Genomic DNA, 57,671 nt, shown 5'->3' with positions numbered 1-57,671 from the left:
ATGGATTTATTAGCACGGGCGATGGAAAAGACGGCAACTACAAATTTAGGACAGCCTTTAATTATTCTTAATAAACCTGGCGGTGGGGGAACTATCGGGTGGAATGAATTGGCTGGCGTTGCTCCTGATGGGTATACTATTGGAATTAGCGGAGTGGATCTCATATTACAATCGCTGTATGGATCGACTAAATATAATTACCCAACAGCCTTAGAGCCAATTGTACAAATTACCTCTTCACCATATGTGATGGTAATTCAAGCTGATCAGCCATGGAAAAACGTCGATGATTTGATTGGGTATGCGCGACAACATCCAGGAGAAATAAAGATTGGTAACAGTGGTGTAGGTTCGGTTGCTCATGTACTCGGTGAAATGCTAGCTCATACTGCAGGTGTTACACTTGAATCGGTTCCTTTCCGTGGTGGATCAGAGGCATTGACGGCATTGCTTGGTGGACATATCCAGGCTACTTTCACTAGTCCGGCAACGATTAAAGATCATATAAAAAATGGCACACTAAGAGTGATTGCAGTACCAAGTGAACAACGGTTGACTGAACCCATATTTGCAAATATGCCAACATTTAAAGAGCAAGGATTAGATATTGTATTTAGTAATTGGATGGGAGTGGCAGTTCCCAAGGAAATGCCTATTGAGGTGAAGAATAAGCTCGCGGATGGATTAAAAGCCATTATTCTTGATCCTGAGTTTAAAAATAAGCTAGAGAATATTGGACTACAAGTCGACTATTTACCTCCCAAAGAGGCTCAACAGAAATGGGTGGAGGATAGTCAGAAGTTATCTAAAATAGTGCAGGAAACTGGTATTTTAGATAAATTTAAAGAGCAACGAAATAAATCAAATTAAAAGGAAATGCACCGTCTTACCATTTATAAGTAGGGCGGTGCTGCTTTTGGAAGTATTTATAACTTGCTTGTACCAATTAGCATCTTGAAAGGTGTGTTATTGGCATATACCTGTAAGATCATGAGAAAATCATATTTTTAAATTAAGTAAGGATGATTCTATTATTTTAAATTACTAATTAGTCATAATGCTGTCATATTTCTATACTATAATTAAAATAACAAATCAAGGAGTGATATTTATGAAAAGCATAGTTAAAAAAATAGTTGTTTTCTCAATGGTAGGTATGATGCAAATAGGTTTAGGTGCTTCAATCATAGAAGCTTCACCGTTATATAACGAACCAGTCCCTATGCAACAACAAAATAATTGGAAAGTTGGTAATGGAGAACGCTTTGAACATGAGAGACAAGAACGTGAACGAGCGGAGAACCAACGTCATGAACGAGAAATGAAACGACGTCCTCACGAAACCAAAAAACAGTGGCATGAGCGACAAAAGCGTGAAAATGAACGTCATGAAAGAGAATTACGTGAAATACGAAGCCATAGATAAGAAATAATTACTACTAAGAGCCATTTGCCTTTAATTAGGCTGATGGTCTTTTAAATTGAGCTTCTGAAATCATGTGTGCAAGTTAGTTCTGTCATTAGTAGTTAATTGCCTTTAAAACTTCTATTTTATAAATACAATATTTGATTTTTTCAAGATATCGTTAAATTCAGGTAGGCTTTTTAGTTTTTTAGCATCATCAATGGAGATAACTGGATTAGCTTTAAAGTCTCTGACCTCAATTGCCTTTATCAAAATGTAGTTCTCTCCGACTCGACTTTTACCATCTGACACTTCTTTAATAGAATCATAATAATCAACTACACCATTTTTACTAATCCAACTTAAATCATCGGGAATTATATTATTTACTACTTGTCCATTTTTATCATAAATTGTAGGACTCATCCCGGTTTCTAAGCCCATTCCGTGTGCATCAATAACAATACCTGTAATTCGTTTCCCCTGTTCTGATGTAACTGTAGGCTCCGCAAAGCTAACACCAACTATACTTAGTACGAATAGAAATGTAATCACAATGGTCTTTTTCATAAAAGAAGTCCTCCTATTATTTTATAGTATACTGATATATCGTGATTCTTTATTAGATTTCTCTTTTAAATTAACTGCTTTTACAAAAAAATAATCAACAAGATTATAAGCCTAAATTACCTATACACTGGGTAGAATGAGGCTAATATATACATAGTAAAAATAAGTGTAATAGAAAATTATATAGGATATATCTCTTCACGTATCTTTCTATAATGCTATATAATAGGAAGGTATTATTTTTTGGAGGTCCCAAATGCGTCAAACTAGTGCTACAGAACTCGCCAAGATGGGGAAATGCGAACGTCAAGTCTATCTTGACCACCATCATGGCGAAGATACATCACTTACAGCAACATTCATCAAACGAGGCAACCATGAGCATGAACAATTCAATCGTCAGCTTTCTGGCAAAGATAAGCGCTGCTTTATCGCAACAGCAATCTTTGGTATCGATGCCATAGAAACGAATATCCTGCGTGAATTTAGAGATGTGCATCTAATACCTTATAGTCCTGGGCGAATGATTACTTCATTATATTACAGTATATCGCCATATATAGTTAACGTAATTGAAAGGTACCCTGTATTAAAGATTCCAATCCGTGCAGCATTACGCTGGTTTATAAGATCCTGGAGGTAGACATGTCATTCCTTATAGTAGTTGTTATTCTTTATTGGTGGCTGCGCTCAAGACGAAAACCTAAGTTATCACCATATATGTTAGAGCAATTCTTGAAAATAACTGATCCAATACCTTTGTGCGGTAAGCCGGATGTAGTATGGAAAACTCGCGACGGTACTTTGATAGTTGGAGATTACAAAAGTCGTGAGAATCAGCAAGTATATGAATCGGAAGTCATTCAACTGTCTGTATATAAGCTATTGGTTGAAAGAACACAAAATAAACCTGTTGCTGACTATGGTTTTATTCATTTCAAAAATCGAAATATGAAAAAGGTATATTTAATGAAGGAAAAAGAAATTATTGCTTTGTATCATCGGTATTGGAATGTGATAGGAGGTGAGGTAGTCGCATTTGCTGCTGATAATAAAAACTATTGTAGATATTGTTCTCATAAGCACAAATGTAGTTAAATAAAACCCCTGATAAGTTTGGACTTACCAAGGGATTTGCTTTATAATAACCTTAATCTAAAATTTTGCAATACAATAAAGCCCTTTTTTTAAGTGATTGGTTAGGTTCTTTATCCTTCCAATTAAATATAGTACGTTGATGCACTCCAAGTTCCGCAGCCATTTCAGCCTTAGTATGCCCATGATAACAACGAGCCTTTTCAACCTTCTCAAAAAAGGTTTCTTCTGGCATATTTTCAAAGCGACCTAAAAACCATATTGGTTGCTCAAGCTCAGTGGCTAACTTGCATAGAGTTTTCATCGCTGCTGTGCCGGTAGTACTTCTTTCTAGCTGGCTTAGATGAACTGCATCAATCCCAACCTTCGCAGCAAGAGTTTTGATTAGCCAACCTTTTTGCATTCGAGCCCATCTAACACGTTCACCTGAGGTGTTAAAAGCCAGTGCTTCAGTAGTATGATTAACTGACCATTCGAATGTTGTTCTATCAAGGTTGTTATTCGCACGCTTGTCCGTGCAGCTCATAAAGTAGCTCAAGATAGCTTTGCAAGAATAATTATTTCAGATTAATCAATTTTGTTGGGTGTACCTTATAAACAATTATTATTTCTTCATTGGCTTATTAAAATTATTTAACAAGGATTTAACGAATTTTGCGAGAATATATACCTATATTCATTTTGCATGTCCATTGGAGGTTTCAAAATATTGAATGTAGAGCAAATGACAGTAGTCGAAATTGCTAAACTCTTGGAAGAAAATAATCTTCTGTCAATAGCTATAATAAATAGTTTAAAACAAGATTCGCGAGTTTCAGTATCTCGATTATTTACTAAATGGAAAAAAAGGCAGGAGCAAAACTTACTAGAGAAGCAGCGTGTTCAAGGTCTTTATAAGCAAGAACGAATGCTTGCAGCTAAGGGATATAATTTAATTGCAGGTGTTGATGAAGCAGGTCGTGGTTCTTTAGCAGGACCATTAATAGTTGGTGCGGTTATCTTGCCTATAGGCTGTCACCTACCATCTATTAATGACTCAAAAAAGCTATCAGTTAAGCAACGGGAGTATTTGTATCATGCGATAAAAGAAGTTGCTATTAGTGTGCAGCATATCGTCATAGATATTGATGTAATTGATCATCTGAATATTTATAATGCAACTATATCTGGTATGTATGATGCAATTAATAAACTTCATCAAAGACCTCATGCTGTACTGATTGATGCTGTTCCCTTGCCTGATTTAGAAATGCACTCTCTGTCATTAATTGGTGGAGATGCTGTTAGTGCTTCTATTGGCGCAGCTTCTATTATTGCAAAAGTAGAACGGGATAATTTAATGCAGGAATATGATAAACAGTTTCCACAATATGGATTTGCTAAACATAAAGGCTATGGTACGGTGGAACATCTAAAAGCATTGCAGCAATTTGGTCCATGTCGTATACATAGAAGAAGTTTTGAACCTATTAAGTCATGGGGAAGAATAGAAAGATGAATAAAGATAAATCAGACAAACCGCAGCAAGCGATTGCATTAAGCTATCAGTCCAACACAAATGCGCCACGAGTTGTAGCCAAAGGTACTGGCTACATGGCTGATAAAATACTTTCTACAGCGAGCCAACATTCAGTTCCCGTATATCAAAATAAGACATTAGCTAGTATGTTAATGGCAGTTGAGTTAGATCGAGAAATTCCTCCTGAATTATATCAGGCTGTAGCTGAGGTATTGGCATACATTTACCATATTGATAAAAAAATGCATAAATTTTAGATAAGAATAGATAAATTTATCTAATTTACTGTAAAACAACATCCAGAAAGCAGGATGTTGTTTTTTTTCGGGGAATATTGTAGCGAGGTGTATTAATGTGAATACGAGTAAAGTGGGGGATATTGGAGAACAAGCTGCAGCAAATTACTTGTATGATGCGGGATATGAGATAGTAGAACGAAAATATCGTAGTAAAATTGGGGAAATTGATATTATTGCAAGGATAAAGAATGTTTTAGTTTTCATTGAAGTAAAAACTCGAAGGAATACTACTTATGGTTTTCCAGCAGAAGCTGTAACCTATCGGAAACAGCAAAAAATAATCAATACTGCATCTTGTTATCTTCAATATATACATAATACAAATATACATTGTCGCTTTGATGTAATTGAGGTATATTTAACTGGAAATAATAAAATAACGTGTAACCATATTGCAAATGCATTTATGAGATGATTAAGTTTTTTATTAAATGGAAGTAGGTGAAAGTTTTTATGCGAATTATTGTTGGCATTACTGGCGCTAGTGGTGCCATTTATGGATTTCGATTGATTGAAGTGCTAAAAGAAGCTGGGTGTGAAATTCATGCTGTAGTATCAGAGCATGGTTGGCAAGTTCTAGATTATGAGTGTGGAATCAGCCCACAAGAAATAAAGGAAAGAGTAGATTTCTTATATGACATAAAGAATATTGGAGCATCCATTGCTAGTGGATCATTTAAAACAGATGCGATGGTGGTAGTTCCTTGTTCAATGAGAACCTTAAGTAGCATTTCTAATGGAATTGCTGATAATTTACTCAGCCGCGCAGCTGACGTTATGTTAAAAGAAGGGCGGAAATTGATTATTGTTCCTAGGGAAACACCTCTTAATGCGATACATTTGGCAAATATGCTAAAACTATCTCAGTTAGGAGTTAGAATTCTTCCTGCTAGCCCTGGATTTTATCATCGTCCTACTACATTAAACCAAATGATTGATATGATGGTTGGTAAAATATCTGATTCCATTGGGATTGATCATGAGCTATTTCCCAGATGGCAAGGTGAATAATCTTCGGAGGTAACGTTGTGTTCTCACAAACATTTGGATCGACTACAATCGGGTTAAATGGTATTGTAATAACCGTAGAAGTAGATATATCTAACGGTCTGCCAGCATTAGATATTGTAGGGTTACCTGATACTGCCGTAAGAGAATCGAAAGAACGAGTACGGGCAGCCATAAAAAATTCTGGATTTGAGTTTCCATCGCGGCGTATCACGATTAATCTTGCACCTGCCGATCTCAAAAAAGATAGCTCTGGATTAGATTTGCCTATTGCAATTGCAATCTTGGCGGCTAGTGGACAAATTACCTTACATCATTATGAACAGTATGTATTTGTCAGTGAATTATCTTTAGAAGGAAAGTTGCGTGGTATTTCAGGAGTATTGCCGATGGCAATTCATTGCCTTGAGCAAAGAATTGACAAAATGATTGTTGCTCCCGATAATACACAAGAAGCTTTACTGGTAAAAGGGTTAACAGTATATGCACCAACAACTTTGGAACAATTGGTATCACATCTCAATAAGGTTACTCAGCTGCTTCCTGTAGCGAAAGAACCTTTTTCTCCTCCAGTGAGTAATGATAGTGAGGATTTTGCTGATGTCCAAGGACAATTTGCTGCGAAGCGGGCTTTGGAAGTAGCTGCATCGGGAGGTCACAATCTGCTCATGACTGGTCCACCAGGATCAGGCAAGACGATGTTAGCCAGGCGAATTACATCCATTTTGCCAGTCATGTCACCTTGTGAAGCATTAGAAGTTACGAAAATATATAGTATTGCAGAACTATTACCTACTCATACGGGATTAATAAGTACAAGACCTTTTAGAAGCCCGCATCATACCATTTCTGCTGCAAGTATGGTAGGAGGTGGGCGAATCCCTAAGCCAGGTGAAGTAACATTAAGTCATAATGGTGTATTGTTTTTGGATGAGTTGGCAGAATTCCCTAGAACCGTATTAGAGGTGTTACGACAACCTTTAGAAGATGGACAAGTAACAATTTCTAGAGTGAACGCTTCTTTTTCCTATCCGGCAAGATTTATGCTATTATGTGCTAAAAATCCTTGTCCGTGCGGATTTTTAGGAGATAAAAATAAAGATTGTACTTGTAGTACAAGCGATATTAAACGCTACCGTAAGAAAATATCTGGACCTTTATTAGATCGAATGGATATACATGTGCACGTGCCACGTTTAGAATATAGTGAAATGACTACTAGCATACCAACAGAATCTTCTGCTGACATCCGTAAGCGAGTGACTGCTGCAAGAGCTATACAATATTCTCGCTTACAGAAATACAATATATTTTGTAATGCCCAAATGGGGCATAGACATGTAAAAACAACTTGTCATATGACTCAAAGTGCACAAGTAATATTAAAACAAGCGTTTGAAACAATGAACCTTAGTGCTCGAGGCTATGATCGTATATTAAAAGTAGCACGCACCATTGCTGATTTGGCTAACTCAGAGCAAATTAATGACATGCATGTCGCTGAAGCGATTCATTTTAGAAATAATATTCAAGAATCTTTGTAGTTATTTAATATAGAGAATGTTCATTTAAATCTGGAGGTAAAAATTTTTGTATAACCTTTTATGTCCTCGTATGATATTGAATTCTTTACATGATCTTGAGTGTCATAAACTAAAAGAACTAGGAATTGAGGGAATTATCTTTGATTTAGATAATACGATTATTCCTTGGGATCAACAACAGATGTCACCTGAGATCATTGAAAGGGTAAATACTTTACTAAAGGAAGGGTTTAAAATTTGTTTGTTATCCAACAATATGGAGAAGAGAGTAAAAGAGATAGCAGATATTTTTAACATTCCTTTTGTCTCTAGGGCTTATAAACCAGCAAAAACAGGATTTCGACATGCAATAGCAGCTATGGAATTATCTGAGGAGAAGGTAGCGGTAATTGGTGACCAATTATTTACGGACATACTTGGTGGTAATCGTATTGGTTTAGTCACGATTTGGGTTCGTCCATTAAGTTCGCAAGAATTTATTGGTACTAAAATTACCCGGCGCTTGGAACGGCTAGCTGTCCGAGTTTTAGAGTCTAAAGGACTTATAAATAAAAGTGCGATTATCAAAAATGATAATTATTGAAATGGAGTTAGTGCAATGATTACGAGTAAAACTAAAAAAATAGGTATATTAGGTTGGCCCTTAGGACATTCCTTATCGCCCATAATGCATAATGCAGCTTTTGAAGCCCTACATCTTGATTTTGTATATGTTCCATTGCCTGTTCATCCGGAGAATTTAGCTCAGGCTGTTGCAGGTTTAAAAGTAATGGATTTTGCGGGTGTAAATGTGACTATACCTCATAAGGTGAAGATAATGTCCTATCTTGATGAAATTGACTTTAGTGCCCAATTAGTTGGGGCTGTAAATACAGTTGTAATAAAAGATGGTAAATCGATTGGTTATAACACCGATGCTCAAGGGTTTGTCCGGTCAGTACTTTCAAATAGTGTTAAAATTACTGAACAAACAGCGGTTATGTTAGGAGCTGGTGGGGCTGCAAGGGCTGTTGCGTGTGGTCTTTTTCAACATGGGATAAAAAAGGTTATAATTGGTGCTAGAAATCTTGAAAAAGCGCAGCAATTTGTAAGAAATTTTTCAACAAATGTAGACATACAAGCTTATGATTGGGAGGATTACGATTTTCAAAATTTATTGCAAGAATGTGATATTTTGATAAATAGCACTCCAATTGGTATGTCAGTTCATGATACAGAAGTTCTGCCTATACCTTGGGAGAGTTTAAATCCAGATGCTGTCATTTGCGATTTAATTTATAATCCCTCCAAGACTCAACTATTACTTTCAGCTAAAAAACACGGTCATATAGCTTTAAATGGTTTAGGAATGCTAATTGAGCAGGGGGCCTTGGCTTTTGAACTTTGGACAGGTGAGCAAGCTCCTCGACAAATTATGACTGACGCATTAAAAGAATATCTGTAAGTATTGCATGTTAGTAACATAAACTTACAAAACAACAATCTTCCCAATTAGTAAAAATACACTTAATGAGGACATTGAGGCTTAGGTCCTGGGATCTGAGCCTCTTATTGTGCTATATATTAGACATGTCAATACTCTCAAGATATTATTGCATTACTTTATAATCAATAGATTAGGAGTGAGCAGATTTTGGAAAAATTAACGCAATTTAAAAAAAATGCAGCAAATCATCGATTAAAGGTGATATTTGTAATAGGGGTGACATCCATAATTACAATAATTTTATTTAGGCCTTCAAATATTCAGGTTTCTCCTATTGTTGTTGAGAATAACATTACACCTAATGTTAGAAATACAGATAAAGTAGTTATGCCGGTTGGAAATCAAAATAATGAACAGTTGAAGCGTGATCCTTTTATGCCTCCTGCTATTAGAAAGGATAATTTTGAAGCGCAGAAAGAAAACAGCGTTACTACAATATTTAACCAGGAAACTGTAACAGACGCAAATCAAGCTCTTTTCCTTAAAGTAAAAGAGAGGATAAAGCTTACTGGAATTATCAATACTGATAATTGCCATATTGCAGTTATACAATCTGATAGAAAGAGCAAAGCTTATAAATTAAATGAATTTATTGGTATCTATCAACTTATCGCGATACAAGATGATTGTATTATTCTGAAAAATAGAAATAGTCAATTATCTATTTCGTTAGAGCCTGCGAGAGAGAAAGGAGGTACTAAATAATGAAATATAATAACTGTATTGTCGCAATGATATTGATTCTGTCAATACCGATTTGTAGGATTGCTATGGCAGATCCACAAAATATTGATCTTAATTTCATAGATGAAGATATACGAATAATATTACATACACTTGCTACCATTGATAATGTAGATATCATTATTGACGATTCGATAAAAGGTACTATTACTATGAGACTTAAGAATACAAATTTTGAAAGTGCTTTAAATTTAATTACGTCTGCTAAGGGATTATCCTATCGGAAAATAGGTGATTCATTTATTATAGAACCTGCAGATATGAAAGTAACAGAAATATATAAGTTGCGTTATATTCGTGCTATTGATATCAAGAAAACATTGGAACCCATTATGAGCAGTCTAAAATTAAAAGCAGAAAGTGATGAAATATCAAATAGCATAATAGTTAGTGGTTCCGTTTCAGATTGCGCTCGCATTAAAACATTATTAACCGATATTGATATTCCAAAGCAGCAAGTGACTATTGAGGCTAAAGTAGTGGCAATTAATAAAGAGAAAACAAAAGAGTTAGGGATAGATTGGTCATGGGATGTTACACCTCAATATGCAGGATATAGTCCAGAGCAAGTCAAGATTGCAAATGGTGTAACGACTATTGAACCAGGTAAAGTTACGCGTGATACAGGAAAAGGAATTATTCAATTTGGTCGTAATCCTGAGGGATATCCTTACGAATTTTACTATCAAGCAAAAATTAATGCCCTCATTAGTAATGGCAATGCTAAAATATTAGCTAGCCCTAAAGTGACTACCATTAATGGAAATGAAGCTCGGATTTTAATTGGCGATCATATTCCAGTCCTTACTGAGAGAATGGAAGATGGGAAAACGACTACTACAGTAGAATATATAGATACCGGCATAAAACTTACCTATACTCCTACGATTACTGCTGATGGAACTATTACTGCAAAAGTACAGACAGAGGTTAGTACTCCTAGCTTAGTAACGGATATTAAGAACTATCGCATTACTACCCGTGAGGTAGAAAGCACGGTCTGCATGAAGGATGGTGAGACGATGGTGATTGGTGGTCTCCTTGGCAGTGAAGAATCTAAAATAAATAATAAGATACCCTTCTTAAGCGAACTACCATTAATTGGTATGATGTTTAAAAGTGTACATAATTCAAAAATAGAAACGGAAGTAATCATTTTTTTGACAGCAAAACTAGTCCAATGATTAGAAAAACAGAAAAAAGATTGCAATTTGATGTTCTATAATATATTTAGCAGGAATTTATTGTAAAATGTAGAAGGATAAGCAATAAAATAGATGTGAAAATATTCGCAATGATATTGCGAAAGTAGTGTAATCGGTTGGCAAGGTGTATTACAAATTTTAATAAATATATTTGAAGTTTGGTTGCTTTCTTTATAAGAGGCGGTGTAAAAGTATGGAACATCAAGTCTTAAGAACTAAATTGGGTATACCTCAGATTGATTTGTCAAGTATCTGTGTTACACCAGAGCTAGCAGCACTGATTCCAGCGACATTAGCAGAGCGGCATCAAGTGATCCCGATAAAAGTTGCTGATAATAAGATTATTATAGCAATGACTGATCCAACAAATTTTTATGCGATTGATGATATTCGAATGGCTTCAGGTTTTGATGTAGAGCCTGTTATTGCTGCAGAAAAAGATATATTACGAGCTATCAGAGAATGCTACGGTATACAAGGCTTAGTTGAAAAGGCTATTAATAAAATGCGCCCAGAAGATGTAAGGTTAACAGCAAAGCTTCAGACAGCAGATGATGCTCCAATCATTGAATTAGTTAATTCTCTTATGGATCAAGCAATTAAAAATATGGCTAGTGATATACACATTGAACCTCAAGATACGGCATTACGTGTCCGCTTTCGTATTGATGGTATGCTACGAGAAATCAGCAGTTTTCCCCGCGAGATTCACCCCGCAATTGTTGCTCGGATTAAGATTATTAGTGATATGGATATTGCAGAGAAACGCATACCGCAAGATGGGCGAATTAGAATTAAAGGAACAGAGGGTAATATTGATATTCGAGTGTCTACTTTGCCTACAATTATGGGTGAAAAAGTGGTAATGCGTTTGTTGGATCAACAGAGAGTTATTTTGGATATTAATAAACTTGGTTTTTCTACTGAAAATAGTAAAATCTATCGCAAGATATATTCTCAATCCTATGGAATGGTACTAGTCACTGGTCCTACTGGCTCCGGTAAAACAACTACTTTATACTCTACCTTGAATCAAGTGAATTCGCCAAATCAGAATATTATAACTTTAGAAGATCCTGTAGAGTATCGTCTAGGAGGAGTCAATCAAGTACAAGTTCATCCAAAAGCAGGCTTGACTTTTGCCAGTGCACTTCGGTCTGCATTGCGACAAGACCCGAATATCTTATTAGTCGGCGAGATACGCGATAGTGAAACTGCTGATATCGCTATTAGGGCGGCATTAACTGGCCATCTTGTTTTTAGCACTCTGCACACCAATGATGCAGCAGGAACAATTACTCGTTTACTCGATATGTATGTTGCTCCTTTTTTAGTGGCATCATCAGTTTTAGGGGTGGTTGCACAACGACTCGTCAGAACACTTTGTCCTAAATGTCGAGAAAGTTACATACCTTCTGCTGGAGCCTTAGAACGTTTATTTTTAGGTGTTGAAGCTAACGTACCTATTAGGTTACATCAAGGAGCTGGGTGTGGTCATTGTAATCATACAGGTTATCAAGGTCGTATGGCAATTCATGAAGTCATGCCCATAACTTCTCAAATTAGAGAGGCTATTAACCGTAGAGCCTCTAGTGAAGAAATTTGCAATATTGCTATCGCACAAGGTATGATAACCATGCGTCAGGATGGTATTGAAAAAGCACGTACTGGTTTGACAGATGTAAGAGAGATTATGCGCGTAGCATGTAGCTAGCGGAGGATAATTGTGATGAATCAGTTATTGGATCAAGCTGTATATAGCCGAGCATCTGATTTGCACATTACTGCAGGAGTACCACCCATATTCAGAATTGATGGTCAACTTGTACCTACTAACCATATGATACTAAACGTAAATGATACAGAAAGATTGTTTAAAGAAATTTCAACTCCAGAGCAACAGCAAAAATTTTATGAGCATGGCGAAATTGACTTTGCCTATTCAGTTCCTGGTCTTAGTCGTTTTCGAGTCAATGCTTTTCACCAACGTGGTTCAGTGGCTATTGCAATTCGGGTTATAAATGAAAAAATACCTACATTAGAAGAACTGAGGCATCCACGTGTTGTAAGAGCTCTTGCCTGTCAGGCTAGAGGAGGATTAGTTCTGGTTACTGGTCCCGCAGGAAGCGGTAAATCAACAACTTTAGCGGCAATGATTAATCTAATTAACCAGGAACGATTTTGTCATATTCTTACACTAGAAGATCCTATTGAATTTTTACATAAGCATAACAAGTCAATTGTTAATCAACGGGAAATCAATACTGATACCAAATCGTTTGCGAATGCTCTTAGAGCTGCTTTAAGAGAAGATCCAGATGTTATTTTGGTAGGAGAAATGCGTGATTCAGAAACTATTGCTACGGTCATTACGGCAGCAGAAACAGGGCACTTAGTCTTTGCCACTTTGCACACTGGCAGTGCTGTTCAAACCATAAATCGTATTATTGATGCTTTTCCTTCATATCAGCAGCAACAAATCCGTATACAGCTATCGCTTATATTGCAGGGAATTATTGCTCAGCAGTTGTTGCCTCGAATTGATCAGATTGGACGAGTAGCTGCTTTAGAAATTTTGATTGCTACTCCTGCAGTGCGTAATGTGATTCGTGAAGGCAAGATTCATCAATTAACGTCCATCATTCAGACTGGTGCAAAAGTTGGAATGCTAACGATGGACAGTGCTTTACAAAATTTATATCGTCGTGGAATCATCTCATATGATGAAGCAATCATTCGCGCCATAGATGAAGAGAACTTTGCTAGTTTCGCTAATAAATAAATGGAAAGTAGGAGAGCATAAATGGCGAAAATTTTTGGATATAGAGCTAAAAATCGTAATGGAAAAATACTGACTGGCAGTATCTTTGCTGAAAGCAAATCGGCAGTTGCAGCTCATATCCGAGAAAAAGGATATTTTATTACTCAGATTAAGGAAGAAGGTGGTGAAAATTTATATAATAACTTCATAGACCACTTAAGAAGGAGTAGTTTAAAAGAGATATCTGTTCTTTGTCGTTTGTTTGCCACTATGATTGATGCAGGTTTACCGTTAATAGTTTCTCTCGATATTCTCATTGTACAAACCAATAATCTACGCATAAAAAAAGCATTACAAAACGTCAGTAAAAAAGTTAAAGAAGGAGAACCATTATCTCGTTGTTTAGGTGATTATCCTACCATATTTCCTAGTCTTATGGTTAATATGGTAGAAGTTGGAGAGGTGGGCGGGTTACTAGATAATGTATTCAATCGTTTAGCGAATCACTTTGAGAAAGAACATAGATTGAATGAGAAGATTAAATCAGCTCTGATCTATCCGGCAGTAGTCAGTGTTATGGCAAGTGTATCTGTTAGTTTTATTTTAACATTTGTTTTACCGACTTTTGTACAAATGTTTGATAACTTTAAAATGGAGCTACCATTACTTACTCGTATATTACTGGTGACTAGCAATATTCTGCATAATTATGCCTTATTTTTATTCGCTTTCATTATAGTAGGAACATTTGAGTTAAAGGTTGCATATCAACGAGAACCAGCTAGAAAAATAATTGATAAATTGATACTAAAAATTCCTGTAGTTGGTATGTTATCCCGCAAAATTGGTATTGCTCGATTCAGCCGCACCTTAAGCACTCTGCTTCATGGTGGTGTGCCGATAATAATTGCTTTAGATGTTGTAAAAAAGACTACCGGTAATTTTAGCATGATAGAAGCATTAGAAGAAGCACAAGCTGCTATCAAGGAAGGGATGGCGCTAGCATCTACTTTAGCAAAAAGCAAAGTATTTACTCCTATGGTCATCCAGATGCTTTCCATCGGTGAGGAAAGTGGTACATTGGATAAGATGCTTGAAAAGATCGCCGATTTCTATGAAAGTGATGTAGATGATGTAGTTGGCCGTTTTAGCAGTATTATTGAACCTGTTATTATTGGGACTTTGGGAATAGTCATTGGTTTAATCGTGATATCCATTATGATGCCGATATTTGATCTTATAGCGAATTCTGGGAACATCTATAACTGATTATTGATGGACTTTCGTAGAATATAATCATAAAAGAGGTAATTATATGTCTATCAAATTAAAGAAGAAAATAAGAGATCAACAGGGATTTACATTAATCGAATTAATGATCGTAATTGCTATAATTGGAGTTTTGGCAGCTATTGCGATGCCGAAATTTACTGCTTCAACTGCGGCGGCAAGAGATGGAAGGCTTAAAGCTGATTTTCGCACGGTTGATAGTGCTCTTATATTGTATCGTGCAAATAATAATATGTATCCAGCTACTAAAGCTGATCTAGCAGCTTACATTAATGTATGGCCTAAAGATGCACAAGCTAACTCTGCTGATTTGATTTATACGAAAGGGAGTGGTGATGACTATAAATTGATTGGCGTATCCTCAAATGGCATGACAAGAAAATCTCCTGGCAGTTCAGATTATACTTCTACTGATATATGGTAACTAATCATAAATAACCATTATGTGTTACCAGTCTTGTTTTTTTGGATTCAAATGTAAGGGAGAAAAATAGTGTTAATAATAGTAATCCTCTTAGGCTTTTTGATCGGTAGCTTCCTAAATGTCTGTATTTGTCGTTTGCCATATAATCAATCCATTATCATTCCGTCATCCCACTGTAGCATTTGTGGTGCACATCTTAAACTATGGGATTTAATCCCAGTGATTAGTTATCTGTTATTACGAGGTAGTTGCCGATATTGCAAAGCTACGTTTTCCTCACGTTATCTTTTAGTAGAGATAATAACGGCTATTTTGTTTAGTGTATGTTTTCAAACATATGGATTAACATGTTTGTTTATGAAAGCCATTGTTCTTACAGCTTTTTTACTTATTATTACCTTCATTGACTATGATCATCAACTGATATTAGATAAGGTTCTCCTATGGTTTTCTGGAGCTGGTATTGTTATAAATTTTTTGACGAATAATTTGGACTTTGAGGATATGCTGCTGTCTAGTCTACTTGGGGGTGGATTGCTGTTTATAATTGCACTTGTCAGTCGTGGTGGAATGGGAGATGGTGATATAAAGTTTGCTGCAACTCTTGGTATATGGCTAACCTGGAAATGTTTATTACTTGTGTTATTATTATCCTTTGTATGTGGTGGAATAGGTGGTTTGTTGTTAGTGCTTTTCAATTTTAAAAGTCATAAAGATTTCATTCCTTTTGGCCCTTGTATGGCTCTTAGTGCCTTTGTTACTATGTTATATGGCAGTGAAATAATTATTTGGTATTTAGAAATGCTATATTGAGGTGGACATATGCAGCGAGGTTTTACCTTAATTGAAATTCTAGTATGTATTGCTATCCTTAATATTTTTGCGATTGTGACAATACCAACCCTCGGGCAATCATTAGAGAAACAAGAATTAGAGAATACATCTAGTCAATTGGCAGCTGATATTCGTTGGTTGCAACAAATTTCAATCAACGCTGGGGTAGATACAACGGCGTACGCAATGTTCTTTTATAATACTACACCTTATGGTTATTATGTTACTGCAAATACTACCAGAGTAAAGAATGTTATATTTCCAGAATCAGTGACTCTTTCTGGTAATCATTCTTATATTTCATTTGGACAGAGTGGAGCGCCAAAAACTGGTGCACAAACTATTTCTATAAGGAGTAAAAAATTAAAACAATGGAAATATGTTATTCTTGCACCCATTACTGGGCGTGTTCGTATAAGCGATTTCATAAATACACATCCTGATGAATAGAAGGTAATATATGATGTCTAGGCGGAAGGGAAATCGAGGTTTCATTTTAGCTGATGTAGCGCTGGGACTTTTTATTATTTGTACCTCGTTACTTTGTATTTCTATATTGTTTACCCAAGCTTTACAGTTAGAAAAAATTGCAGGAGATTATACAGTAGCCACGAATCTAGCACAGAAACAATTAGAGCTATTAAAAAATAGGTCTCCAGTATATTGGGCAGAATTGCAGTTGCCTTGCGCCATACCGTGGGAAGATGAGAGATTTCTTCCTCCTGCAGGGTACAAGTTGACAACTTATGCAGTGGCATCCGCATGTGGTAGTCAACTTGTGCAAGTAACCGTAAATATTACTTGGCAGGAACTACAAAAAGATTATAGTATCCATCTTGTTACATTTTATTCAAAAATAAATTAAAATAGTTCTTATATTGAAGGTGAATCAGTGAAGAGAAAATACTTTTTAGCTCAACATGGATTGACTTTAATTGAACTGGTAATTGGTATAACTCTAATTTTATGTTTGCTTTCTAGTACCGTAAATTTATTTTCCGGTTCTTTAAAAGTTTGGACATTTGGTAAGCAGCAAAGCCAACTTAATCAAACAGCGCGCATTGCGATGGATTCTATTGTAAAGGATATACGATATGCTCAGCAAATTACCTTAAAAAATACTTCATCTTTAGTAGTAACAAAGGTAAACGGAGAAATCAGAACATTTCAATTAGGCGAAGGCCTTCATTCTAAAACATTATATGTTCTTATAGATAAGACAAAGGCAATTCCTCCTGGTGGTATTTCTAGCAGCCCAATAACAGAAAATCTTGTGACAGACCTGCAGTTTGTTCAGCGTGAAAATAGCAAGGCTGTACTGGTAACTTTAGAAGTCACTAATACGAGTACTGGGGAAAGAACATTGCTTTGGACAGCTTGTTACCCTTTTAATTTACAGTGATCCAGTAAGAAAAAGGGGATGTTACCTTGGTATATATCGTGAGAAGTGAGCGTGGTCTGGCAGCTATACTAGCGCTAATTGCTATGATGTTATTAGGGATAATGGGGATTGGTCTTATTGTATTAAGCAAGATAGACATAGAAATATCAGCAAATCATCGTGATGGTGTCGCTGCTCAGTATATAGCCGAAGGCGGAATACAATGGGCAATTGTTCAACTTAAGACAGATCCAAATTTTGTTATTGAAACTAAAACTAAAAAAAATGTAACAACATATGTTATTGATGAAAATAGATCTACTGTTGCCAGTTGTACTGTTACAACTACACTCAAACCAGCAATAACTGATGAGAATCTGAGAGTGGTCACATCCATCGGTAGTGTTAACAAGGCAAAGCGCCAAATTAGCGCGCAAATACGATTACCAGTGGGCAAAGGAGATCCATTTGAGGTTATTTGGGAATATTAAGGAGAGGGATTATTATGGAAATTAAAAACTATATGGAAAAATTAGTAATGGAAAAATTGGATATCGTTATAAAGGCCAATCGCACAACGTGTAATTGTGAGCGCTGTCGATATGATATCGCTGCATTGGCTCTAAATTCTCTTCCTACACGTTATGTTGTAACTTCTTCAGGTGCAACCTATTCGAAAATTGACTCATTGGATCAACAGTTCCATGTTGATATCGTTTCTGCTATTACTCAAGCAATTAATATTGTAAAGAAGACTCCTCATCACTAAGAAAATAGGTGATTTTCATGTGGAAAAGAATCCAAAAGTTATTTTTAGAAGGGAAGCAGGATGTAGTTGGAATTGATTTTGGAACAGGTGCTATTAAAATTGTAGAAATATCTTGGAGCAAGGGACGACCTGTACTTAAAAGTTTTGGTCTCGAAATGTTGCCACCTGAAATTATTGAAAATGGACAAATTTCTAATAGCAAAAGATTAACTAATATTCTCATTCAATTGCTTGCAAAGACTCGTATATCAAGTAAATATGCAGTCACAGCTGTTGGTGGTCGTGAAATACTTGCTCGTGAATTGATCCTTCCAGTAATGACAAAAGAAGAGCTAAAGGAAGCGATTAAATGGGAACAAGAAAAATATATTTCTTATCCACCCGATAGTTTTTATTTTGATTATTCAATAATGGGTAGAGGTGATATTGAATCAGAAATAAGAGTATTATTAATAGCATCACCTCATAAAACCATTAATACAATTACCAGTATTCTCAAAAATGCAGGACTTATACCAGTGGCTATCGAAGTGGAACCCTTAGCTCTATATCGTACTTTTACTGACGCAGAAAATGTTATGATTATTGACATTGGTGAACTCTTGTCTCAAATTACTGTATTTCAAAACGGTTTTCCCGTTATCATTCGCAATATTCCTTTAGGCGGTCAACGCATGACTGAAGTTATAATGCAAGCAAAGAGCATTTCGTTTTATGAAGCAGAACAATTAAAGAAAAGGCATATCGATTTATTTAGTTTGGATGATTCCAAAGAGCGTAATGGAGAAAGGCAGCATTTAGAATTATTTTTTGCGGAATTTCTTAGGGATGTACAACGAACTGCTGAATATTATCAATTGCAAAATAAAATGGTGTCTATTGATAATGTCTATCTCACTGGCGGAGGATCTCAAATAAAGAATTTGGTCTTCTATTTGAGTAAACAACTAGATTTACCTGTTGTTATGCATGACCCATTATTTAAGTTAGAAATCCCAGAGTCCTTTGATAGATCCTATCTGCAAAATATAGCTCCTCAATTAGGTGCCGCAATTGGTTTGTCCTTACGTGGAGGTAGAAGATGAATTCGATTAATCTCTTACCGCTTTCAGAACGTCAATCAAAATGGCATATTAATAAGTTGATTTTCATCTTAAGTATTTTACTGGTATTAATCTATAGCAGTATATATATGCATAATGCGTTTAAGATATTGAAAATAGAGAAAGAACTGCTAGCAACTCGCAACCAATATGAATTATTACAACCAACATTAAAGATTATAAAAAAGAGCAATGATAAGTTGCAATTAATTGACACAAAAAAAAGAATTGTTGCACTTTTGACGAATGAACGTCAGCCCTTCTATACTGTGATTCAACGCATCATAGCGATGATGCCGCAACAATTGTGGCTTACTAATCTGAATAAAACTGATAAAGGTTTATTGCAACTGAAAGGAGTAGCAACGACCTATTCTGTTGTTGCTGAATTTATAGAAAAGATGGAAAAGGATTCTTTCTTTCTTGAACCAACTTTGGTAAAAGTTGAGAGTGATACAGTAGCGTCGCTTCTTTTATTTGAAATAACAGTAAAATCTAAGGAGATGCGACAATGATTTCTTTATCATGGAGCAAGATGGTGATAAAGTATAAATTATCATTAGTGATTATGGGGATGATAGCAGCAACTTGGTTAGTTTATTCGTCCTTATTGCTGCCACAACGGGATAGTATTGATCAATTAACAATGCAATTATATACAGAACGTCAGCAAGTGAAATTTATTGAAGAATTCTTACTTATTCATCCTAATCCAGAACAATATATGCTTGAATTAGATAAGAATTTAATGCAGATTAATAGAATTCTTCCTGATGACCCTGAGAGTAGTTCTTTTGTAATGCAAGTCGAAGAACTTTCAAAAGAATGCAGTATGGAACTTAATTATCTGAAACCAACTAAAATTATGAATAAAGACGGTTATCGAGAATATGAGGTAGAGATATCACTAATTGGTGGTTTTATAGAATCTATGCAATTTATAAAAAAAATAGAAAATAACTCTCGTTTTACAAATGTGATTATGGTTACTATGTTACCTAGCAAAAATAGATTAGAAACTAAGTTATTAGTAAAAATTTATAGCTATGGTCTACCTTATTTAGCTAACAAAAATAGTGGAATTACTGATTAAATAAAAAAAATACAATTAACTTTAGATATTTACAATTATATAGTAATATATTATATAATAAGCTTTGAAAAGTAGTACATGCAGTGCTGTTATTAATAGCGAATGGAAGAAAGCGCAACATTAATAACCGTACTGCATGTTTATTTTTAGAATTTTGATGAGGTGAGTCCAGATGGCTGACATGATACCCATAATAACACCTTCGAAAGGTAATTACACTGATTTATATGCTAAGGTCGATACATATTGCCAAAGAGTTTTTCGGTAATACCCATGAAAAATATTGTGTTGATAGGCTTTATGGGAACAGGAAAAACAACCGTTGGCAGACTCTTAGCCAATCGTTTGGGGCGACCATTTTTTGATAGCGACAAAAAAATGGAATATGAAAATAATCTCAGTATTCGTGAAATCTTTGAAGTATATGGTGAATTCTATTTCCGACAACAAGAAAAAATGGTTATTGCCAAATTGTCTCATTATAAGAATGCTGTAATTGCAACAGGTGGTGGTGTAGTATTATCCCTTGAAAATATGAATAATTTAAAACGGAACGGTGTTATCATTACTCTCGCTGCCTCTGTTGAGGCTATCTTAGAGAGAACAGGTCGACGCAATACGCGTCCATTATTAGATGATTTTGCTCAACGTGAGAGAATTATAAAAAAATTACTTAAAGAAAGAGCCGAGCTATACTATAATGCAGATTATAGTATCAATACCAGTAGTAAGTCACTACAACAGGTTATTAATGAAATTCTATTTTTTTTACGACAAGGAGGTTACTTGCGTGGTAAACGTTAAAGTTAAATTAGAAAAAAGAAGTTACAATATTCATATTGACGTCTCTGCTAGCAATTTAATTGGTAATTTTATGCAGACTATGAAGGTAAATAAAAAAATACTAGTGATCTCTGATACTACCGTTGGGAATTTATATGGCAGACAGATGGTAGAATTACTGGTGAAGGATGGATATGCAGCGGAATTATGTTGTGTGTCAACTGGAGAACATTCTAAAAGCGTAGATATGGCAATGGAATTATATACAAAAGCAATTACCTTAAAGCTTGACCGTAATTGTGCCATTATTGCATTAGGGGGGGGAGTAATTGGTGATCTTTCGGGTTTTGTAGCAGCTACCTATCTCAGGGGTGTACCTTTTATACAAATACCAACTTCATTACTAGCGCAAGTAGATTCTAGTGTGGGGGGGAAGGTTGCTGTTAATCATCCTATGGGGAAAAATTTAATTGGTGCCTTTTATCAGCCTCGCATGGTACTGATCGACATTAATTTTCTAAGTACATTGCCAAATCGTGAGCTATACACTGGTTTAGCAGAGGTTATAAAATACGGTATGATTGCTGACAAGGAGTTTTTTACCTATCTTTGTGATCATTATCAGCAGATTTTAGACAAAAGGCCTGAAGTATTAACTGAGATTGTGCGTAGATCATGTGAGATTAAAGCGTGGGTAGTAGAGCAAGATGAATGCGAGAGTTCGATACGAGCTATTTTAAATTTTGGACATACCATTGGTCATGCAATTGAGGCTGATACTAATTTTAGTAGATATAATCATGGTGAAGCAGTTGCTATTGGTATGTATGGAGCGGCGCTCATTAGTAAGCACCTTAATATGTGTAGTCAAGCAACGGTTGACATTCTGAAGCATATTTTACTGCAATTTAATTTACCAGTATCTGCACCTGAATGTGGGATTGACGACTTATTTAAATTGTTGTATAGAGATAAAAAAGTGTTAGATAATAAAATTACGTGGGTTTTACTCAATGAAATTGGCGAGGTAAAATTATGTAATCAAGTACCAGAGAATATTGTAAAACTGGCATTAGCAGAAATTACTCAGTCAAATACTCCATTCTAGAAAATACATATATTCTTAATAGATCAAATGAAGCAAAGGAAATGTACAAATTTTATGGAGGATTAGAAGTAGTGAATGTAAAAAAGAAAAGAAGTATTATTATGGTAGGTTTTGTTGCACTCGCGCTATTTGGTGTGATTTTCTTTCGTATTTATGCTAACATTTCAGCTAATAAGGAGCGTGCCGCAAAAGTATCTCAGGGACGTGGCATAGCAGTAGAAATTGATGTTGCTAACAGACGCGATATTATTCCGATGATAACAGTTTCTGCTAATCTTGAACCATTATGGAATGCCGATATTTCTCCAAAAGTCGATGGTCGACTTGATAAATTATATGTTGACGAAGGAGATTCGGTAACTGCTGGTATGGTTATTGGCACTCTAGATATCAATGAATTAGAGGCTCAAGTCATGCAAGCAAAAGGTAATTTGTTATCTAGCCAAGCAAGTCTAGAACAAGCTGAGTTAGATTTATCCCGTGCTCAAGAACTTGCTAAGCAGGGGGCATTAGCAGCGCAAGCATTAGATAGTGCACGGACGAAAAGAGATTTAACATTAGGACAAGTTCGCTCTGCTCAAGGAAATTTAGTATTGCTTCAAGCTAGATTGGATAATGCAAACATTATTGCACCACGCAGTGGTATTATTATTAAAAGATACTTACAGGCTGGTTCCTATGTGAAAACTGGATCGCAAGTCGTGAGCATCGCTGATGTTTCATCCTTGTTAGGAAAAGCCACAATTGGTGAATCGCAGATTAATGAGATTTCTTTGGGTTTACCAGTAAAAATCAAAGTCAACGCTTTACAAGATCAAGAATTTTCTGGTGTCATTACACGTATTTCTCCTGCCGCCACATTGCCAGCACGGACATTTACGGCTGAAATCACTATTCTAAATAATGGGATATTAAAACCAGGCATGTTTAGTAAAATCATAATTCCAGGGTCGATACATAAAAATGCTTTGGTAGTGCCTGAGCGTGCATTAGTAATGCGTGAAGACCAAAAGACGATTTATGTCGTTACTACAGATAATAAAGTACAGCAGCGCATGTTAAAATTAGGGTATGTTGGTGAAGGCTGGGCTGAGGTTTTGGATGGTTTGGTCGATGGTGAGCGTATAGTTATTGAAGGACAAAATAAATTGAAAGATGGTTCTGCTGTGAATGCTTCTAGTGGTAAAGAAGGTGAAAAGTAAATGATTGATACTTTTATTAAAAGACCTGTATTTACTACTATGATTGTTATGTTGCTTGTAGTGTTTGGGTTAGGTGCTTATCCATATTTAGGTATTGATTTAAATCCTGATGTTGAATATCCTATTGTTAATATCACCGTTACTTATACTGGTGCGTCACCGGAAGAAATAGAAAGCCTAATCACTAAACCGATTGAAGATGCTGTTAGTTCTGTTTCAGGAATCAAGTCTTTATCTTCTGTATCTCGGGAGGGTGCTTCTCAAATTACATTGGAATTTGAATTTGGTACGAATCCCAAACTAGCTGCCAATGAGGTTAGAGAAAAGGTAGCAGGGGTGCGTAAAAGACTCCCTGATGAGATTGATGAGCCAGTGGTACAACGTTTTGATATTACAGCACAATCAATTGTATATTTTAGTTTAGCATCTGATACACGCAACCGTGGAGAAATTCGCAAACTTGCTATTGATGTTGTTAAAGATGAATTACAACGAATGGATGGAGTTGCTCAGGTTGATGTTTTTGGAGCAACAGATCGTGAGATTCATATTTATATTGACCCTAAAAAAATAGAATCCTATAACATATCATTTCAGCAAATACGTGATTCAATTAATGATCAAAACATTAATACACCTGGTGGCAAGGTAAATGAGAAGGGGACTGAACTAACAGTACGCACCATAGGGAAATATAAAAATATTGATGACATCAAAAATATTATTGTAGCTAATCAACAAGGACGTCCGATTCTCTTAAATGATGTTGTTACTATTGAAGATGGTTGGGCAGAAGAACGAGTATATGCACGTACAAATGGTACGCCAAGTGTAATCATTGCTGTTCAGAAGCAATCAGGTACTAATACTGTCGATGTCGCAGAGCGAGTAATAAAAAGCATGGAACATATAAAGGCTAATTTACTGCCGTCTGATATAAAAGTTTCAATCGTTCGTGATAGCTCGAAGTATATTCGAAGTAGTGTTGAAGATGTTATGGTATCCCTAATTTTTGGCGGATTTTTAGCAATTGTAATCACATTTTTGTTTTTACAAAATACTCGTGCGACATTAATAGGCGCCATTGCAATCCCTACATCAATTATTGCTACTTTCTTTGCGCTTAAGGTGATGGGGTTTACACTAAATAATATGTCTCTCATGGGGCTTAGTCTTGCAGTGGGTATTCTAATTGATGATGCCATTGTAGTTATTGAAAATATCTTCCGACATATGGAGGAAGGTCTCTCACCTATGGAGGCGGCTAGACTTGGTACCACTGAGATTTCTTTGGCTGTTGTAGCTACTACTTTATCCATCTTGGCTGTTTTTGTTCCTGTCGGTAATATGGGGGAAATTATTGGTCAATTTTTTAAGCAATTTGGTATTACCGTGGCTTTTGCCGTAGCTTTCTCATTATTTGTGGCATTTACCTTAACTCCAACACTAGCAGCTTATTGGCTGAAAAACAATGGAGAGAGCCAAAAACTACAAGGAAATTGGTCTTGGTTGCAAAAGATTCTTGATAAATGGGAAGAGGGATTCCTAACCTTACGCGATAATTATAGATTCATTCTCCAATGGTCATTAAAACGTCCGAAAAAATTAGTTGCATTTGCGATATTATCCTTATTTCTTAATGGTCTATTATTACCTTTTCTTGGTGTGGAGTTTCAGCCTACGTATGATTCAGGTGAATTTAATGTAATTCTTACCGCTACTTCAGGTACATCGATGGATAAGATGAAAGAATTAGTAGAACCAATAGAAAAGCAAGTATTAGCCATTCCTGAGCTTGAATCTTCCTTTGTTTTAATCGGTGCGAATAGACAACTAAATAAAGTAAGTATTGGTGTGCGATTAATTGATGGCGATAAGCGCTCGCGGTCTATGTCTCAAATTATGGATGAACTTAGAGTTAAATTTCGCAATGTAAAAAACTTGAAAGTTGCAGTACAATCTAATCAAGGTTTAGGTAGAGGTGATTCTCGGCCTGTGCAGGTTGGTCTGAGAGGACCAGAGTTGGAAGTGCTTAACCGTAGTGCTTATGACCTGGCAGAAGCAATTAAGCAAATTCCAGGTACAACGGATGTAGATATTTCCAGCGACCAATCAGAACCGGAGGTTCAAATAAAATTAGATGCTATAAAAGCTGCTGATACTGGAATTGACAGTACTATTGCAGGAGATGTAATTCAAATTGCATTTTTAGGAAAGACGACTAAAAATCAATATAATGTTGCAGATAGTGATTATGATATTCGTGTGCAATTACAGCCTGCAAATCGTTTAAGTATACAAGATGTTGCCAATTTAAGAATATCATCCAAAACAGGTACTTTTGTGCGGCTTGGCGATATTGCGGATATAAAATTTTCTTCGGGTCCTACGCAAATCGACCGTGAATCTCGTCAGCGTCAGGTTATTGTTTATGCCAATACGGTAGGTGCGTCAACTGGTGAGGTACTCAATAAAGTTAAAGAACTAATTCCTGATTTGAACTTGCCATTAGGTTATACTTATAAATTTGTTGGTCAAGCTCAAATGATGCAGGATTCTTTTAAAGAGATCGGCAAAGCATTACTACTAGCTGTCATACTAATTTACATGGTATTAGCAGCAGAATTTGAGAGCTTTGTCCATCCCTTAACAATTATGCTTTCATTACCTTTTTCATTAGTTGGGGCAATCTTAGGTCTTTTAATTTCAGGAAAAACGATTAATATGATGTCTTTAATTGGTATTATCATGTTAATGGGGCTTGTTACGAAGAATGCTATTTTATTAATTGATAACACCATGCATCTACAAAAAAAAGGTATGCCAATTACGGATGCTTTAGTTGAAGCTGGAGCTTTAAGATTAAGGCCTATTTTGATGACGACCATGGCTATGATCTTTGGCATGATGCCTGTTGCGCTTGGGCTAGGGGCTGGGGCAGAATTACGTTCATCGATGGGGGTTGTTTTAATCGGTGGGCTAGTTACGTCTACATTTTTAACTCTCATTATTGTACCATTGGTATATTTTCTAATTGATAAAATACAACAATCATCTAAAAAACGTAAATTAAATAATATTATAAACTCCTAAAAGTTAAGGTAAATTGAGAAACAAAAATCAAAGGGTATCTTATGCATAGTATGAAGTGCTCTTTGATTTTCTTACGCTCACTTCTATATTTAAAAGTGCCTCTATCAATATGATAGTAAATCATATTGATAGAGGCACTTTGCCTGCTTACAGCTTGAAACCAATAAATACCTAGTTTCAAGTTGATGTGCTTTAGTTAAAATCTATAATGACTTTTACATTTAAAATTAGATAGCACGTTGAACTTTTCCAGAACGTAAACAACGAGTACAAGTATTAACTCTTTTCGTTTCACCATTCACAACCGCTTTAACACGTTGAATGTTAGGTTTCCAAGTGCGTTTCGTTTTTAAATGAGAGTGGCTGACATTAGAGCCAGTAGTTTGACTTTTACTGCAGATTTCACAAAGATTTGCCATGTATTCCACCTCCTTTGATGAGGGACAAGATATCCTCATTACCATAACATCAATATTCTAGCATACTCTACTTACTAAATGCAAGGTATAAGTAGAATTCTTTATCATAAAAAATAATTGCAGGAGTTTTTATGATAAATATTGAAGTAAAAGCAAAGAATATGAATGGTAGAGATAGGGAGGCGTACAGAATGATTACGAAGGAGACATCAATCAATGAGTTGCTTCGATCTCATCCCTTGGTACGTGAAGTTTTTGCCAAACATGGTATGGGATGTATTGGGTGCATGGGAGCAGCCACGGAAACAATTGAAAATGGCGCTAAAATGCACAATATTAGTGTCGAGGCACTTTTAAAAGAATTAAATGAACTGTGCAATAGAAAATAGGCAAAACAATTTTGCCTATTTTCTATTGCTTTGATTGTTAATAATGCTTAGTGCGATTTATGAAGGTGATACGTTTGGAAGATTTCAGAAAAGATAATATACAGTACATTAAAGGTGTAGGTCCTAAAAAAGCAAGTTTATTGACAAAATTAGGAGTTTTTACAATTGGAGATTTGTTAGAACATTATCCTCGACGTTATGAAGACCGTAGTCAGCTTAAAATGATAAATAACTTAACCGATGGACAAGTAGAGAACTTTAAAGCTAAAATGATGAATTATGCAGAGAGTAAACCTCGCCGAGGTCTTCAGATAACTAAAATTACAGTAGGCGATTCTACAGGAACTGTTCAATTAGTGTGGTTTAATCAGCCTCACCGAAAAAAGATATACAGACTTGGAGCTGAGATTCTTGTTACAGGTAAGGTGAAAAAAATATATCAAGTGGAAATTCAAAATCCAGAGATTGAGATGATCACAGATATGGATACGCTGGAAGTTGGTTATATTACACCTGTATATGCTGCCAATGAAAGTATTACTCAAAGATTTTTACGAAGCCTAATACGTCAAATTTTAACAGAATATAATACGACAGCAGAGATACTGCCTTCTATCATAATAAATCAATTTTCATTATTAGATCGTAAGACTGCGTTTGAAAACATCCATTTTCCAATGAATATGGATGTGCTAAAAAAGGCGAGAAGAAGATTAGTTTTTGAGGAGCTATATTTACTGCAATGCGGTTTATTATATATAAAAAAGCAAAACAGAAGTAATACTGTTGGTATAAAACATGGACCAGAGGGACGCCTCCTCAAACATGCCAAAGAACGGTTACCATTTAATCTTACAGAGGACCAGCAAAAAGTTTTACTAGAAATAACATTTGACATGGAAGATGTAAAACCTATGCAACGGTTGCTTCAAGGAGATGTGGGATCAGGTAAAACTGTGATTGCAGCATTGGCCTTGGCTAAAACGGTTGAGAATGGTTATCAAGGAGCTATGATGGTTCCTACGGAAATATTGGCTGAACAGCATTATACTACGTTGTCAGAGTTATTTTTACCATTAGGTATTCGAGTTAAGCTACTCACTGGCAAACTATCAAAGCGTATTCATGAGGAAGTTATAGTAGAAATTAAGTCTGGTCTAGTGGATATAGTGATAGGTACCCATGCATTAATTCAAGATTCTGTTGAATTTCAATATTTGGGCTTAGTAATTACAGATGAACAACATCGCTTTGGTGTTCGACAGCGAGCCAAGCTACAGGAAAAAGGCAATATGCCTGATGTATTAGTTATGACAGCTACTCCAATACCACGTACAATGGCTCTGACAGTGTATGGTGATCTTGATGTCTCTACTATAAAGCAACTACCTCCTGGCCGTAAAAAAATAAAAACATATGTTCGAGGATCCGATAGGCGTCAGTTAGTATATGATTTTATAGCAAAAGAAATCAGCAGTGGACGCCAAGCATATGTGGTTTGTCCTTTAGTAGAAGAATCGGAGAAAATAAATGCTCAATCTGCTGTGGAGTTGTATGACCAATTACTGGAATCGGAGCTAGAGAATATCTCTTGTGGCTTAGTTCATGGAAAGATGAAGTCTAGGGAGAAGGATTTAGTAATGGATAGATTTTATCGTGGTGAAATAAAAGTGTTAGTTGCTACGACAGTAATTGAGGTTGGTGTAAATGTTCCCAATGCTACAATTATGATTATTGAGAATGCCGAACGCTTTGGATTAGCCCAACTACATCAACTTCGAGGACGCATTGGAAGAGGCCGGCATCAGTCCTATTGTATTTTACTTTCGGATAATAAAAAGACAGAAACCCAAGAGCGACTTTCTATTATGGCGAAGACAAACGATGGTTTTGTGCTAGCAGAAGAAGATTTGAAAATTCGTGGTCCAGGACAATTTTTTGGTATAAGGCAACATGGTCTGCCGGATTTAAAAATTGCAGATATAATGAATGATATAGATGTTTTTTTTGAGGCACGTCAGGCAGCAGAAAAAACAGTGTCTAGACCTGAATCTTTTAACATACTGCGTCCTGCATTACAAGCACGATTCGGCAAGGAATTTAGTATGATATTTTCCAGTTAAGTGCAATAAAAAGAGACGGTCATAATGACCGTCAATTATGGGAGAGGAGAAAATTTACATTATCATTATGCCACGTTTAGATTTATTTTATGCATAAAAATCATAAAATATTTGTAAAGTATCTTCTTGTATTTTGAGTGCACACTATTATTAAAGATTAATAATAGGAGTGGTAATATGAAATCTGCCTGTAGTGAACAACGGTTACGAGAAATTGCCGGTAAATGTTTAGAATTTGAACATATTATTAATGCTATGGGATATGGATATTCATTGCTAAATGTATCACCTAATGATTTTGTAAGGCGCTGTAGTGATTGTGTGAATTGGTTTGGTGGTGAATGTGTTATTTATCAGCATGAAAGTAAAAAGACTAACATTTTGTTAGAAAGTTAGTTTCATTTAATTTTTAATTATATTTATTACAGAACATAGCCGTTCTAAAATTCCTTTGGACAAGGGAGTTTTAGGATGGTTTTGTCATTTTTAACATTTACTGATCTTTCAGGTTGCCTTTTTATGGGATATTTAGTATAGTAAAGTATTGGAGAGGTTATTGTTCTGTAGTTGGAGGGGTATGATGATCAGGCTTTTTGGATGGTTGTTCATTATTGTTTTATTTGGAGCAAGTTATCTATGGCAACCGGATTTTTTTCAACATTCATACAGTATACTTAAACATGGAGATATTATTGCTTTGGCAGACTATCTGCGAAGCTTTGGTCACTGGTCGATACTCATAACGATACTTTTATTTATCATTATGACGTTCACTATTGTATTTCCTTTTATGATTTTGTCAGGCGCATCTGGTATTATGTATGGCCTATTTTGGGGAACTGTCATTTCATGGGGCGGAGAAGTTATTGGCGCGGTATGTATGTTCATTTTTGCTCGCTATTTCTTTCGTCAATTAGTAGCAGAATGGATAGCGAATAGCAGATATTTAAAGCAAGTGGATGATTATAGTGCCACCAACGGATTTAAAGCTTTGTTAATAGCACGATTATTGCCATTGGCACCTTCAGGCATTATTACTGCTGTGGCAGCTATTAGTAGAATGAGTTTTAAGGACTTTTTTTTAGCTACGATTATTGGTAAACTACCACCAGTTATTATTAAAGTCCTCATTGGTCATGACATAGTCTTTGCTGGAGAAAATGTGATACGCTTACTCTTGGTAATCCTGCTTGTTATTGTTGTGTATGTAGGATTATGGTGGTATAAACGGAAATAAGGATAGGATGAGTCGAGTATTCATTTTAAGTAAAATAATTGGCAGGGATATTGCTATATATGGCGAATAAAATACACATAATAATTAAGGGGATGATTTTATGCCAATTGTACAGATTGATCTGATTGAAGGCCGCACTACAGAGCAAAAGCGTGAAATGGTGAAAAGGGTTACGGAGGCAATAACACAAACAGCTAATTGTCCAGCTGAAGCGGTGACCATTGTAATTAGAGAAGCTGCTAAACAGCATATCGCTAAAGCTGGAACACTAATGCTCGATAAATAAGAATAAAGTTCTACAAATTCTAGAGATCTTCATTAATGATGTAATGAAGATCTTTTTTGTAGATTTTTTTATGAATCTTTGCTAGAAAAATTATAAGATTTCCATAATTTATTGCACAATTACATAAAAAAGAGTGGATTAGGTAACTTTAAGTATGTTATTATAGTTGAAATAACTTGTTCTATAGATATGAAAGGAGAAATTTATGTTTGAAAATAAGTTTATGCAAGAAGGTTTAACTTTTGATGATGTTTTGTTAGTACCTGCAAAATCAGATGTTTTACCAAAAGATGTTGATGTTAGTACCTATTTAACTAAAAATATTAAGCTGAATCTCCCTATCATTAGTGCTGGGATGGATACTGTAACAGAAGCACGGATGGCGATTGCTATCGCCCGTGAAGGTGGAATTGGTGTTATTCATAAGAATATGGCTATTGAACAACAAGCAGGTGAAATTGATAAAGTAAAACGCTCAGAGCATGGGATTATTGTAGATCCTATTTTTTTGTCACCTGAAAATACATTGCAGGATGCCCAAAATTTAATGGAAAAATATCATATATCAGGTGTTCCTGTTACTCAAAATAATAAGCTGGTTGGTATTTTGACCAACAGAGATTTACGCTTTGAAACCGATCTGACAAGAAGATTGCATGACTGCATGACTACAGAGCATCTTATTACAGCCTCAGTGGGAACTTCTTTAGAAGGTGCAAAAGCTTTATTACATAAACATAGGATTGAAAAATTGCCATTAGTAGATGCAGATGGTAATTTGAAAGGTTTGATTACGATTAAGGATATTGAAAAAGCCCAAAAATATCCTAATTCTGCGAAAGATAAAAGAGGCAGGCTATTAGTAGGTGCTGCTATCGGCGTAGGAGCAGATATGCTGCAACGCGTTGAAGCAATTGTTGCAGCAAAAGTAGATGTGATCGTAGTAGATACTGCCCATGGACATTCTCAAGGTGTAATTGAAGCTGTTAAGAAGATCAAACAGATGTACCCTGAAGTCGATTTGATTGCAGGTAATGTAGCTACTGCAGAAGCTACTCGAGATCTAATTGAAGCTGGTGTTGATGCTGTAAAAGTAGGGATTGGTCCTGGATCGATTTGTACTACTCGTGTTGTTGCTGGTATTGGTGTACCGCAAATTACGGCTGTATATAATTGTGCAAAGGTCGCCCGGGAGCATAATATTCCGATTATTGCCGATGGTGGTGTTAAATACTCTGGGGATATTGTAAAAGCGATTGCCGCTGGTGCTAGTGTTGTTATGCTAGGTAATTTGTTTGCTGGTACAGAAGAAAGCCCTGGTGAAACAGTTATTTATCAAGGGCGTAGCTATAAGGTATACCGTGGAATGGGGTCATTAGACGCTATGGCTCAAGGTAGTAAAGATCGATACTTTCAAGAAAATATGGACAAACTAGTACCAGAAGGAATTGTAGGACGTGTACCGTATAAGGGGACATTGGCTGATACTGCATTCCAATTATTGGGAGGATTAAGAGCTGGAATGGGATATTGTGGAGTTCACAATATTGAGGAATTAATTAATAACACACGCTTTATTCGTATTACGGCTGCTGGATTGAAAGAGAGCCATCCTCATGATATTAGTATTACTAAGGAATCGCCTAATTATAGTCTGTAAATAGTCAAAAGATAAACAACACCGCTGTGCTTACCAAGCAGGCGGTGTTGCTGTATTAATAACACGAAATTCGAAACCTTGCTCTTTATAAAAATTAATAATTGAAGGCAAGGCCTTTACTGTTTCGCTATGCCCTCTGCCATCATGCATTAGAAGGATGGCATGGCTCCATAAAAAAGTATTTTTATTTGTTTGGCTTATAATATTTTGAAGGAGTGCATCGGCTTTAGCATTTGAGGCATCACCAGAGCTAATATTCCATCCTACTTCAATATAGCCTTCGTTCTTTAATCTCTTCCAATATTCTGCAGTAAAGTGTCCTGCTGTTCCGCCTGGGGCACGGGAAATTCGAGGACGTACATTAAGAATATTTTTAAGTAATTCATCGTTATGTTGTAGCTGCTCTATGTAAGCGGCAGGTGACTGATAGAGTTCACGATAAATATGATTATAAGTATGATTGCCTATAGCGTGTCCTGCTGCATAAATTTGCTTTACAAGTTCAGGATATTTGCTTACTTCAGTTCCTACTAAAAAAAATGTAGCTTTAATGTTACTTTCTTGTAGAATTGCAAGAATTAGAGGAGTATTTTGTGGATCAGGACCATCGTCAAAAGTTAAATAGATTGTCTTATTTCCGTAATAAGGTTCAACAGGGGTTAAATTTGTTGTCAATTGGCGTTCTTTTCGTTCCTGAACTGTAAGTATATCATATTCGGATTTATCATTAGTAGGAACACTGTTGCTCTTTTCAGTAAAGTAATATACATCGGGTCCCTTTTCCGAAGGCTTTGTTGTGGTGGAGATTGAGGGTGTTTCTTTGAGATTTGGCACTGCAAAGGAAAGAGGAGAAGATATAAGAAAAATAAGAGCAATTAGTAAAATAAGACAAATGATGCTTAATAAACCATAATTTTTTAGCATAGTTCTCTCCTGAGATGTTATTTTGCAAATTATTTAAATGAATTTCTTACTATTAGCTGCATATTCGACATTAAAGTATGTATTCCTGCGGGTAAAGTTTAATATGCTTTGGAATACTAAAGCTAATAAGGAGTGTGATGGAATGCGGCAATTATGTATTATTAGTATCATTGTCATCATGATAGTAAGTTTAGTTGTTAACAGTAGTTATGCTTTTTTTATGCCGCAAGTTGATAACTTGGATAACTTGCAATTAATTGCAGCAACACAAGTATTTGATGTTAACGGACAGCTTATTTCTAAATTGTTTGAAGAAAATCGTGTTGTAGTATCCATCAATAATATGTCGCCCTATATACAGCAAGCTATCATTGCAAATGAAGATAGTCGATTTTACAATCACTTTGGTGTAGATCCTATTGGTATCATTCGTGCTATGTGGGTTAATCTGCGTTCAGGTAGTTTAGCAGAAGGGGGAAGTACCTTAACACAGCAGTTGGCCAAGAATATGTTTTTGACCCAGGAACGTACCTTTGCACGAAAAGTAAAAGAATTTTTCTGGGCAATCATTATAGAACGTAAATTTTCAAAGCAAGAAATCTTACAAGCGTATTTAAATCAAGTATACTTTGGCGAAGGTGCATATGGAGTAGAAGCTTCTTCACAGGTGTATTTTGGTAAACATGCTAATGAACTAACATTAGCAGAAAGTGCATTATTAGCAGGATTGCCTCGTGGTCCCAATATTTTCTCGCCGTATATTGATATGAAAGCCGCTTTGGAGCGTAGAAGTACGGTGTTGGCAGGTATGTTGAAAGAGGGTTATATTACGCAAAAGCAATTTGAATTAGCAGAAAAAGAACCCATAACATTAGCTGGCAAAAAGAAGCGTGTAATACAAGCATCCTATTTTATTGATTATATAGCGAATGAATTAGTAGGACGTTATGGTGCAAATCGAGTATATAAAGGTGGGTTAAAAGTTTATACAACGATGGATAGTAAAGTTCAGCAAGAGGCTGAAGCTGTGTTAGGTCAGTATCAAGGTGCTGTACTCGCACTTGATCCCCGAACTGGCTATATTAAAGCTATGGTTGGCGGACGTAATTATGAAGAAAGTCAATTAAATAGAACAGTGGTTGAAGTGCGTCAACCAGGTTCTGCATTTAAGCCTTTTGTATATGCGACTGCTCTTGGTCAAGGATTAACAGCTAATTCTATTATTCTTGATCAGCCAATTAATATTGCTGGATATACACCACAAAATTATGATAAAAAATTCCGTGGACCCGTCACCTTAAAAAAAGCAATTCGCTTATCAGTCAATGTAGCTGCAGTAAAACTTGGCCAACAAGTTGGTATCGATAATGTTCTTAGTTTGGCAAAAAATATGGGTATTACGACATTGGTCCATCAAGACGATAATTTAGCTACTGCGCTGGGAGGGCTAACACAAGGCGTAAATTTGTTTGATATGGCTACGGCTTATACCGCCTTTGCAAATGGGGGAATCGTATCTCAACCTATTGCCATTTTAAAAGTGGTGGATGAAAATAATCAAATATTAGAAGAAGCACACTTAAAACAGCAATCTGTATTAAGTCGCGAAGTTGCATACATTATAACAAATATGATGCAGGGAGTAATCGAAAGTGGTACAGGTACGCCTGCTAATATTGGACGGATGGCAGCCGGAAAAACGGGTACAACGGACGGATATGAAACAGCATGGTTTATGGGCTACACGCCGGAGTTATTAGTTGGTATTTATGTAGGAAATGATAATCGTACGCCTGTAGGAATCTCTGGTACCGAAGTAGCAGGCTTATGGGGGAAAATGATGTCAAAGGTGCTAACTGGCATTAGTCCCAGTGACTTTTTGATTCCTCCAAATATAATAACCAATGTACCTGTTTGTGCTGATTCTGGTAAATTAGCTACTCAAGGATGTCCAGAAATAGAGTACAGCGCTTTTATTAAAGGTACGGAACCGACTACTGTTGACAGCCGAATGCGTTCCAAAGAGCAAGCAAACGAAAAAGCAGAGCAGCCTGGTAGAAAAGAGGAAAAGTCTCCGTGGTGGAAACTTCCATTACCACGATTGCCCAGGTTCTAATAGTGTGATACAATATATTAGATAATTTAAAAGATCAGATTTTTAAATAGTAAGGAGACTTTATGTATAGTGCGCAATAGAGTAGCTGTTTTAAATGTGATGATTGATGTTGTGACTATGAAAGAAGCGGTTGAGACTGTAAAACAATTTATTCTACAGAAGAAATCTCATTTAGTAGTTACCCCGAATCCGGAAATAATAATGATGGCTAATAAAGATGAACAATTAGCACGCATTATTAATAACGCAGATTTAGTTATACCTGATGGTGCTGGAGTCGTATGGGCCGCACGTTATCAAGGTGACACCATGCCCGAGCGTGTAGCAGGATATGATTTAGTACAGAATTTATTAATAGAAGCAATGAGTGAAAAATATAAAATTTATTTGTTTGGCGGAGCGCCAGGTATTGCGGAGAAGGCTAAAAAAATAGCTGAAGAGCGTTATCCTGGTGTGCACATTGTCGGTACACGCAATGGCTTCTTTACAAAACAAGATGAATTCCAAATTGTAAATAATATAAAAGCTAGCAAACCAGATATTTTATTAGTAGCCTTAGGGGTACCAAGGCAAGAAAAATGGCTGGAAGAATATAAAGAAGAGTTAAATATTCCCGTATCTATCGGTGTAGGTGGAACATTTGATGTAATGGCCGGCGTTGTAAAGCGAGCACCATTATGGATGCAACGTAGTAATTTAGAATGGTTATTTCGCTTATTGTCAGAACCAAAACGAGCTATCCGTATGTTAGCTTTACCACATTTTGTGGTAAAAGTAATGACTACAAGAAAATAAAAAGAAACAATTTATATTTTAAAAATTGTTTGTAGATGAGGTGGATAAATGGTTAAAGCGCCGATAGTAAAAGAAGGTTACATATTTATAGTTATACTTGCTATCATTACAATTATTGTTTATGTGACTGTTAATCCATATTGGAGTATTATTCCAGCTGTTTTAATGGGATTTATTACTTTCTTTTTTCGTAATCCTAAGAGACGTATTCCTAATGATGACAGGTTGATTTTGTCACCTGCTGATGGAAAGGTTATGAGCGTTTGTGAAGTTTATGATGATCAATTTCTCAATCAAGTCGGTCTTAAAGTGACAATATTCTTATCAGTTTTTGACGTACATCTTAATCGTAGTCCTATTGCTGGTGAGATAAAGTTTCAACAATATACTTGTGGTCGATTTCGTCCTGCATATAAGAAGACTGTAGGCTGTGAAAATGAACGTCATTCTATAGGGATAGAAAATGATAAAATGAAAGTATTGGTAACGCAAATAGCTGGTATTTTAGCGCGACGTATCGTTTCTTGGGTAACTCTTGGAAGTATCCTGCAAAAAGGTGAGCGATATGGTATGATTAAATTTGCATCCTGTACTGAAATTATTGTGCCTAAAACAGTGGAGATTGTTGTCAAAAAAGGGGACAAAGTTAAGGGTGGCGAAACCGTTATAGGGAGGTTGTTGCAATGAGAAGCGTTATTCCCAATGCGTTAACAGCATTAAACTTAGTATTAGGCATGTTTGCTATTATTTCTACCTTTCATAGTGAATTTTATCAAGCGGCGTTATTTATAGTTGCTGCGATGATTAGTGATGGATTAGATGGTAGAGTTGCTAGATATTTAAATGTAAGTAGTGAATTTGGTAAGGAATTGGATTCATTATGTGACTTGGTATCATTTGGTGCAGCTCCTGCTATTTTAGCTTATGCTTTCTTATTAAAAGATTTTGGCATTATAGGATCTGTTGTAGCTGCATTCTTTGCAACTTGCGGAGCATTGCGCTTGGCTCGTTTTAATGTTAATACCGCTACTGTAAAAGGTTATTTTATGGGATTGCCCATTCCTGCTGCTGGCTGTGTTGTCGCTACTTTTGTTATGCTCGGAATTAAGCCGGTTGGTTGGATATTTCCAATCTTAGTTACTATTTTCGGATATTTAATGGTTAGTACTATTAAATATCCTGATTTTAAAGGCAAAGGTGAAAAAATAAGGATTATTCCTGTAATCATAACAATACTTGTAGCTGGTTATATACTATTTATTACGAAAGATGCTGTTTTATTTACACCATTTTTTGCATATGCTTTATTTGGGATATTAAATACTGTATTTGGGTTATTTGATTATAACACTGCTACGTAGTAGTAGGTACTAAGAAAAAATAATTGTATCCTGATTATTGGATGCTTATTTTTTTGTAATTTCAAAAGATATTATGCATCAATTAATGTGTTTTAAATAACGATATCTTGACAATTTAGTAAAGTTAGAATTAGAATGTTATTTGTGTTTTAAGTTGAAGTCTATTTAGATATACTTCAAAAACAGGCTTTTAAAGGAGATAAATCCATGAATTATATTTTTGACTATATTATGATTCCATTACAGCTCATTATTGTATTCTTTACTTTATATTATTTTATTATTGCTTTTTTTGGTATTTGGCGCCGCAAAGAGAAGAAAATTATGACGCCCCAAAATAGTTTTGCTATTATTGTAGCGGCACATAACGAAGAACAAGTAATAGGTCAATTGGTAGAAAACCTCCATGTCTTAAAGTATCCTCGCGAGTTATATGATATTTTTGTAGTGGCAGACAATTGTAAGGATAATACAGCTGAAATTGCTCGTGATGCAGGTGCGATCGTTTTTGAACGTTTTTGTTTGGAACAGCGTGGTAAAGGTTATGCCATGGAATGGATGTTTGCAAAATTATTTAAACTAGAGCGTAATTATGATAGTGTAGTAATATTTGATGCAGATAATTTGGTGGATCAAAATTTTCTTTTAGAAATGAATAATCGTTTATGTAAAGGTGAGAAAGTGATTCAGGGTTATTTGGATTCTAAAAATCCTCATGATACATGGATCGCTGGCACATTTGCTATTTCTTTCTGGGTTGTAAATCACATTTGGCATTTAGCTAAATATAATATAGGCTTGTCAAGTGTCCTTGGCGGCACTGGCATGTGTATTTCTACAGATGTGCTACGAAAATTTGGTTGGGGAGCCACTTGTCTTACTGAAGATATGGAATTTACGATGAAGGTATTATTGAAAGGTATCCCAACCACTTGGGCTCATGATGCTATTGTATATGATGAAAAACCTTTAACCTTTGAACAGTCATGGCGTCAACGAAAGCGATGGGCACAAGGGCATTTTGATATAGCAGGCAGGTATATCCCCAGCATGCTATATGAGGGAATCAAACAACGTGATATTAGAATTTTAGATGGTGTATTGCATCTATTTCAACCATATTTTTTAATCTTATCAACAAGTTTTGTGTTAATGAGTTATATTTATACCATTGTTCCCTTTTATACTAATATTATAAATAAAATATTACCTGTAGAAGTTATGACAGCAATAGGTGTTGGACAATACTTATTCCCTGTAATGATCTTATGGATGATTGGTGCGAAAGGGAAATCATGGTGGTATTTAATATTCTATCCATTGTTTGTATATAGTTGGATACCGATTACTATTTTAGGCTTCTTCCACCGTAATGATCGGGAGTGGAGCCATACTCAGCATACTCGCAGTATTAGTTATAAAGATGTATTGTTAACTCAAAAAAATGAATTTAGCAAGGAAGATTTTTTAAGTAAGCAAGCTGTTAAATAAAAGATGAGTATATACTCATCTTTTTTCACAAAATAAGATAGATAAGAATTTATATTATAAGGATGTATAGGGGGTTAGGTATGTTTGAGTTGACAATTGCAGTGAATTTTGAAGCTGCTCATTGTATTCGGAATTATCCAGGAAAGTGTAATCGACTACACGGGCACAATTGGAAAGTAGAAGTAAATATATATGGTTGCCAATTAAATGAATTAGGGATGCTAGTTGATTTTGTTGACTTGAAAGCGGCGATAAATGGTATTATGGTAAATTTAGATCATTATTATCTTAATGAAATCGAACCTTTTTGCAGAATAAATCCTACGGCAGAAAACCTTGCAAAATATATATATGACGAATTAATTAAAACTCCGATCTTTGATGAGAATGTTAAATTGCGTTCTATTAAATTATGGGAATCACCTAATTCTGCAGCTGCATATAGTCAGGAGGCCTAATGATATCTCACGAGTTGAATATTGTCGAAGTTTTTTCTTCTATTCAAGGGGAGGGAACATTTGTTGGTTATCGTCAAATATTTGTACGTTTGGCTGGCTGCAATTTAGAGTGTGATTTTTGTGATACACCTTCATCTAGAACAAATGTAATAGAAGGTCAAATTGAAATGACTGCTGGAAAGCGTGATTTTAAAAAGGTAACTAATCCAATTTCAATCTTAGATCTAGCAGATTATATAAATAATTTATTGATAGTACCACATCATTCAGTTAGTTTCACAGGTGGTGAGCCTCTGTGCCAAGCTGAAGGAATCGCTCAACTTCTGCCGCATATCAAAGGGCGTATCTATTTAGAGACGAATGGTACATTGCCAGAAAAATTAAAATTGGTATTGCCTCATACTCATATTATTAGTATGGATATTAAGTTACCTAGTATTATTCATCAAGATGTGTGGAAACAACATAGGCACTTCCTTTCCTTAGCTAATGCGTGCAATACTTTTGTAAAGATAGTAGTTACAGGTAAAACGAATAGAATCGAATTTCAAAAAGCGGTAGAGTTAATTGCGGCAATTGATCAAAAGATTCCCTTAATCATACAGCCAGTGACTCCCATTTATGATTGTGAGGGCGCTACTCCGGATATGATGTTGTTGTGGCAAGAACGAGCGCTTATGCTTCTTTCAGATGTACGGGTCATTCCGCAAACTCATAAATTTATGGGGCAATTATAAGGGAGGAATCAGTTTGCGTATTTTATTAACTAATGATGATGGAATTGATGCGACTGGAATTCAGGTTCTTTGGCAAGAACTTTTAAAAATAGGCGAAGTTGTGGTAGTTGCACCTGATGCAGAGCGAAGTGCTGCTAGCCAAGCAATTACGGTACATAGTCCTATACGAGTAGATAAATATTGTGCTAGTGATTCCAGGCTTTGTGGTTGGCGTATTGGTGGTACTCCTGCAGACTGTGTGAAGATAGCCATTGAAACTTTAGTCAGTACAACGCCTGATTTTGTGGTGTCTGGAATTAATCATGGACCTAATCTGGGCACTGATGTATTATATTCGGGAACAGTAAGCGCTGCAATCGAAGGATCTTTGCATGGGATACCATCAGTGGCAGTTTCACTTGATTCTTGGAAATCCTCCGATTTTAGACCTGCAGCTGAATTTACAGCAAAGTTACTGCAAGATATTTTTCAACGCTCATTGCCTTCTAATACTTTACTAAATGTAAATGTACCTGCTCTTTCTACAGAGCAGATTGATGGAGTAGCGATTACCAAGCTGGGAGTAAGGCAGTATGCAAATGTTTTTGAGCCTCGCCTTGATCCCAGAGGGCGAACATATTATTGGATGGGGGGAGAAGTTGTAGAGAATGTAAACGATGCGGATAGTGATATTGTCGCGATCAATAAGTCCAAAATCTCAGTTACTCCTATTCATTTTGATCTGACTAATTATGGGATTATGGAAACACTAAAAAGTTGGAAGTTGTAATAGATCGAATACAATAATTAGCTTTTCTGCAAAATTGAAATAGTTTAAAAAAATATATAAATATTGGTATTAATTACTTGTATAATGCATATTTTACAATAAACAATCTAGTAATACCTACTTGAGGGAGGGGAATTTCTGTGTCTAAACGTATTGGTAAGACACGTTTTAATACCACACCCAAGGGACCGGGAACAGCGATTTTGATAGGGAAAGGTTTTTTTGTCAGTATAATTGTTTCGTTAGTTTTAACTTTGTTTTTATCTATTATTAGTTTAGTTACCGAAAATACATACATTGATTATTACATGCAATACGTTATGGTTGGAGTAACTATGGTTAGTATTTTTATTGGCAGTGTATATGCTACGAAACAAGCTGATTCTAAAGGCTTAATCATAGGTGTTATAATTGGGATCATCTATGTTTTACTCTCTGTAGGTATTGGAATGGAAATTAGCCAAGAGTCTATTTCGCTTTTTGTATTAGCCAATAAATTTATGGCTGGAATTGCAGTAGGAATACTAGGTGGTTTAGTGGGTGTGAATTTGTAATAACTTTTGTGAAATCTAAAATGTATTTTTTGAGGCTTTAAGCCTCTTTTTCTTTTCGTGTATACAAATATAAATTGTGCTTGGGGGCTACTGAATTGATATATAAAGCAGTTTTATTTGATCTAGATGGTACAGTTCTTGATACATCAGATCTAATTATCAGTGCATTTAGACATACTTTTCAAAAACATTGCAACAGGGAACTTACTCCTTTGGAGATTCATGCATTTTTTGGAAAAACACTAAGGAGTGCAATAGAACATTTTGCACCGGATAAAGTTGAGGAATCAATTCAGAGTTTTAGAGAGTTCAACTTAGTTCATCATGATCAAATGACTAAAATCTTTAGTGGTGTAACCGAAACAATTCAATCATTGCATGAAGCTGGTATTATGACGGTTATTGTTACTTCAAAGACAAAGAAAACAGCACTACGTGGATTAAAATTATTTAATTTAGATCATTATTTCCCTATAATTATTGGATCAGATCAGTGTCAAAATCATAAGCCTCACCCGGAACCAATTCAGAAGGCTCTATTTCAATTAGAGATGAAACCTGAAGAATGTCTGATGGTAGGTGACAGTCCGTTTGATTTAATCAGTGCTAGACGAGCTGGTGTAAAGACCGTTGCTGTTCGTTGGACTCGCGTATCATGGAAGACGATTTTACATGAAGTACCAGATTTCACTCTAGAGAATATGCATGAGTTATTAGCTATTTGCGGCATTTAATAAATTTAGTAGTTTATTATAAAGCCCACTATATAGTACAATAGAGATGGAAGTAAGCTACATTGAAATGGTTGGTGAGAATATGATACATATAGGAATTATTGGTGGGACTGGAGTATATGATCCTAATATCTTAGAAAATGTACAGCAAGATGAAGTCCTAACGCCTTATGGCACAGTGTCTTATAAAGTTGGTGATTTTGCAGGAAAGAGTATCGTTTTTATTCCCCGACATGGCAGCAAGCATTCCATTGCGCCACATTTAATCAATTATCAAGCCAATATTTGGGCTATGAAAAAAATTGGTGTTAAAATGATTTTAGCAACAGCTGCTGTAGGCTCTTTGAATTTAGATATGAAGTTAGGGGATTTTGTTTTAATCGATCAATTCATTGACTTTACCAAAAATAGGAAAAGTACTTTTTATGAAGGTGGAAAAAGAAAAGTAATTCACGTGGATTTAACAATACCTTATTGCTCTGATTTAAGAAAAAAATTACTAGTAGTTGCTCAAGAGAATGGCATTGTGGTTCATAATTATGGAACGTACGTTTGTACTGAAGGACCACGATTTGAAACACCAGCTGAAATTCGTATGTTCGCTAAGTTTGGTGGCCATTTGGTGGGGATGACTAATGTGCCGGAAGTGGTATTGGCTCGTGAAGCTGAGATGTGCTATGCAACTATTGCTATGGTAACAAACTATGCAGCAGGTATTTCATCCCAGCCTTTAACCTATGGCGAAGTGATTCACGTTATGAATGCGAATACAGAAAAACTAAAAAAAGTGCTTATGAATACTATACAATGTATTGATTTTAAAGTTGATTGTAGCTGCCAACAAGCTTTAAAAGAATATGGTGGTTTTAAATTATAAAGAGTGGTGATAAATTTGTTGCAGACAATAGAGTGGAAAAATAGTACGTTGTGGTTATTAGATCAAACCCTGTTGCCTAATCGTATTGAATTTATTGAATGCCATAACTTTCAAAGAGTAGCGCAAGCAATAAAAAGGTTAGAAGTCCGCGGAGCTCCTGCTATTGGAGCTGCGGCTGCATTTGGTCTGGTTCTTGGAGCAAGGGAGCTTTGCAATGATCCTGAATTTAGGACCAGTATCGAAAGAGTGGCTGAAGAATTGCGACAAACGAGACCTACTGCTGTGAATCTATTTTGGGCAATTGAGAGAATGATGTCTATTATTCATAAAGCGAATCCTGACAAAGATACGATTGATTTGATAAAGGATTTAGAAAAAGAGGCCATTTACATTTCCAGTGAAGATTGTGCTATTAATCATAAGATTTCTCAGTATGGTGCGCAGTTATTCAAGGATCCCGTATCAATTTTGACCCATTGCAATGCTGGAGCTTTAGCGACTGTTGGTTTTGGGACTGCTCTAGGAGTAATTCGCCAAGCCTTCGCTGAAGGGAAGATTACACGGGTATTTGCTGATGAAACTAGGCCATTACTTCAGGGGGCTCGTTTGACAGCATGGGAATTGATGCAGGAAAATATTCCAGTTACTCTAATTACAGATAATATGGCAGGCTGGGTCATGAACAAAAATATGATACAGGCTGTTATCGTTGGAGCCGATAGAATTACTTTGAATGGTGATGTGGCGAATAAAATTGGCACTTATAGCCTGGCAGTATTGGCCAAAGAACATAATATACCTTTTTACGTGGCTGCTCCTGTTTCTACTTTTGATTTTACTATGGACAGTGGACTGGATATTCCCATTGAAGAAAGACATGCTGATGAGGTAGCCCAGTTTGCTGGAGTTCTGACAGCGCCAGAAGGCGTAGATGTTTTTAATCCTGCATTTGATGTTACACCCAATTCCTTAATTTCAGCAATTATAACGGAATATGGTGTACTTGAACAACCCCAGCATGAAAAAATTATTGCATTACAACAAAAAATTAAAGGAGTGCTGTAAAATGGAATCAATTATTCGAGATATAAAATTAGCACCACAAGGTCATGATAAAATTAGTTGGGTTAAAGAATTTATGCCTGTGTTGAATGTATTAAATGAGGATTTGTCAAAAAATAAACCTTTAAATGGTAAGAATGTAGTTATAACTATGCATTTAGAAGCTAAGACCGCTTATTTAGCCTTAGTTTTAAAAAATGCAGGAGCAAATGTTGCCGTAACTGGAAGTAATCCATTATCGACTCAAGATGATGTAGCGGCCGCTTTAGTGGAAGAAGGCATTAAGGTTTTTGCCTGGTATAATACCACCACCGAAGAGTATGAGAAGTTTTTACATAAAGCTTTAGATACTAAACCGGATATCATTGTTGATGATGGAGGTGATTTAGTATCATTGCTTCATGGTGAGAGAAGTGAGTTGCTGTCAAATATTTTGGGTGGATCTGAAGAGACCACAACCGGTGTTATACGTTTAAAATCCTTAGCAGCCGAGGGACGTTTGAAGTTTCCTATGATAGCTGTAAATGACGCATATTGTAAGTATTTATTTGATAATCGCTATGGTACAGGTCAATCAACTTGGGATGGTATTATGCGTACGACTAATCTTACTGTCACAGGTAAAACCGTTGTAGTTGCTGGATACGGCTGGTGCGGCAAAGGTGTAGCAATGCGTGCCAAAGGATTAGGTGCAAATGTAATTGTTACAGAAATTGATCCTATAAAAGCAATTGAAGCCGTATACGATGGCTTTAGGGTAATGACCATGGGGGAAGCCGCAAAGTATGGTGATATTTTTGTGACTTTGACAGGTTGTAAACATGTTATTCGTGGCGAGCATATTGCTGTTATGAAATCTGGAGCCGTTTTGGCTAATGCAGGTCATTTTGATCTTGAAATTAATAAAGATGAACTTGCAGAAGTAGCAGTTTCTCGGCGGACAGTGCGTAAAAATATTGAAGTATTTGTTATGAACGATGATCGTAAGATATATTTATTAGCTGAAGGGCGTTTGGTTAATCTTGCTGCTGGTGATGGACACCCTACTGAAATTATGGATTTATCTTTTGCTATGCAGGCATTGGCAGTATTGCATATTTTAGAAAATCATAAGGACATGAAAAATGAAGTATATAATTTACCTGATGACGTTAATTCTGAAGTTGCTAGACTTAAATTACATGCTTTAGGTATTTCAATCGATGCCTTATCAAATGAACAGAAAGCTTATTTAGGACAAGCTTAAAACTAAGAGTGTTTTCGATTGACTCATATTGCTAAATAAAAATGGAAGTCTTACAAGTGGAGCAGGCTTGTGCTATACATCAAAGTATAGCACTGTTTTTATAAAATTATTATTGACAGCGCCAAAAAGGAGGAAGAGAAAATGGCAAAAATTTTATTGAAAAATGCTGAAGTATTAGGTGCAGATGGTATTATTAAGTCAGCTGATATTGCAGTAGAAAGTACCTTGATTCATCAGGTTGGTGAAATATCTGCTGATTGGTACGCTGATAAGGTGATTGATTGCACAAATAAATTGGCGATCCCTGGTTTCGTTAATACACATACACACGCAGCTATGACGCTTTTTCGTAGTTATGCTGATGATATGGAATTGATGGATTGGTTGCAGAATAAGATTTGGCCAGCTGAGGGAAATTTAGTTGCTGATGATGTGTATTGGGGTACATCATTAGCAATTGCAGAAATGATAAAATCAGGTACTACTACTTTTTCAGATATGTATTTTCATATGCCACAGGTGGCCGAAGCTGTAGCTGAAAGTGGTATAAGAGCTGTGCTAGCTAGAGGGATGGCAGGAGTAGCACCAAATGGTGAACAAGCATTGGTAGAAAGTGAAGATTTTTTCAGACAATATCATAATGCTGCTGATGGTCGTATTACTGTAATGCTTGGACCTCATGCGCCTTATACTTGTCCACCGGAATATTTAAAGCGAGTAGCAAACTTGGCACAACGCTTAGGAGCAGAAATTCACATTCACCTATCTGAAACAATTGGAGAAGTAAATGAATGTAAAAAAAATTATGGAAAATCTCCAATTGAATTAATGAAGGATCTGGGCATACTTGAATGTGGTGTACTAGCTGCACATTGTGTGCATGTATCGGAGGCAGATATACTCCTTATGAAAGAAGCAAATGTTAGAGTTGCTCATAATCCTGGAAGTAATATGAAATTGGCAAGTGGTGTTGCTCCTGTACCTGCTATGTTGAATGCAGGATTATGCGTAGGATTAGGTACTGACGGTGCTGCTAGTAATAATAATTTAGATATGCTGGAAGAACTACGATTAGCAGCCATGTTACATAAGGTTCATGCTTTGGATCCATTATTAATACCTGCCAATACTGCAGTAAGTATGGCTACAGCTAATGGTGCTCAGGCTTTGGGACTTGGCAATGTAGTGGGCAGAATTGCACCTGGATTTAAAGCTGACATTACATTATTTAATATGCATGCACCTCACTGGTATCCACGTCATGATAGAGTATCACTACTAGCGTATTCAGCTGGATCTGGGGATGTTCATACAGTAATGGTGGATGGTAAAATTCTATTAGAAAACAAATGTTTAACGACTCTTGATGAAGAGCGGCTCATGTATGAGGCTGATAGACGTGGCAGGCGCCTAGTAAAACCTTAACCCTAATTCTCTAACCGTGTAGGGGTTATTTTCGTAACCTGTATTAAGGTCAATTAACAAAGCCCAGTATAGCTTCATTCTTTCGCCTTGTAAAAAGGTCCTTTATTGGTAAATTAGTATTAACGTTAATGTGTTAAAGATTAAAATATAAGTTTTCTTTTATAAGTTAAAATAAATCTAAAGGATTTAAAGCAAAATATCACGAATACATAACAATAACAGGAATTGGAGTAGTTATTTTAAGGAGGTATGAATGATGCGTGCTTTAAATTTTTATTCATCCAATTATCATAGCCAATTAATCTGTAGGCGCAAGACTTGCACCATTCGTCGTGGAGATAAAACTCATAAATATAATGAGGGTGATATTATATGGGTAACAGTTGGGAAACGCTTTGCTCAAAAGAAAAAAATATATACCGCTGTCATTGATCGAGTTTTAGTTAAGCCCATATCTCAGCTGACAAAAGAAGATTTACAAGGGGAAAATCCTGAAATTACAAATGTTGATGATTTGATGATTTTTTTGCAAAGTATCTATGATAAAACATTTACATTAAGTGATACTGTAACTGTAGTGTATTTTTCAGAAGTTATTGAATAATATTCTACTGAATTTTTATGTGTATAATATAAACTATATTATAAATATATTTATTTTTGAGGAGTGTTTGTAGCATGTTAGAAACAAAAGTTCCAGTAGGTATTTCGGCAAGGCATATTCATGTATCCCAAGGAGATTTGGATATTTTATATGGAGAGGGGTATCAGCTTACTGTTAAGAAAGACCTATTGCAGGTAGGGCAGTTTGCGGCTAATGAAACCGTGGATTTGGTTACAGAGAAATCTTCTTTTAAAAATGTTCGAATCTTAGGACCTGTACGTAAACAAACTCAGGTGGAAATAGCTCTTACAGATGCCTTAAAGCTTAAAATAGGTATTCCAGTACGTGAGTCAGGAGATACTAAAGGATCAGCAGGCATTACTGTTGTTGGACCTAAAGGTACAGTGACGCTTGAAGAGGGGGTTATTGCCGCAGGACGCCATATCCATATGAGTATCGATGATGCTAAAAAATTTGGTGTGCAGGATAATGAAATTGTCAAAGTTCGTTGTGATGGAGAAAGAGGTTTGATTTTTGATAATGTTTTAATAAGAGTTCATGAAAACTTTCGCTTAGAAATGCATATTGACACTGATGAAGCAAATGCAGCAATGTGTAAAAATGGCTGTACTGTTGAAATCATTAAGTAACAAAAAAGACTCGATTAACTTTTTTAAGTTGATCGAGTCTTTTAGCATTGTAAACGATTCAATAGTGCAATACTATTATAATAGTGGCTGAATTTCGATTCTCTTTCAAAATTAAAGATTTTAATCGTCATAATAATAAAAGAATAATTAATGCTTTTTGTTGATACTTTTTATAATATATCTTTTACTTTATATTGGACAGATTATGATAAAATGGATTAAAGTAGTTAATAGATACTTGCTTAAAAATAATTCAGCGATTAGGTTAAGTGGAGCCAACAAATAGGAAGGATAAAAGAAAATGCAAATTTTACTTGCTGAAGATGATCTTCGTCTTGGTAAATTAATTAAATATATGTTTGAGAAGGAAGGAGCAAACGTAGATTGGGTAGTGGAAGGTGAATCTGCATTTGAGTATGCAATTTACTCTTCTTATGATATTATCATTCTAGATTGGATGATGCCGGGAGAAAGTGGGATAAGTGTATGTGATCGATTAAGAAAGCATGGATATCAAGGAATCATCTTAATGTTAACGGCTAAGGATGCCGTAGAAGATCGTGTTTCAGGCCTTGATACAGGTGCTGATGATTATCTTGTCAAACCTTTCGAATTTTCTGAATTAATGGCTAGAATTCGTGCTCTTTTACGACGCAGTAATAATAAATTGATAGAGGATATTATTATAATTGGAAAGCTTATTTTTAATAGAACGACTAAAATTATTAAATATGATTCTAGGGAAATCTGTCTTTCTGGAAGAGAGTTTCAAATGTTGGATTTACTTATTCAAAATAGAGGCCAAGTAGTTCCACGTGAAGTTATATTGGATCGCGTGTGGGGCCTTGAATCTGAGGTAACATCAAATAATTTGGATGCCTATGTCCGACTTTTACGAAAGAAGATCGATCCGCCTGACGGTAAAACCTTTATTCATACCGTTCGGGGAGTTGGTTATAGGTTGGAGGAATAGTGTTTAGTAGAATTAGAAAACATCTTACTTTTTTATATTCGGGATTTATGATCTTCTTTCTTCTGACTTTTGTAGGATTTACCTATATTGGATTAACATGGGCAGTTTATTCGGAAGAAAAGCAGGAATTACTTCTTTTTGCGGAAGAAGAAGCTCAGGAGCATTCTTTGTTTTTGCAGCACAAAGAACTACTGCAACAGATGCCTCAGGGAGAGGAGTATCGCGAAGGAAGAATGTTTTTCTATGCATTTGACAATGATGGAAAGCTTGCTAATACAGAAGGTTCCTCCTCTATAATTCGAGATCGTATTGTAGAAAAAATCACTACGTGGGATGCGGAAGATGGGCGTGTAGTATTATTACTACCAGATGTACGTAATAATGATAAGGCCATTATTCTAATGGCCTCACTTCCGATTATGCATGGTGAGGATCGATTGGGGAAGATATATGTAGGGCGAGATGTTACGGCATTTTATCAAGTATTAAAGGATGTTTTTGTCATTTTGACAATTATATCTTTACTCTTTCTTTTTCTTGCATCCGGAGGCGGTTACATAATGGCAGGCCGTGCTATTATACCCATCAAGAAATCTTATGATCGTCAGCGAGAGTTTGTTGCAGATGCATCTCATGAACTTCGGACACCATTGAGTATATTCATGGCTTCTGTAGAGACAATACAAAGAGATAAGGAGAGTAAAATATCTCCTTTTGCTGAGTTAGTATTAGTTGATATGAAAGATGAGATAAGGAACATGTCTAAGATTCTTAGTGATATGTTAACTTTAGCAAGAAGTGATGCTGAGGCAACAACAATACTAAAAGAAAAATTCGATATCATAGACATTATTGAACAAGTTATACGTTCATTGCAGCCTTTGGCTAATAAAAAAGATATTCAACTTAGTTTTAAATACCAAATGCAAAGAGTAATTTTTGCTGACAAGAACCGTATCCATCAGTTACTTTTAATTCTGTTAGATAATGCAATAAAATATACTCCACCTCGAGGAACAGTATCTGTTGAACTGGAGTTTTTAACCAAAAAACCTGATATTAAGATCATAGTAAAAGATTCTGGAATGGGAATTTCTGCAGAAGATCAAGAACTTATTTTTGAACGATTTTATCGTGTTGATAAAATGCGTTCAAGAGAAATTGGCGGAACTGGATTAGGGTTGTCTATTGCAAAATGGATTGTGTTAGCTCATGGAGGTAGTGTAAGCGTAGAAAGCCAGATAGGAAAGGGATCAACATTTATAATTGTTTTACCGCAGTAAGAGCCGGAGGTTTATTACTGGGTGTGTGTTTTGTTGCCATTAAGTGAATAGACTAAATACACCATGATGTTAGTTTTTTTACATATTATGTGACACCGTATTGCATCTGCTATTCATAGAATATAGTAAGTGTGTATATGGGGTGTGATGTTATGAATGGGAAAAGTAATGAATTCAAGTTAAATAACAGGCGACAAAAGGTAGGAGTAGCCTTGAGTGGAGGTGGCATTCGAGGTATGGCTCACATAGGAGTACTAAAAGTATTAGTTGAACATAACATTCCGATTGATATGATTAGTGGTACCAGTGCAGGTGCGATTGTAGCGAGTATGTATGCTTGTGGTTATACTCCACAACAAATGCAAAATATGATACAAAATGTTAAAATGGATGAACTGATTGATTTAAATGTTACTGTTGGTGATCTCTTCAAGCATGGCATGAAATGGTTGTTTAATGGTGCATTTCGTTTTTGGTCTGTTTTACCTACTGGTTTCATAAAAGGGGATAAGGTGGAACAATTTTTTTATCATTTATGGCAAAATAAGACTGTTAGAGATACTCAAATTCCAATTGCTATTACAGCTGTTGATTTACATTCTGCAGATACTATATTTTTTACTACCCCAGTCTTTGATCGTCGTGGTATTTTAAATGCAAGGTATTATCATAACACCTCATTAACAGAGGCTGTTCGTGCTAGTATTTCAATACCAGGAATATTCTTTCCAAAGAAATATAGAAGTATGACATTAGTAGATGGGGCAGTTAAAAATAATTTACCTACTGACATTTTGCGTCATATGGGGGCTGATTTAGTCATCGGAGTGGATTTAGGCTATGATGGTCAGTTTAACTATGATATTAAGACTGTAGGAGAAATATTAATGCAATGTATTGAAATAATGGGACGTGAAGTAACCTTGCTTAAAGCAGAGCAATATGCTGATATTATTATTCGACCTAATACTTTTGAAACAAAACTCAAAGACGCTAAACAAGCTTTGCTATGTATAGGTCAAGGAGAACAGGCGGCAAAGGATAAGTTATCCTTGATAAAAGGTTTATTGAATAATCAAACATAAATCTATAGTTACTAGTTACCGCTTTTAATTAGGCGGTCTTTTTATGCCAACAAAATATAACGATAATAAAGATAGCTGCTCCAGATAGAGCAGCCGATAGAGTAATATTTTCTAAAAATTTTTCAAAAGAGAATAGAGATAATATAGCTTTTAATGAGTTTTTTTTTCTTCCTTAGATTCTTTGGATGAGATAGTAGTAGTTTTCATATTTTTCAATGCTTGTTGTTGTTTATTCCATTCATCAGTGCGGTCAGGATGTTTTTCACCCACAATTATCACCTCCTGATTTAGTTTTCCCAAGGATTTTTATTAAATGCAAAGTAATATTATTAAAAGATATAGGAAAGGAAAAATTAAAAACCTAATGTATATTTTGGACCTAGGATTTACTTGAATCACTAGAAGTAATGGCGATAGCATATTTATTGCAGTTGCCAGCAATAAATAAGATTTGTTCTACATTAACAACAATAATTGTGCCTATGGAAATTCTGGTCCATTGATAACATCTACTGGACATGTTAATTGTAATAGGATAATTTTGGAATTCTTCTCTATACTAGCAAAAGATGGATCTTTAGAATATTATTGGTTCTCTATTTCTCCTAAAAATATACCAGTTAAAGAGTATTCTTCTAGTACTTTCTTTGCAATTAACCCACTAGTAGGATCGAAACCTTTTCTTTTGGATCATTCATCTTCTCTGGCCCTTCAATCTTTTTTCAATAATAACCTGTTGTATATTATTTGCAGATTATAGTAAATGTTGCATAGCAAGTTGTTGTTTATTATATTTTATGTTACAAAGTTATTACTGTAAAAAATGTAATTTACTCAATTGTTTTTACAGTAAATCTTCTCATTATCAACCCTATTAGTAAAGAGGCAATAATTAATAGAATTAAGACGATAGATATGTGAAGTTGGTAGTTATTAAAAAAACAGGATAATTTGTAAAATGTTACCGATAAAACCAGTTCGCAAAATAATAATAGAATAAGATAAAAACTAGGCATTCATTAAAATCTGAGGATTACCATCTCAAGCTTGTTTGATAAACTGAATCATTTAAGCTATAATATTGAAGAATAATGTAGAATTTATGGGAGTTGATATATATGTCAAAACCAGATCAATATAATGTAGAAGTAACATCAAATGACATGAAAGATTCAAATGTTAAATATTTTACGACGTATACTTATGGGTGCCAAATGAACCATCATGACTCTGAGCGATTAGCTGGTCAACTTAAAAGTATTGGTTATGAATATACTGAAAGTCTAGAGGAGGCCAGTTTTATTTTAATTAATACTTGTTGCGTACGAGAAAGCGCTGAGAAAAAAATCTATGGTAAAATTGGAGAACTAAAAAACTTAAAGGTAAGTAATCCGAATCTCATTATTGCTATTGCGGGTTGCATGGCTCAAAAGGATAAAGAAAAGATATTTAAAAAAGCCCCACATATCGATTTAATTATTGGCACTCACAATGTGCATCAGCTAGTAGAGGTTATAAAAGAGTTTGAAGAATCAAAAGATCATGTTTTAGCCGTTTGGGATCAAGCCGAACGTTTAGCGCCTGACGTACCAACAATACGTCGCGGAAAGATTTCAGCGTGGGTACCTATTATGTATGGTTGCAATAATTTTTGTACATATTGTATTGTACCTTATGTGAGAGGACGTGAACGGAGCCGCCCCTTACCTGATATTATAGAGGAAATTCATCAATTAGGACTAGACGGATTTAAAGAGATTACATTATTAGGGCAAAATGTTAATTCCTATGGCAATGATACAAATGAATATGGCGATTTTGCTGATTTACTTAAGGCTGTTGATCAAGTGGAAACCATTGAACGTGTTCGCTATATGACATCTCATCCACGTGATATAAATGATAAGGTAATTGATACGATTTTAAACAGTAAAAAAATCTGTGATCATTTTCATTTACCTGTTCAGTCAGGTAGTGATACCATTTTAAAAATGATGAATAGAGGCTATACAACTGACTATTATCGTGAATTAGTTAGAAAAATTCGCAAAGCTATTCCTCATGCGAGCCTTACTACTGATATTATTGTAGGTTTTCCTGGTGAAACTGATGAATTATTTCAAGAAACTCTTGAATTTCTTAAAGAAATTCGCTTTGATGCTTCCTATACATTTTTGTATTCCAAACGTTCTGGTACACCAGCAGCTGCAATGGCTGATCAAGTACCTTTGGCAGTCAAAAAAGAAAGGCTGCAAAAATTAATGGATGTACAGAATGATATAAGTTTAGAAATTAATCAACAATTTACAGATACTGCAGTAACTGTTATAGTGGAAGGTCCTAGTCAAAGAGATGAGAACAGGCTTATGGGGCGTACCACCACTAATAAGATAGTTCTATGGGACAAGCAAGGAACAGAGGAAGTTGGTCAGCTTGCAAATATTAAAATTACAACTGCACAAACCTGGATACTAAAGGGAGACTTAATCGATTAATATTACTTATATAGCGACATGCTTTTTTATAATCTCGACTACACCAAGAAAGAGAGGCGAACACCTATGACGATAAAGTATACCCCTATGATGGAACAATATTTAGAGATTAAAAGTCAGCATGAAAATGAAATTTTATTTTTTCGTATGGGAGATTTTTATGAGATGTTTTTTACGGATGCAGAGTTGGCATCACGTGAATTAGAAATTACACTTACAGCAAGAGATGGCGGGCAACGTGTTCCCATGTGTGGTATACCTTATCATGCAGCAGATACTTATATTGCGAAGTTGATTAGCAAAGGCTATAAAGTAGCCATATGTGAACAAGTCGAAGATCCAAAGCAAGCTAAGGGGATCGTTAAGCGTGAGGTTATCAAAATTATTACTCCTGGTACCATAATTGCTGAAAATCTTTTACCAGATAACAATAATAATTATCTGGCAGTGTTATATGAAGAAGAGGAAGAGCTAATTCTTGCTGCTGCCGATATTTCTACAGGTGAATGTCTCTGGGCAACCTTTTTAGGCTCTCAGCGATTAACAGCATTGTATGACCAATTATTTCGATTAATGCCTACGGAGTTAGTTTTAGCAAGCAAAATTGAAAGCATCGAAAAGTTAAATACTTTTATTAGTAATCGCATACCTCATTGTACTCATACAACGTTAGCAATTGATAATCTAAAGCTAGTTAGCGATTTACCAAAGCAGCATTTTATGACGGATGATTTGCCTCAAGAAGACGTGGCTCTTACTGCTATTGGTTGTTTATTATATTATTTACACCAGACTGTAAAAACCGATTTGTCACATATCAATCGACTTATAAATTATAATACATTTGAATATTTGACAATTGATTCGACCAGTATGCGTAATTTGGAGGTGACACGCAACGTAAGAGATGGGGGTAAAAAAGATACCCTGCTTTATGTGTTAGATGATACAAAAACGGCAATGGGTGGTCGTTTGCTCAAAAAGTGGTTGGAATACCCATTAATGAATACAACTCATATTATACAGCGGCAAGACTCTATTGCAGAACTTTTAGAAAAGCCTACATTGCGTCAAACCATCCATGAAACATTAGCTAATATTTATGATCTTGAACGAATTTTAACTCGTATTGAAGTAGGTACTGCAAGCGCTCGTGATTTAGTTGCCTTAAAATCCTCATTAGTGGTATTACCTACGATCAAAGAGCAGCTACAAAAAACCAATACGATATTTTTAAGTAATTTACACTTTTATCTGCATACTCATATCGATCTTGTTACCTTAGTCGATACTGCTATCGTAGATAATCCACCATTCTCTGTGCGTGAGGGTGGATTAATTAAACGAGGCTATGATCTAGAATTAGACGAATTACATACGATAGCGCGAGACAGTAAACAATTTGTGCAGGATATTGAAACGAGAGAAAGAGAAAACACCGGTATTAAGTCTCTCAAAGTCGGATATAATAAAGTTTTTGGCTATTATATTGAGGTTACTCATTCTCATACAGCTTCAGTTCCACTTAGCTATGTTCGAAAACAAACCCTAGCCAATGCGGAACGCTACATTACGCCTGAGTTAAAAGAATTTGAGTCTAAGATTCTTGGTGCTCAAGAAAAAATTGTTACGATTGAATATCATCTGTTTTCTAAAATACGGGATCATATTAAAGTATATATGAAAGAAATTCAAGAAACAGCCAGACAATTAGCGCAGCTGGATGTTATTATTAGTTTAAGTGAAGTTGCTTTTCGTCATAATTATATTAGACCTACAATAACCCAAACAAGAGAAATTACTATTAAAGATGGTCGTCACCCGATTGTGGAGCGACTATTAAAACGGGAGTTATTTGTTCCTAATGATAGTGATTTGAACCACCATAGTAATGAAATCATGATTATTACTGGACCTAATATGGCAGGTAAATCCACTTATATGCGCCAAGTCGCACTACTTGTGCTTATGGCACAAATCGGTAGCTTTATTCCCGCCCGAGAAGCGATCATTAGCCCTGTTGACCGAATTTTTACCAGGGTAGGAGCCAGTGATGATTTATCAACTGGGCAAAGTACATTTATGGTAGAAATGAATGAAGTTGCACAAATACTAAAGCATGCTACATCGCAAAGCTTAATTATTTTAGATGAAATTGGACGAGGAACGAGTACCTTTGATGGGATGAGTATTGCTCGCGCTGTAATTGAATACATCAAAGAACGTGTTAAAGCTAAAACATTATTTGCGACTCATTATCATGAGCTTACAGAACTAGCTGATAATCATAAAACCGTTAAAAATTATTCCGTGGCAGTAAAAGAGAGAGGGAGTGATGTAGTTTTTTTACGCCGCATAATCCCTGGTGGCGCAGATAAAAGCTATGGTATACATGTAGCCCAGTTAGCAGGCTTACCACAAAAGGTAATTAAACGAGCGCAAGAGCTGTTAGTAGAATTGGAACAAAATCATGTACAATCACAAAATCTTTCTCTTTCTGTAGCGGAATCTGCTGCTGCCACCACTCCCATGTCTCTATTCACGTCATCGACGGTAGATGAATTATTAGCAATAGACATTACAACAATTACTCCCATTGAAGCGATCAATATTCTCTATCAATTACAAAATCAGGCAAAACAGGAGTCTGGTAAATTATGAGCTTTATTCATGTCTTAGATGAAAATACAGCGAATAAAATTGCTGCAGGAGAAGTGGTAGAACGCCCATCTTCTATTGTAAAAGAACTGGTTGAGAATTCTATTGATGCACAAAGCAAAAATATCGAAATTGAAATTGCTGAAGGCGGTATTGGCTTTATTCGAATAACAGATGATGGTATTGGTATGAGTTCTGAGGATGCACAACTTGCTATTTTACGTCATGCTACGAGTAAAATTAGTGCAGCAGAAGATTTAGCAACAATTACGTCTTTGGGCTTTCGTGGGGAGGCTCTTCCTAGTATTGCAGCAGTGTCTAGGTTTTCCTTAACCACCCGTCTTCATGATAATCAATCATTAGCAACGTATGTAGAAGTGGTAGGAGGAATTACTACTGACATCCGAGAAGCAGGTGGAAGTGTAGGTACAAGTATTGTCGTTAAAGACTTATTCTTTAATACTCCTGCTCGCAAGAAGTTCTTAAAAACGCCCTCTACTGAAAGCTCTCATATTCATGATATTTTAACGAAAATTGCGTTAGC

At 35.7% G+C, this 57,671-nt stretch carries 63 protein-coding genes (2 of these 63 running past the window's edge); 58 read left to right on the top strand and 5 right to left on the bottom strand.

The genetic code is table 11. The annotated features are described in order from the left end of the window. A protein-coding gene (locus tag BMZ99_RS02720; protein ID WP_090932691.1) for a Bug family tripartite tricarboxylate transporter substrate binding protein crosses the window boundary here: on the top strand, positions 1-870 show its 3' portion. It extends 84 nt beyond the left edge of the window; 870 of the gene's 954 nt are visible here — the last part of the coding sequence; the start codon falls outside the window, past its left edge; the stop codon is at positions 868-870. A gap of 241 nt (positions 871-1,111) precedes the next feature. Next, complete coding sequence (locus BMZ99_RS02715) at positions 1,112-1,426, top strand: hypothetical protein (protein ID WP_090932689.1); 315 nt, start codon at positions 1,112-1,114, stop codon at positions 1,424-1,426. Positions 1,427-1,546: 120 nt separating this feature from the next. Here BMZ99_RS02715 and BMZ99_RS02710 read toward each other — a convergent pair whose 3' ends face one another. After that, the gene (locus BMZ99_RS02710; RefSeq protein WP_090932687.1) at positions 1,547-1,975 is read right to left on the bottom strand and encodes a hypothetical protein; all 429 of its coding nucleotides are present in this window, start codon (positions 1,973-1,975) and stop codon (positions 1,547-1,549) included. 256 nt (positions 1,976-2,231) lie between these two features. Between BMZ99_RS02710 and BMZ99_RS02705 the strand changes: the two genes are divergently transcribed. After that, entirely contained in the window at positions 2,232-2,618 is a 387-nt protein-coding gene (locus BMZ99_RS02705; protein ID WP_090932685.1) for a CFI-box-CTERM domain-containing protein, read from the top strand. Positions 2,619-2,620: 2 nt separating this feature from the next. Further along, positions 2,621-3,073 (top strand): PD-(D/E)XK nuclease family protein, encoded by a 453-nt coding sequence (locus tag BMZ99_RS02700; protein ID WP_090932683.1) that lies wholly within the window; start codon positions 2,621-2,623, stop codon positions 3,071-3,073. Positions 3,074-3,125: 52 nt separating this feature from the next. On the opposite strand, the gene BMZ99_RS02695 is transcribed toward BMZ99_RS02700, so the two are convergent. After that, on the bottom strand, positions 3,126-3,596 hold the full coding sequence (locus tag BMZ99_RS02695; protein ID WP_090932681.1) for a helix-turn-helix domain-containing protein: 471 nt from the start codon (positions 3,594-3,596) through the stop codon (positions 3,126-3,128). A 183-nt stretch (positions 3,597-3,779) separates the two neighbouring features. Between BMZ99_RS02695 and BMZ99_RS02690 the strand changes: the two genes are divergently transcribed. The 26 genes from BMZ99_RS02690 (at position 3,780) to BMZ99_RS02565 (ending at position 26,716) form a co-directional block, all read left to right on the top strand. Beyond that, positions 3,780-4,568, top strand: a complete 789-nt coding sequence (locus tag BMZ99_RS02690; protein WP_090932679.1) for a ribonuclease HII — start codon at positions 3,780-3,782, stop codon at positions 4,566-4,568. After that, on the top strand, positions 4,565-4,846 hold the full coding sequence (locus BMZ99_RS02685; protein WP_090932677.1) for an EscU/YscU/HrcU family type III secretion system export apparatus switch protein: 282 nt from the start codon (positions 4,565-4,567) through the stop codon (positions 4,844-4,846). The genes BMZ99_RS02690 and BMZ99_RS02685 overlap by 4 nt, the downstream gene beginning before the upstream one ends. 97 nt (positions 4,847-4,943) lie before the next feature. Next, positions 4,944-5,303: a YraN family protein gene (locus tag BMZ99_RS02680; protein WP_090932675.1), complete on the top strand. Its 360-nt coding sequence runs from the start codon at positions 4,944-4,946 to the stop codon at positions 5,301-5,303. 38 nt (positions 5,304-5,341) lie between these two features. Beyond that, positions 5,342-5,899 (top strand): UbiX family flavin prenyltransferase, encoded by a 558-nt coding sequence (locus BMZ99_RS02675; protein WP_090932673.1) that lies wholly within the window; start codon positions 5,342-5,344, stop codon positions 5,897-5,899. Positions 5,900-5,916: 17 nt separating this feature from the next. Further along, positions 5,917-7,440, top strand: a complete 1,524-nt coding sequence (locus tag BMZ99_RS02670; RefSeq protein ID WP_090932672.1) for a YifB family Mg chelatase-like AAA ATPase — start codon at positions 5,917-5,919, stop codon at positions 7,438-7,440. A 46-nt stretch (positions 7,441-7,486) separates the two neighbouring features. Further along, positions 7,487-8,023: a YqeG family HAD IIIA-type phosphatase gene (locus BMZ99_RS02665; RefSeq protein ID WP_090932670.1), complete on the top strand. Its 537-nt coding sequence runs from the start codon at positions 7,487-7,489 to the stop codon at positions 8,021-8,023. 15 nt (positions 8,024-8,038) lie between these two features. Further along, positions 8,039-8,884 carry a shikimate dehydrogenase gene (locus BMZ99_RS02660; protein ID WP_090932668.1) on the top strand — a complete coding sequence of 282 codons (846 nt, stop codon included), beginning with the start codon at positions 8,039-8,041 and terminating at the stop codon, positions 8,882-8,884. Between the two features lie 189 nt (positions 8,885-9,073). Next, positions 9,074-9,631 carry a pilus assembly protein PilP gene (locus BMZ99_RS02655; RefSeq protein WP_245754777.1) on the top strand — a complete coding sequence of 186 codons (558 nt, stop codon included), beginning with the start codon at positions 9,074-9,076 and terminating at the stop codon, positions 9,629-9,631. Then, positions 9,631-10,854: a secretin N-terminal domain-containing protein gene (locus tag BMZ99_RS02650; RefSeq protein WP_245754776.1), complete on the top strand. Its 1,224-nt coding sequence runs from the start codon at positions 9,631-9,633 to the stop codon at positions 10,852-10,854. Before BMZ99_RS02655 ends, BMZ99_RS02650 begins: the two co-directional genes overlap by 1 nt. A 214-nt stretch (positions 10,855-11,068) precedes the next feature. After that, complete coding sequence (locus tag BMZ99_RS02645; RefSeq protein WP_090932664.1) at positions 11,069-12,589, top strand: GspE/PulE family protein; 1,521 nt, start codon at positions 11,069-11,071, stop codon at positions 12,587-12,589. Between the two features lie 15 nt (positions 12,590-12,604). After that, on the top strand, positions 12,605-13,657 hold the full coding sequence (locus BMZ99_RS02640) for a type IV pilus twitching motility protein PilT (protein ID WP_090932662.1): 1,053 nt from the start codon (positions 12,605-12,607) through the stop codon (positions 13,655-13,657). Positions 13,658-13,678: 21 nt separating this feature from the next. Next, the gene (locus BMZ99_RS02635; RefSeq protein ID WP_090932660.1) at positions 13,679-14,905 is read left to right on the top strand and encodes a type II secretion system F family protein; all 1,227 of its coding nucleotides are present in this window, start codon (positions 13,679-13,681) and stop codon (positions 14,903-14,905) included. Positions 14,906-14,951: 46 nt separating this feature from the next. After that, positions 14,952-15,350, top strand: a complete 399-nt coding sequence (locus BMZ99_RS02630) for a type II secretion system protein (protein ID WP_090932658.1) — start codon at positions 14,952-14,954, stop codon at positions 15,348-15,350. 69 nt (positions 15,351-15,419) lie between these two features. Then, on the top strand, positions 15,420-16,163 hold the full coding sequence (locus tag BMZ99_RS02625) for a prepilin peptidase (RefSeq protein WP_090932656.1): 744 nt from the start codon (positions 15,420-15,422) through the stop codon (positions 16,161-16,163). Positions 16,164-16,172: 9 nt separating this feature from the next. Next, complete coding sequence (locus tag BMZ99_RS02620) at positions 16,173-16,634, top strand: type II secretion system protein (protein WP_090932654.1); 462 nt, start codon at positions 16,173-16,175, stop codon at positions 16,632-16,634. A 10-nt stretch (positions 16,635-16,644) separates the two neighbouring features. Next, on the top strand, positions 16,645-17,049 hold the full coding sequence (locus BMZ99_RS02615; protein ID WP_245754775.1) for a hypothetical protein: 405 nt from the start codon (positions 16,645-16,647) through the stop codon (positions 17,047-17,049). A 27-nt stretch (positions 17,050-17,076) separates the two neighbouring features. Next, a complete protein-coding gene (locus BMZ99_RS02610) occupies positions 17,077-17,586 on the top strand; it encodes a PilW family protein (RefSeq protein WP_090932652.1) in 510 nt (169 codons plus the stop codon). Between the two features lie 26 nt (positions 17,587-17,612). Beyond that, positions 17,613-18,056: a hypothetical protein gene (locus tag BMZ99_RS02605; protein ID WP_090932650.1), complete on the top strand. Its 444-nt coding sequence runs from the start codon at positions 17,613-17,615 to the stop codon at positions 18,054-18,056. A gap of 14 nt (positions 18,057-18,070) precedes the next feature. After that, positions 18,071-18,334 carry a late competence development ComFB family protein gene (locus BMZ99_RS02600; RefSeq protein ID WP_090932648.1) on the top strand — a complete coding sequence of 88 codons (264 nt, stop codon included), beginning with the start codon at positions 18,071-18,073 and terminating at the stop codon, positions 18,332-18,334. A gap of 17 nt (positions 18,335-18,351) precedes the next feature. Continuing rightward, complete coding sequence (gene pilM, locus BMZ99_RS02595) at positions 18,352-19,419, top strand: type IV pilus assembly protein PilM (protein WP_090932646.1); 1,068 nt, start codon at positions 18,352-18,354, stop codon at positions 19,417-19,419. Continuing rightward, positions 19,416-19,952 (top strand): PilN domain-containing protein, encoded by a 537-nt coding sequence (locus BMZ99_RS02590; protein WP_090932644.1) that lies wholly within the window; start codon positions 19,416-19,418, stop codon positions 19,950-19,952. The genes pilM and BMZ99_RS02590 overlap by 4 nt, the downstream gene beginning before the upstream one ends. Continuing rightward, a complete protein-coding gene (locus tag BMZ99_RS02585; RefSeq protein ID WP_090932642.1) occupies positions 19,949-20,530 on the top strand; it encodes a type IV pilus inner membrane component PilO in 582 nt (193 codons plus the stop codon). The genes BMZ99_RS02590 and BMZ99_RS02585 overlap by 4 nt, the downstream gene beginning before the upstream one ends. Positions 20,531-20,803: 273 nt before the next feature. After that, positions 20,804-21,334, top strand: a complete 531-nt coding sequence (locus BMZ99_RS02580) for a shikimate kinase (RefSeq protein WP_090932640.1) — start codon at positions 20,804-20,806, stop codon at positions 21,332-21,334. Then, positions 21,321-22,421, top strand: a complete 1,101-nt coding sequence (gene aroB, locus BMZ99_RS02575) for a 3-dehydroquinate synthase (RefSeq protein WP_090932638.1) — start codon at positions 21,321-21,323, stop codon at positions 22,419-22,421. Before BMZ99_RS02580 ends, aroB begins: the two co-directional genes overlap by 14 nt. A gap of 71 nt (positions 22,422-22,492) precedes the next feature. Next, complete coding sequence (locus BMZ99_RS02570) at positions 22,493-23,623, top strand: efflux RND transporter periplasmic adaptor subunit (protein ID WP_090932636.1); 1,131 nt, start codon at positions 22,493-22,495, stop codon at positions 23,621-23,623. Beyond that, complete coding sequence (locus BMZ99_RS02565) at positions 23,624-26,716, top strand: efflux RND transporter permease subunit (RefSeq protein ID WP_090932634.1); 3,093 nt, start codon at positions 23,624-23,626, stop codon at positions 26,714-26,716. A gap of 227 nt (positions 26,717-26,943) precedes the next feature. Here the strand turns inward: BMZ99_RS02565 and rpmB are convergent, their stop codons facing one another. Further along, entirely contained in the window at positions 26,944-27,135 is a 192-nt protein-coding gene (gene rpmB / locus BMZ99_RS02560; RefSeq protein ID WP_007934404.1) for a 50S ribosomal protein L28, read from the bottom strand. 191 nt (positions 27,136-27,326) lie between these two features. On the opposite strand from rpmB, the gene BMZ99_RS02555 reads away from it, so the two are divergent. The 6 genes from BMZ99_RS02555 to guaB all read left to right on the top strand — a co-directional run bounded on the left by BMZ99_RS02555 (position 27,327) and on the right by guaB (position 32,830). Beyond that, positions 27,327-27,524 carry a DUF1858 domain-containing protein gene (locus BMZ99_RS02555; RefSeq protein WP_090932702.1) on the top strand — a complete coding sequence of 66 codons (198 nt, stop codon included), beginning with the start codon at positions 27,327-27,329 and terminating at the stop codon, positions 27,522-27,524. A 74-nt stretch (positions 27,525-27,598) separates the two neighbouring features. Then, positions 27,599-29,647 carry an ATP-dependent DNA helicase RecG gene (recG, locus tag BMZ99_RS02550; protein WP_090932632.1) on the top strand — a complete coding sequence of 683 codons (2,049 nt, stop codon included), beginning with the start codon at positions 27,599-27,601 and terminating at the stop codon, positions 29,645-29,647. 177 nt (positions 29,648-29,824) lie between these two features. After that, positions 29,825-30,043, top strand: a complete 219-nt coding sequence (locus tag BMZ99_RS02545) for a hypothetical protein (protein WP_090932629.1) — start codon at positions 29,825-29,827, stop codon at positions 30,041-30,043. Between the two features lie 181 nt (positions 30,044-30,224). Further along, complete coding sequence (locus BMZ99_RS02540) at positions 30,225-30,884, top strand: TVP38/TMEM64 family protein (protein ID WP_245754774.1); 660 nt, start codon at positions 30,225-30,227, stop codon at positions 30,882-30,884. 100 nt (positions 30,885-30,984) lie between these two features. Then, the gene (locus tag BMZ99_RS02535) at positions 30,985-31,170 is read left to right on the top strand and encodes a 2-hydroxymuconate tautomerase (protein WP_007934389.1); all 186 of its coding nucleotides are present in this window, start codon (positions 30,985-30,987) and stop codon (positions 31,168-31,170) included. A 205-nt stretch (positions 31,171-31,375) separates the two neighbouring features. Next, the gene (gene guaB, locus BMZ99_RS02530; RefSeq protein WP_090932625.1) at positions 31,376-32,830 is read left to right on the top strand and encodes an IMP dehydrogenase; all 1,455 of its coding nucleotides are present in this window, start codon (positions 31,376-31,378) and stop codon (positions 32,828-32,830) included. A gap of 30 nt (positions 32,831-32,860) precedes the next feature. On the opposite strand, the gene BMZ99_RS02525 is transcribed toward guaB, so the two are convergent. Beyond that, entirely contained in the window at positions 32,861-33,754 is an 894-nt protein-coding gene (locus BMZ99_RS02525; RefSeq protein ID WP_090932623.1) for a polysaccharide deacetylase family protein, read from the bottom strand. A 142-nt stretch (positions 33,755-33,896) separates the two neighbouring features. On the opposite strand from BMZ99_RS02525, the gene BMZ99_RS02520 reads away from it, so the two are divergent. The 19 genes from BMZ99_RS02520 (at position 33,897) to BMZ99_RS02430 (ending at position 51,974) form a co-directional block, all read left to right on the top strand. Beyond that, positions 33,897-35,870 (top strand): transglycosylase domain-containing protein, encoded by a 1,974-nt coding sequence (locus BMZ99_RS02520; protein ID WP_090932620.1) that lies wholly within the window; start codon positions 33,897-33,899, stop codon positions 35,868-35,870. 69 nt (positions 35,871-35,939) lie between these two features. Continuing rightward, positions 35,940-36,665, top strand: a complete 726-nt coding sequence (locus tag BMZ99_RS02515; protein ID WP_090932619.1) for a WecB/TagA/CpsF family glycosyltransferase — start codon at positions 35,940-35,942, stop codon at positions 36,663-36,665. 48 nt (positions 36,666-36,713) lie between these two features. Next, on the top strand, positions 36,714-37,352 hold the full coding sequence (locus tag BMZ99_RS02510) for a phosphatidylserine decarboxylase family protein (protein ID WP_090932617.1): 639 nt from the start codon (positions 36,714-36,716) through the stop codon (positions 37,350-37,352). Continuing rightward, positions 37,349-38,026: a CDP-diacylglycerol--serine O-phosphatidyltransferase gene (pssA, locus tag BMZ99_RS02505; RefSeq protein WP_090932615.1), complete on the top strand. Its 678-nt coding sequence runs from the start codon at positions 37,349-37,351 to the stop codon at positions 38,024-38,026. Before BMZ99_RS02510 ends, pssA begins: the two co-directional genes overlap by 4 nt. A gap of 207 nt (positions 38,027-38,233) precedes the next feature. After that, complete coding sequence (locus BMZ99_RS02500; protein ID WP_090932613.1) at positions 38,234-39,517, top strand: glycosyltransferase family 2 protein; 1,284 nt, start codon at positions 38,234-38,236, stop codon at positions 39,515-39,517. Positions 39,518-39,597: 80 nt separating this feature from the next. Next, positions 39,598-39,975, top strand: coding sequence for a 6-carboxytetrahydropterin synthase QueD (gene queD, locus BMZ99_RS02495; protein WP_090932611.1), 378 nt, complete (start codon positions 39,598-39,600; stop codon positions 39,973-39,975). Then, entirely contained in the window at positions 39,975-40,712 is a 738-nt protein-coding gene (locus BMZ99_RS02490) for a 7-carboxy-7-deazaguanine synthase QueE (RefSeq protein ID WP_090932609.1), read from the top strand. The genes queD and BMZ99_RS02490 overlap by 1 nt, the downstream gene beginning before the upstream one ends. 13 nt (positions 40,713-40,725) lie before the next feature. After that, complete coding sequence (gene surE, locus BMZ99_RS02485; protein WP_090932608.1) at positions 40,726-41,481, top strand: 5'/3'-nucleotidase SurE; 756 nt, start codon at positions 40,726-40,728, stop codon at positions 41,479-41,481. A gap of 140 nt (positions 41,482-41,621) precedes the next feature. Beyond that, a complete protein-coding gene (locus BMZ99_RS02480; protein ID WP_090932607.1) occupies positions 41,622-42,035 on the top strand; it encodes a TIGR04086 family membrane protein in 414 nt (137 codons plus the stop codon). A gap of 95 nt (positions 42,036-42,130) precedes the next feature. Then, positions 42,131-42,769: a pyrophosphatase PpaX gene (ppaX, locus tag BMZ99_RS02475; RefSeq protein ID WP_090932606.1), complete on the top strand. Its 639-nt coding sequence runs from the start codon at positions 42,131-42,133 to the stop codon at positions 42,767-42,769. A 67-nt stretch (positions 42,770-42,836) separates the two neighbouring features. Next, complete coding sequence (gene mtnP, locus BMZ99_RS02470; RefSeq protein WP_090932605.1) at positions 42,837-43,646, top strand: S-methyl-5'-thioadenosine phosphorylase; 810 nt, start codon at positions 42,837-42,839, stop codon at positions 43,644-43,646. Between the two features lie 15 nt (positions 43,647-43,661). Then, positions 43,662-44,711, top strand: a complete 1,050-nt coding sequence (mtnA, locus tag BMZ99_RS02465; RefSeq protein WP_090932604.1) for an S-methyl-5-thioribose-1-phosphate isomerase — start codon at positions 43,662-43,664, stop codon at positions 44,709-44,711. A 1-nt stretch (position 44,712) separates the two neighbouring features. Continuing rightward, on the top strand, positions 44,713-45,954 hold the full coding sequence (locus BMZ99_RS02460) for an adenosylhomocysteinase (RefSeq protein ID WP_090932603.1): 1,242 nt from the start codon (positions 44,713-44,715) through the stop codon (positions 45,952-45,954). Positions 45,955-46,095: 141 nt separating this feature from the next. Beyond that, positions 46,096-47,379, top strand: coding sequence for an amidohydrolase (locus BMZ99_RS02455; protein ID WP_090932600.1), 1,284 nt, complete (start codon positions 46,096-46,098; stop codon positions 47,377-47,379). Positions 47,380-47,635: 256 nt separating this feature from the next. Further along, on the top strand, positions 47,636-47,983 hold the full coding sequence (locus BMZ99_RS02450; protein ID WP_090932598.1) for an ASCH domain-containing protein: 348 nt from the start codon (positions 47,636-47,638) through the stop codon (positions 47,981-47,983). Between the two features lie 74 nt (positions 47,984-48,057). After that, positions 48,058-48,633: a phosphate propanoyltransferase gene (pduL, locus tag BMZ99_RS02445; RefSeq protein ID WP_090932596.1), complete on the top strand. Its 576-nt coding sequence runs from the start codon at positions 48,058-48,060 to the stop codon at positions 48,631-48,633. A gap of 301 nt (positions 48,634-48,934) precedes the next feature. Next, positions 48,935-49,606 carry a response regulator transcription factor gene (locus BMZ99_RS02440; RefSeq protein WP_090932594.1) on the top strand — a complete coding sequence of 224 codons (672 nt, stop codon included), beginning with the start codon at positions 48,935-48,937 and terminating at the stop codon, positions 49,604-49,606. Further along, the gene (locus BMZ99_RS02435) at positions 49,606-50,889 is read left to right on the top strand and encodes a sensor histidine kinase (RefSeq protein ID WP_090932592.1); all 1,284 of its coding nucleotides are present in this window, start codon (positions 49,606-49,608) and stop codon (positions 50,887-50,889) included. The genes BMZ99_RS02440 and BMZ99_RS02435 overlap by 1 nt, the downstream gene beginning before the upstream one ends. Before the next feature lie 152 nt (positions 50,890-51,041). After that, the gene (locus tag BMZ99_RS02430) at positions 51,042-51,974 is read left to right on the top strand and encodes a patatin-like phospholipase family protein (protein ID WP_090932590.1); all 933 of its coding nucleotides are present in this window, start codon (positions 51,042-51,044) and stop codon (positions 51,972-51,974) included. Between the two features lie 379 nt (positions 51,975-52,353). On the opposite strand, the gene BMZ99_RS26875 is transcribed toward BMZ99_RS02430, so the two are convergent. Next, positions 52,354-52,494 carry a hypothetical protein gene (locus BMZ99_RS26875; protein ID WP_245754771.1) on the bottom strand — a complete coding sequence of 47 codons (141 nt, stop codon included), beginning with the start codon at positions 52,492-52,494 and terminating at the stop codon, positions 52,354-52,356. 598 nt (positions 52,495-53,092) lie between these two features. Here BMZ99_RS26875 and miaB point away from each other — a divergent pair. From miaB to mutL, 3 genes are all read left to right on the top strand, one after another. Next, a complete protein-coding gene (miaB, locus tag BMZ99_RS02420) occupies positions 53,093-54,469 on the top strand; it encodes a tRNA (N6-isopentenyl adenosine(37)-C2)-methylthiotransferase MiaB (protein ID WP_090932588.1) in 1,377 nt (458 codons plus the stop codon). 66 nt (positions 54,470-54,535) lie between these two features. After that, positions 54,536-57,130, top strand: a complete 2,595-nt coding sequence (gene mutS / locus BMZ99_RS02415) for a DNA mismatch repair protein MutS (protein WP_090932586.1) — start codon at positions 54,536-54,538, stop codon at positions 57,128-57,130. Beyond that, positions 57,127-57,671 carry the 5' end (the start) of a DNA mismatch repair endonuclease MutL gene (gene mutL, locus BMZ99_RS02410; RefSeq protein WP_090932584.1) on the top strand. The gene runs 1,276 nt beyond the window's last position, so 545 of the gene's 1,821 nt are visible here — the first part of the coding sequence; the start codon lies at positions 57,127-57,129; its stop codon lies beyond the right edge, outside the window. Before mutS ends, mutL begins: the two co-directional genes overlap by 4 nt.

Origin of the sequence: Pelosinus propionicus DSM 13327, from assembly GCF_900114615.1 — a bacterium.
Classification (GTDB): domain Bacteria; phylum Bacillota; class Negativicutes; order DSM-13327; family DSM-13327; genus Pelosinus; species Pelosinus propionicus.
Note: the sequence above shows the minus strand (reverse complement) of the source record. Positions and strands in the feature narration are given on the sequence as shown.

Excerpts from the sequence above, each read along its gene's own strand:
- BMZ99_RS02715 (WP_090932689.1), top strand. The coding sequence starts at position 1,112 with ATGAAAAGCATAGTTAAAAAAATAGTTGTTTTCTCAATGGTAGGTATG.
- BMZ99_RS02710 (WP_090932687.1), bottom strand. The coding sequence starts at position 1,975 with ATGAAAAAGACCATTGTGATTACATTTCTATTCGTACTAAGTATAGTT.
- BMZ99_RS02705 (WP_090932685.1), top strand. The coding sequence starts at position 2,232 with ATGCGTCAAACTAGTGCTACAGAACTCGCCAAGATGGGGAAATGCGAA.
- BMZ99_RS02700 (WP_090932683.1), top strand. The coding sequence starts at position 2,621 with ATGTCATTCCTTATAGTAGTTGTTATTCTTTATTGGTGGCTGCGCTCA.
- BMZ99_RS02695 (WP_090932681.1), bottom strand. The coding sequence starts at position 3,596 with ATGAGCTGCACGGACAAGCGTGCGAATAACAACCTTGATAGAACAACA.
- BMZ99_RS02685 (WP_090932677.1), top strand. The coding sequence starts at position 4,565 with ATGAATAAAGATAAATCAGACAAACCGCAGCAAGCGATTGCATTAAGC.
- BMZ99_RS02675 (WP_090932673.1), top strand. The coding sequence starts at position 5,342 with ATGCGAATTATTGTTGGCATTACTGGCGCTAGTGGTGCCATTTATGGA.
- BMZ99_RS02660 (WP_090932668.1), top strand. The coding sequence starts at position 8,039 with ATGATTACGAGTAAAACTAAAAAAATAGGTATATTAGGTTGGCCCTTA.
- BMZ99_RS02650 (WP_245754776.1), top strand. The coding sequence starts at position 9,631 with ATGAAATATAATAACTGTATTGTCGCAATGATATTGATTCTGTCAATA.
- BMZ99_RS02645 (WP_090932664.1), top strand. The coding sequence starts at position 11,069 with ATGGAACATCAAGTCTTAAGAACTAAATTGGGTATACCTCAGATTGAT.
- BMZ99_RS02640 (WP_090932662.1), top strand. The coding sequence starts at position 12,605 with ATGAATCAGTTATTGGATCAAGCTGTATATAGCCGAGCATCTGATTTG.
- BMZ99_RS02635 (WP_090932660.1), top strand. The coding sequence starts at position 13,679 with ATGGCGAAAATTTTTGGATATAGAGCTAAAAATCGTAATGGAAAAATA.
- BMZ99_RS02630 (WP_090932658.1), top strand. The coding sequence starts at position 14,952 with ATGTCTATCAAATTAAAGAAGAAAATAAGAGATCAACAGGGATTTACA.
- BMZ99_RS02620 (WP_090932654.1), top strand. The coding sequence starts at position 16,173 with ATGCAGCGAGGTTTTACCTTAATTGAAATTCTAGTATGTATTGCTATC.
- BMZ99_RS02615 (WP_245754775.1), top strand. The coding sequence starts at position 16,645 with ATGATGTCTAGGCGGAAGGGAAATCGAGGTTTCATTTTAGCTGATGTA.
- BMZ99_RS02600 (WP_090932648.1), top strand. The coding sequence starts at position 18,071 with ATGGAAATTAAAAACTATATGGAAAAATTAGTAATGGAAAAATTGGAT.
- pilM (WP_090932646.1), top strand. The coding sequence starts at position 18,352 with ATGTGGAAAAGAATCCAAAAGTTATTTTTAGAAGGGAAGCAGGATGTA.
- BMZ99_RS02590 (WP_090932644.1), top strand. The coding sequence starts at position 19,416 with ATGAATTCGATTAATCTCTTACCGCTTTCAGAACGTCAATCAAAATGG.
- BMZ99_RS02585 (WP_090932642.1), top strand. The coding sequence starts at position 19,949 with ATGATTTCTTTATCATGGAGCAAGATGGTGATAAAGTATAAATTATCA.
- BMZ99_RS02580 (WP_090932640.1), top strand. The coding sequence starts at position 20,804 with ATGAAAAATATTGTGTTGATAGGCTTTATGGGAACAGGAAAAACAACC.
- BMZ99_RS02565 (WP_090932634.1), top strand. The coding sequence starts at position 23,624 with ATGATTGATACTTTTATTAAAAGACCTGTATTTACTACTATGATTGTT.
- rpmB (WP_007934404.1), bottom strand. The coding sequence starts at position 27,135 with ATGGCAAATCTTTGTGAAATCTGCAGTAAAAGTCAAACTACTGGCTCT.
- BMZ99_RS02555 (WP_090932702.1), top strand. The coding sequence starts at position 27,327 with ATGATTACGAAGGAGACATCAATCAATGAGTTGCTTCGATCTCATCCC.
- BMZ99_RS02545 (WP_090932629.1), top strand. The coding sequence starts at position 29,825 with ATGAAATCTGCCTGTAGTGAACAACGGTTACGAGAAATTGCCGGTAAA.
- BMZ99_RS02540 (WP_245754774.1), top strand. The coding sequence starts at position 30,225 with ATGATGATCAGGCTTTTTGGATGGTTGTTCATTATTGTTTTATTTGGA.
- BMZ99_RS02535 (WP_007934389.1), top strand. The coding sequence starts at position 30,985 with ATGCCAATTGTACAGATTGATCTGATTGAAGGCCGCACTACAGAGCAA.
- guaB (WP_090932625.1), top strand. The coding sequence starts at position 31,376 with ATGTTTGAAAATAAGTTTATGCAAGAAGGTTTAACTTTTGATGATGTT.
- BMZ99_RS02525 (WP_090932623.1), bottom strand. The coding sequence starts at position 33,754 with ATGCTAAAAAATTATGGTTTATTAAGCATCATTTGTCTTATTTTACTA.
- BMZ99_RS02520 (WP_090932620.1), top strand. The coding sequence starts at position 33,897 with ATGCGGCAATTATGTATTATTAGTATCATTGTCATCATGATAGTAAGT.
- BMZ99_RS02510 (WP_090932617.1), top strand. The coding sequence starts at position 36,714 with ATGGTTAAAGCGCCGATAGTAAAAGAAGGTTACATATTTATAGTTATA.
- pssA (WP_090932615.1), top strand. The coding sequence starts at position 37,349 with ATGAGAAGCGTTATTCCCAATGCGTTAACAGCATTAAACTTAGTATTA.
- BMZ99_RS02500 (WP_090932613.1), top strand. The coding sequence starts at position 38,234 with ATGAATTATATTTTTGACTATATTATGATTCCATTACAGCTCATTATT.
- queD (WP_090932611.1), top strand. The coding sequence starts at position 39,598 with ATGTTTGAGTTGACAATTGCAGTGAATTTTGAAGCTGCTCATTGTATT.
- BMZ99_RS02490 (WP_090932609.1), top strand. The coding sequence starts at position 39,975 with ATGATATCTCACGAGTTGAATATTGTCGAAGTTTTTTCTTCTATTCAA.
- mtnP (WP_090932605.1), top strand. The coding sequence starts at position 42,837 with ATGGTTGGTGAGAATATGATACATATAGGAATTATTGGTGGGACTGGA.
- BMZ99_RS02460 (WP_090932603.1), top strand. The coding sequence starts at position 44,713 with ATGGAATCAATTATTCGAGATATAAAATTAGCACCACAAGGTCATGAT.
- BMZ99_RS02455 (WP_090932600.1), top strand. The coding sequence starts at position 46,096 with ATGGCAAAAATTTTATTGAAAAATGCTGAAGTATTAGGTGCAGATGGT.
- BMZ99_RS02450 (WP_090932598.1), top strand. The coding sequence starts at position 47,636 with ATGCGTGCTTTAAATTTTTATTCATCCAATTATCATAGCCAATTAATC.
- pduL (WP_090932596.1), top strand. The coding sequence starts at position 48,058 with ATGTTAGAAACAAAAGTTCCAGTAGGTATTTCGGCAAGGCATATTCAT.
- BMZ99_RS02440 (WP_090932594.1), top strand. The coding sequence starts at position 48,935 with ATGCAAATTTTACTTGCTGAAGATGATCTTCGTCTTGGTAAATTAATT.
- BMZ99_RS02430 (WP_090932590.1), top strand. The coding sequence starts at position 51,042 with ATGAATGGGAAAAGTAATGAATTCAAGTTAAATAACAGGCGACAAAAG.
- BMZ99_RS26875 (WP_245754771.1), bottom strand. The coding sequence starts at position 52,494 with ATGTCCAGTAGATGTTATCAATGGACCAGAATTTCCATAGGCACAATT.
- miaB (WP_090932588.1), top strand. The coding sequence starts at position 53,093 with ATGTCAAAACCAGATCAATATAATGTAGAAGTAACATCAAATGACATG.
- mutS (WP_090932586.1), top strand. The coding sequence starts at position 54,536 with ATGACGATAAAGTATACCCCTATGATGGAACAATATTTAGAGATTAAA.